Raw genomic sequence first — 56,108 nt, forward strand, 5'->3', positions numbered from 1 at the left:
CTCGCAGTTCACTGATCGCTTCGCGGCCAAGGACAAGAAGCCCAGCGGCCAGCACGCCTTCGACAAGGCCTGCGCGGCCATCGCTGTCGAGCACCGCCTGGCGCCGCCGCGTCATCCACAAACCAATGGCATGGTGGAGCGGTTTAATGGCCGGATTAACGAACTGCTGCGGCAGACTCGTTTCGATAGCAGGGCCGATCTGGAGACGACTTTGCTGAACTACCTCAAGCTCTACAACCACCATATTCCACAACGCGCCATCGGCACCAGGACACCGATCCAAGCGCTCAAGGAATGGCAGCGGCAGAAGCCCGAATTATTCGTTAAACGTGTTTATGATCAAACGGGACTCGACAAATAGGAGCCATCGTTATGCAGCCAATACCTGTCACCTTCAATCGTTTGAACAATTTGCTTAGGCGGTTCACCCCTTTCCCTGCTGATGCCAATAGACAAAGAGAACCAGTTCAATTGCCTTGCAAGTTCAGCATCCCAGCTTTCGCCGAACATCCTATTGCAATCGTTGCAGATGAAACCTGTGGTCTTCTTTCTGCCACCTATTGCATTCGGGATGATGTGTTCTTTCGTGCGGTTCGTCCCTGATAAAACACTTGCACACAGGGCACATTTCCTAGAATTCATTGTTCATCCTCGATCTGTTCTTTGGCTGCAATCATGGGTGTATTTGACTTTTACATACTTTCACCAATCGGTGAATGTCGCGACATTGCCGAGTCTTACAACTTCATTGACCGGCCGTCCCAATTTTTCTCGCCAATATGCTTCACGGCCCGCCTGATCGCCAGCACCTTCCCATTCAACCACACGTATTTGCGTGGCGCTCAAATATGGGCGCAAGAGAACATTCAAATGATCATCCAGGCCTGAGTAGCCAAAGAGGATGACCTCATCAACTTCGGAAAGGGCAACCCGCAGATAGTCCCAGTATGTAGATAGCACTAACGATGCGGCAATCACAGAAGGCTTGTGCTCCACATGAGTAAGAACGATGTGCTCGCTGGCTTCATTGACCTCCAGGGTGAGATCATCTCTAGCCAGCTTTACCACCTGCTGTCCACGATTGACGAACAACGGCGATCCATGCAAGTGCAAATAATATCCAAAATTGTTGCCGTATCGACGCTCTAGTGCACTTGCCGAAAAGCCTGTTGCAACCATGCCATCTACCAAACAGGCATTGTAATAGCCGCCAAAAACATCATTCGCAATGAACGATGTGTAGAGCAATTTATCGTAGTTTAGTGTTGCCACATGTGACTTTGTGTCCTTCACAAAATCCAATAGCGGGCCCTCAAAATCTGGTGGCAGAACGCCATCGTAGTTATGGAGCTTGGTCGCTACTTTATGGATATATTGGGCGGTGATCTCAGGGAAGTTCTGTCCATCTGCTGTAAGCCAATGTGCTTGTCCAGCTCCAATCTGATTCAGCGCTTTGCAGTACGTCACCGCGCGATGAAGCTGATCTAGTTCGTGCTCACCGACTGGCGCACCTGGACGGCCTATGCAGCGTTCAATGAGGCGTTTGTGTTCATTGGTCAGGAAATACTCTCTGTTCCAAATTTCTGCCAATGCTGTATTAAGTGAGAAGTGGGCCGGATCTAGCGCCATCCCTAGTCCATTACTGAAAATTATGAGCTTCCTTGGCATTTCTTCCCCTCCCACCGATTTTGAGTTTGTTTTTACAAGATCACGAGCAGCAACAGCCTCTGTATGTTCAACCTTCACATAAAGTTGAGTAAGAGACGACCAATGGAGTTCGTCAGGTCACGGGCAAATAGCGCAAGCCACCTTTGAGAATCGCCAGCAAAATGTGACTCGCTGAATCCATTGCGTGAATTCGCAATTGCATTAGTCAGGGTCGGCATGGAATTGACGATCTCAACAGGGAACGGTCCTTGTGCCTGTAGCCGCTTGCTGATGTCGTCCTTCACCACCTTACACAATGGCATGAGATCCGTCAGCCCAGCCTGGTCTGGAACGTTCTTGCGAACGTAGGTCTTGTAAAGTCCTTCCAAGCACGTGTAGCTAAGCGTAGTGGCCCGATTGTACTGGTGAGCATCAATCGCACGGTCAATGTCCTTTAGACTGTTGTTCAGCTTTTCAGAGTTCCAGAGGTCTACAGGAACAACCATGGTGGGCACGGCATAGCCACCACCAAACACGATATTCCTAAGGTTGTCTGCCGCTGGCTTGTCGTGAACTTCAATGTGATTGATGAAGACACGATATAGGCTGAACCTTTCGGGTTCAGGAAGCCCTTGAATGAGATCCCAATAAAAGTCCTTGCGCGAATTTGACTTGCCTTGGCCTTGCCGCAACGGCAGTAACTGCTGGTAGCTGGGAGCGCCAGGATCGATCTGCTGCACCATGCGGCAGAACGTTGCACCACTCACATACAGCTCTTTATTCTCGCTATTGAAGGCTGCAAACAAATAATTGTAGGCAGCGATCCAGTTGACAGTCGATGTCATTTCACCTCCGCAGGCTCAGCCTCCAGCATGTCCGCCTGGCGCACGGCGATGGGCTCAATGAACCTGCTCAGTTCTATCTGCTGCTCCACAAGGAATGGAGCATCTTTCACCTTGTCGTAAAGCTTCAAAAGACGCTGTTCAGCGCGACTCAAGATAATGCTGTACAACAGGGGCTGAATCCTCACCTTGTCGTTGTCTTCGGTGCGGGTGCCGCCTTCACCAGCCTCAATCTGATCGCCGAGGACGAAGCCATCCACCCGCGTTTCAGGCTGGATATACCCCTTCTTCTTCAACTCCTTTACATACTTCCAAATCTGCTCCTTTTCCTTGGAGCCTAGGGAAAGCTTGGTCGTCTTCAAATCAACGATGACCAGGTGGCCCACGCCCACTTCTTCATGTTCCTCGTTGTAGGAAGGCACTGAGTAAAAGCCGATACTGCCGTCACCGCGAATCACAAAGTCTGGCCGATTCAGCGAAGCCTTTTCAGCCGTACCGTCAAACAACTCACGGATGACGGTGGTCATGCCCTTGTTGGACGTGAAGTGGATGGATTCAAACTTATCTCCAAACATCCAAAGGCCCTTGGCAAAGAGCGGCTGGAGTTCTTTGACTTCATCGATTCCAGCAACCTGAATCTTGATCCTCAACTCGTTGATGACTTTGAGCCGGCCCTGAATTTCGTCAAGAACGACCTTCGCCATGCCAATGGTCCACTGGCTCAAAACTTCGTGAAGGGCATCTAGGTCATGCGGGTCTTGGCTGTGAAGGATTTCAAGCAGCCCATACTGCGACTTGCTCTTTTCCAGCTTCGCCAGAATGCCTGTCAGTTGCACGATCTCCTGCTCACCAAAATTAGGGCAAGCATCCACGACTTCATTAACGAACGTGGTGACGCGATCCTTACTCAAAAGTGGCAGGGCATTAACCGACTGGCCCACTCGCTCAAGAACAGCGGTACGCTTATCTTCGCGTTCGGCTTTGCTGGAATCAAAAATGATTTTGCGAATGCAGTCCTGGACCGTCTCGCGGGTTTTCGTCCATGCCTGGTTGTCGTCCTTAAAACCACTCCAGTCACTCAGCACTGCATCTTGAGCATTCAGGTAATCAGCTTTAACTATGAAGGTAAACCGTTTGGCTTCCGAGGTTCGTCCATCAAGAATGCGCTCGTAGTCACTACGACTCCACTTGCAATCACCGACAGCACGCCCTTGCACCCACCATGCCAGCCCATGCTGCTTTGTCGTTTTATCAGCCTTCTTGGTGTCGATGTGAAGGATCGTTACCTCACCATATCCCGGCACAACGACCACACTCCTTGAGAGCAAATTGGGGATGTCGTTGAACGTGATTTCACTGCCATTCAGCTTCACCTTGAACGCTGGGTTTGCAAGGAAGCGACTGCCAATTAATTCACGAGCTTTATCTTCCGAGAACATAAGCCGTGGGATATCACCATTCCCAACAATTTCCGTTCCATGACCAACGACACCTTTATCCGTAAAGGAGACTTCCTCAAGGACCAGTGGATCAGTTGGGGTTCGGTGAACACGGCAGACGAACTCCTGCCCGTTCTTCCTTGAAGTGATCAGGTACTCAGTGGAAAAGCAAAAACTGGCAAAACGTCCTTTACCGTTTTTGCCGAACACAGCTCGCGGCAGTCCTTGAACATCGGCGGGCGGCAGCGTAGTAGCATCACCAGCGCTGAGTCGGTTGTATGCGATGGTCCGCCAAATGTGCTGGAATTCTTCACGAGTCATTCCATGCCCGTTGTCCACAATCCTGAACTGTCTTTCAAACTCATGATCAGGCCATGTAATTTTCACTTCCGTGGCATAAGCGTCCCAGCAGTTGGCGACCAGTTCAACGATGGCTGTGGCGGGATCAGTTATTATGGAGCCAGCATAGCTTTCCAAGAAGCGTTCATCGTAAAGAAGTGTTCTTTGCTCCATTTTATTCCCTTGCTGATTCTTATTTGAAATCAGAAAAATTCAGGCCTACCACAACCTTCTCTAGACTAATTTTCTTCTGACCTGATAGGTCGGCTATTGGCCGACCTCAGACTAAGTCTTCAGGATTCGCGCAATCATGAATCTCTTTTTCCGTCATTTATCCTTCTCCGCCGCTTCATTCCTTGGAAGCGCTAATTGCGCAGCATGCCACTTAGGCGCACGCCAAATTCCAATAACAACTGCCAACAAAGTAATCGGAAGAAAGGAGCCTGCAGTGTACGCAAGATTTGGTGCGTTTCGTGCTAACCCCAAGAATAATCCCAGGATGTAAAACAAGGCATAACTCGCGGCAAGCCAAATCCAAGGATTCAACATGGGACGTTTTGCAAAATAGTTCACTATTTTTGCAAAAATGAATAACAGCGCTAGCCAGATGAGTAGAGAGAAAATTTGCATATTAAGGTATGGTAATTACATGTCTTGTTAAAGTTTTTTACAAGTGCGAGTCGCTTGTGAACGTCCGGATTTTGCCGCACTCCGTCAATGAGCAAGGATACCATCTTGCTCTAATGAAAAGCTCACCAATTATCACATCACCTGCGGCCCCGCGTCATAGCGGGCAAGGCGCATAGTAGAGCTCCCATCCAGGAGGTCTATCATGAACAATCAAGTGAAAGGTTTTGGCCAATCTACGCCGTGGAACAAGGGCAAGTTGGTCGGGCAAAAAGCGCCGCTGCATATAAGTGAAATCTGGGCAATTCGCGTTCACTTGGAAATCTTCGGCAGGGCCCGGGACTTGGCACTCTTCAACTTGGCCATCGATAGCAAATTGCGTGGCTGCGACTTGGTCCAACTGCGTGTCAACGATGTATGCCATGGAGGCCATGTGGCAGCGCGGGCCAGCGTGATGCAGCAGAAAACCAAGCAACCCGTCCAGTTCGAACTCACCGCAGGAACCAGGAAAAGCTTGGGGGACTGGATAGCGGCCGCAGCCCTGCGCCACGGCGACTTTCTTTTCCCAAGTCGAATCTCAGAATCGCCGCACATTTCGACTAGGCAGTACGCGCGTATCGTTCACCAATGGTTCGACGAAATAGGCTTAGACCCGACGGCATACAGCACGCACACGATGCGCCGGACGAAGCCAACACTCATCTACCGGCGCACAAAAAATTTGCGTGCGGTGCAGCTATTGCTGGGCCATACGCGCCTCGAGAGCACCGTACGATATCTGGGCATCGAAGTCGATGACGCACTCGAAATGGCCGAGCAGACAGACGCTTAAGAACAAGGGCGACGCCAGCAGTCGCCCCATTACGCACCTTTGAGCAAAAGGACGGTCGCCATTGGAACCTGCTTGCGGCGCTGCCTGGGAAACACTTTCGTCTCGCAGCGATTCGTGGCGCATCACCCTGACCCCACCCTACGTTTATTCTTTCTTCTTCATCAGACCGGCCAATGTGGAAAACGGATTATGCGTTGCCGGAGCGACCTCGGCCGATTTCAAACCAGGACCCCGGTCGGCCTCAAGATAACGCGAGTGTTCGTTATCGTGGCAGTAAAGGCACAGCAATTCCCAGTTACTGCCATCAGGCGGATTGTTGTCATGATTGTGGTCACGATGGTGCACCGTCAGTTGTGACACATTGGTATGCGTGAATTCGCGCATGCAGCGCCCGCACACCCACGGATACATTTTCAGCGAGCGCTCGCGATAGCCCAGCTCGCGCTGGTCGGCCGCGCGCCGTGCGTCGGCCACAATTTTGTCCAGCCGCGCGGCGTCCGGTTTTTTTCCAATGGTCATGCTTATTTCCTTCCCTTGCTGTTACTTGTTGGCTGGCAGCGCCCACTGGGGGACGCGCTCGATTATATTGGGCCTAACCGACAGATGGTGTTCTTCCAGCTTTGTAGACTGTAGGAGCTCTGCGGATTGTACTCGACAGCGTACTGGCGTCGGCGGGCTCGGCCGCTGGCGCCTCAAAGCCGCCAGTCATTCTGAACAATCGGTTGCACGCTGATCTAGAAGCGCAGATTCTCAAATGAGACATCCGCGTGACGGACTGCGCCACGCTGACAGCCCGATGGACCTAGACGACTACTTCGTGTCGACACCTATCGAAAGAACCTTCGCCAAATCGGCGTCGCTGGAGGTAGGTAGACTTCGGCAGGAATACCTATCAGCGCTGGGCCTGAAAGAGTCGCTCCTTCAAGTGTTTCGCCATCGTTTAGGGCTCTGTTCGCGGCGTCGAGCAACGCACTTCGATGTACGACGTTGCTGAACGTACTCCGAGGCCCTTCGTGGAACTTATGCATTGCAAGGCGAGTAGCGCTTTCGAAGATTGGTTCCAGTTTCAAGTCAAGCTCAATCCACTTGCCGCGCTTGTTTTTTACGCTAAAAGTCAAGGGAAGCGTGACCTTGGCCATGTGAGAAATCAGAACGATCCCGAATGCCTCCGGCACCCAATCAATCAAGCGCCTAGCGAGCATAGGATCTTGAACCAACGCGGCAACTCTGGATTCGATTGCCTCGTCGTCGAAGCCTTCCGAACCAATGATGTCAGCCACTTCTTCGAGTCGTACGGCGGAAAATGAAAGCATGAATGGGAGGCGAAGGTTATTGTTTAGAAAGTGCAGTTTAGAGCGATTGGGAAGTGACCGCTTCTGGCCGGCTCCCGCCGATTGTACTCGACGGCAGGCGGCGCCTGCCGGTCCCGCTGCTGGCGCCCCAACTCGGACCTTCGCTATTCGTCTCTAATTAATTGCGTACTTCGCCGCCACTAATTCATCCTAAAGAGGGCGACAATGAATTTACCAGCAAGCCGACGAAGCTCGATCAATGCGAAGGCAATAAGACCGCCCGCGACAAGGATGGGACCACGCTCGTAGTCACCAAAGGCTAATAAGCCAAGACCTACGGCGAAGAAAAGTGCACAGAACACGTGGAATGCCTTTCGGGCGGAGCGCTGTAATTTCTCCTGCTGTTGCACTTGCTCGGATTTAAATTCGGCTTGATCATTTAGGTCCTTTACAGTCGATTTGATCTCTACTTCAATATTTTTCAAATCACGCGTGTCGAGAACCTTGGTCAATGCAAAACGCGCTTCTTCAACGAGGGAATCACTCCGAGTGGCAATAAGGTAAGCAAGCTCATCATCGCTCATTCGGGCGTACGTCTCTTGAAAATAAATGACTTTCGATTGATCCATATTCTGCTCTAACTCTTCCATACTTGTGTCCGCTTGTGGCCGATTTCTACCTTGTTAATCGCGCTTGCGATTGATATCCCAGGCATGAGCAAGCCGCGTGCCCTCATTTACCTGCAAGATGTTGTCGATTGCCGCCACTTTTCTAAGCGCAGCATTCACATCGAAGCCTTTTCCCTCGACTAAAGCTAACGCTTCATTGTGCAAGGCGTAGGCTAAATGTGCAGCAACGCGTACATCGAGCTGAGCATCATTTTCACTACCAATATAAGAACTCAACAGTAAGCGGATCTCGTACATTGCATTCGCAATGAGTTGAACCTCGGCGCGATCGATACTCATTGGTGACCCTTCAAGACTTTGATGTCCGGTATTGGCCGAACTCGGCCAACAGCACAAAGGATAGCATCTTGCTCAGGTGAAAAATACACGCATTGTCACGGCAGGCAGGCCGAAGTCGCCCCAAAGCGGGCATCACGTCTTCTCTTACCCTGCGGTGCGCTGGGGTAACAACCTCATTCCGATGGCCGCTGGCTGCGGCCCTTTTTGAACCATTTCCACCCTAGAAACGCACCCAATATTGCACCAATAAGCGCCCCAGCTGGAACTGTAAAGAATGTAAAAAATGGCATCGCACCTAGAGTGCTCTTATCGACCCCCAATGCGACCATGCCTTGGGCCAGATAGAACAGGCCGTAGAAACCAGCAAGCCCACCCAAAACCAGGCCGCTAATGGCCACAACGAAGATTTTTAGGCCACCAATAAGTAAGTTCATGACTGGATCACTCGCACAAACTTTGAAAGTTGCTTATCCATAAGTCCTTTCGCCCGTGTACTTATCACTACCCTTGTCTGCTTTTGGCCGATAGCCGAAAATCGCTGCATTGAGTTACGGGGCCTCAGCGTCGTCTATCAGCTGCCGCACAAATTCCTTAGTCGCTAAAAATGGTGCAATACATCCCTCAACATAAGCCGCCTTTTCTTCAAATGCGGAAGGCCAATCACGGCTTTGTGCATCCCGCTTCAGCTGCGCCTTCACAGTCGGGAGCACAACGTTATTGGGCAGCGAATTGAGCCATTGCAGATGGCGCTCGACATCGCCAGACTTTCCCGCTATGCGATAAGCTTCCAGCATCGCATCCGAAATTTTGCGTGCCAATGAATGCACAAATGGACTTCCCCAAAGGTCGATATCATCAGGATTTTCTTGGAACTTTGCTTCCGCGACCAGACGCCACAGCGCGAGCAATTCAATGGGGTCAGATATTTCCAGTAATGGTTTCATGTATTTATGCCTTGAATCGTCCGCTTTTGGCCGATTCCTACCATACGCAAATTAGTACGGCGCAATGCTCCGCCTCGCCCTGTCACTCTTTGCGCGCCGCCAGTTTCCAGCCCATACACGCCATCGGGATGTACGCCCCGATCAGGTCGACGGCGTTGAACCACGCCGGCGATGGCAGCATCAACACGCTGGCGACGCCTCCCGCCAGGAAGAAGGCGCCAATGACCAGCGCCATCTGAAGCTTGCGGTTTGCCGCGACAACGGCCGCGACCGCCGCGCCCGCGAGCGTGCCGAGGGCGTGCGCGAGAAACGGAAAGAGGAAGTGCTTAGGCTCGAACAGATGCATCGACGCCTTCAGTCCCTCCATCGTGGTCACGTTCGCGCCGTTCGGCGGCGGGATCACGCTGCCGCTCACGCCGATGAGCCCCATATTGACCACGCTGCCGATGACGATACCCGCCACCACCGCCAGAATGTTTCTCATCAATGGATGCATGCCGCCCTCCTGTCGCCCGCGATTCGACCGCGATTCGACCAGTTAACCATCAAAAAGGGCGCGAACCCTGCGCGCCCTTGCCTTCAATCAGAAGTCCTTCTCACCCTTGATCACCTCGGGATACCCCGTCATCGCGCGCGAGGTCTGCATGCCGGCCATGACGGCGGCCTCCACGCAGCCCGCGTTCAAGCCGGTCTTGATCCAGTCCCCGGTCAGAAACAGGTTGGCGAAGCCGGATTCGTCGGCGGCGAGGCGGTACTTGGTGGAGTTCACCACCGACATCACGTAGCGCTCGGACGGATCGACGTTGGCGCGCCAGTACTGGCTGTCGAATCGCGCCGGACCGACGGCCGTCTGGTCCGGATCGACCAGCCAGTTCCAGGGGAAGGCGCCGGACGGCCCGGCCGCCGACCACAGCGCGGAGATCTCCTTGCTCAACTGGTTCACGGCGCCCTCCTTCGCGATCGCCGTCATCTTGCCCGGGAAGGCGTGGTCGCTGGCCGGCGGATAGCTGGCCACCGGCAGCGCGCTGCAGAAGTAGGATACGTTCTTCGGATCGAGCGTCGCCGGCCACTCTTCGCGGCACAGCAGTTGGTCCATCGGCGCCCAGGTGTCGTAGGGCTCGGTGAAGCCGCTCAGCACCGGCTGCTGGCCTTCCGGCTGGGTGGTCCAGCCCATTTGCGCCAGGTCCTTGTCCAGCCAGACCTGGTAGGCCTGCGTGGCCACGGTCTTCACCTTTTCGGACGCGGTGCGCAGCTTGGGACTCAGTTCCAGCAGTTGCGGGCACAGCGCCGGCAGCGAGCCGATCGAGATGCCGAACACCACCTTGTCGAAGTCCACGCCACGCTTGAGGGTGCGCTCGGGCAGCGGATGGCCGAACTTGTCCTGGTACAGCCGCGGCCAGTCGGTCCAGTAGGATTCGAGGTTGACGTTGTTCTCCTGCAGCACGGCGGCCTGCTCCGGGTCGATCTGGCCGTAGTTCGGCGTGGACGGCCAGCAGCCCAGGCCCTTCACGTCCACCAGCGGGTCGTAGCCGTCCCCCGCCAGCTTCACCTGCCGCGTCATGCGGATGGCGCCGATCTCGCCGTTCTCGGGCACCAGTTCCTCGACCTTGCTGAAGAACTCGAACTTCACGCCGCGTTTTTTCAGCACCTCGTACATCGGCGTGAAGATGGTGTCGCCCATGCCGGCCTGCATCTTGAACATGATGCCGCCCTTGTAGGCCAGGCCGATGCGCATCATCGAGCGCAGGATCGTGCCCGCCTCCACGTTCGGCTTGTCGTAGTCGCCGTCCTCGTAGGCGAACACCAGGTCGTAGAAGCCGCGCACGGGCGCCGAGTTCACGCAGTATTCCTCGGAGCCGCCGTGCTTGCGCAGCCAGTCGCGGAAGTCGATGTCGTTGATGACGTCGAAGCCGTCGATGAACACGTCGTCCTCGAACATGCCTTTCATGACCGTGATGCCCAGGTCCAGGCAGATGAAGATGCGGCGCAGGTCGTCGTTGCCGTCGATCAGGTCCTCGTAGCGCGCGCGCAGCCAGGCGCGGATGCCGCCCAGCGCGCCGGACAGCACGGTGTGCTGCGAGCGCTCGTGGCTGTGCGCGTCCGGCGACAGGTTGCTCACCAGCGCCATCAGCGCGCCGGCGGACACCACCAGGTCGTCCGCCAGTTCCAGCGCCTCGCCGCGCACCTCGTCGGCCAGGTGGTGCAGCCAGCCCGGCAGGCCGCCTTCGCGCGGCGCGGCCTTCTCATGCTCCATGTCGGCCGTGATGTCCTTGATTTGCTTGAGCCACTGCTCGATCCAGGCCACCATGGCCACCGCCATCTGCCACAGCGTGATGTCCTCGCCGCCCTCGCCCGGCTCGCCGGGCAGGGTCGGGAACACGATGGACCAGTTGCGCCATTCCTTGTTCACCAGTTCGGACAGGGCCACGTAGTCCTGCTGCTTGAACGCGTCCTCCCACGTCGCGAGCGGCGAGCCGGGCGGACGACCCAGCGCGGCGTAGGCTTCCTTGATCATCTTGAAGGCGTTGGCGTAGAAGCCGAACCAGATGTGCAGGCCGTGCTCCTCGATGCGCTGGCCCATGGCCGCGTTGCGGCCGCTGGCGCCCTTGCCGCCCAGGCGCCAGCCCTGCTGGTAGACGGTGATGTCGTAATTGTTTTCCCAGCCCGGCTGCTCGGTGAGGTAGTAGGCGGTGGTCATGGAGCCGACGCCGCCGCCGAGGATGGCGATCTTTTCCGGTTCGACATTGGAATTGTCGATCAGCTCCTCGCCCGGCATGGCGGTGAAGTCGAAGTTCACGTGGAAGGGCAGGATGGCCTCCTGCGGGCCGAGGCGCAGGCCCAGCGTCTCGTTCAGCGGGAAGCTGTCGAAGGCGTGCAGCGTGCACTGGTAGTCGTAGCCCAGCAGCTTGGCGCTGTGCAGTTTCTCGATCTCGGCCGGCGCCGCCACGATGCCCTGGTACACGGCCTTGATGCCGGCGCTGTCCGGGAACTGCTTGAGGAAGATCTGGTCGATGCGCGGGTCGCGCAGCAGCGAGAAGATGTCTTCCCAGCCCTCCTTGTCCATGTTGAAGAAGTCCGGCACCGTCAGGAACAGCTGGATGGCCTCCTCGATCAGGTCGCCGATGCTCTCCAGCGGCTTTTCCTTGCCGTTCGGCGTGGTCGCGTTCACCTCCAGCAGCGGGTGCATGGCGATCTTCGTTTCCGGAGAAAAGGGCTGGAAACCCTTGGCGGACACGGAACAGCGCAGCGGCGGCTGGCCCTCGGTGGGGATCTCGTACTCGCTCAGGTATTTCGGGTAGCCGAACAGCTCGCGCCCGTTGATGAGCGCCATCGCGTCGTCGACGAAGATGTGGCAGGGGTACCAGTAGATGTGGTCCAGCTTGCCGTCCTTGTCCATCGCGCCCGTCATCACCCAGGTGACGATGTCGATCTCCGTGATCCAGCCCTTGGCCTGGTCCACCGCCACCGCCGAATCGGCGTGGTTGACGCGGGTGAAGGTGATCATCACGTACGGCGACAGCGCCTTGAAGCGCATGCGGCCGTTGGCCACCGTGTTCAGGCTGGTGTCCAGCGTGCGCTGCAGCTTGGCCAGGTCGCCCTTGACGAAGTAGCCGTACATTTCGGACTGCTTGAGTTGCAGCGGCGAGTGCATCATGACCGAACCGCCGGGGTAAAGGTAGGAAGGACGTGCCAAGATGTGTCTCCGCGTATAGGTTGGGGAAACATAGTGTATTGCAAAGTGCGCCATTGTTGCCCATAAGAATACAAATACCCTCTCGGCGTGTGGGCATATTACAATTCCGTCCAGATGGCACAGACAAGGAACACAGCATGAGCGCCGATGCGCGCGCCTGGGTACGCATGCCGTCCGGCAAGCGGCTGGATTTGCTCGACCCGACGCCCTTCGATTGGGAGGACGCCGACCTGGCCCTGGGTCTGGCGCGCACCTACCGCTGGGGCGGCCACTCGGCCTGGCCGCTGCCGCTGTCGGTGGCCCAGCATTCGCTGACGGTGATGCAGCTGCGGCGCGACTGGGCGGCGGCGCCGCTGGCGCCGGTGCTGGAATTGCGCGAGCTGCTGCACGACGCCGAGGAGGGCTTGCTGGGCTTCGATTGCATCTCGGTGCTGAAGCCCTTCCTCGGCGACGGTTTCCGCGCGCTGAGCCAGCGCCTGGAAAGCGCGGTGTTCCTGCGCTACGGCGTGCCGCACTGGACCACGGCCGAACACCGCGTGCACAAGCGCGCGGACAGGCTGGCGGCCGCCAGCGAGGCGCTGCACGTGGTAGGCTGGTCGCGCGAGGAGGTGCGCGGCACGCTCAAGATCCGCGCGTTGCCGCTGGAAACGGACCCGCTGCAGGCCGTCTACGGGGGCCGGCCGTGGGAGCCGTGGCCGCCCGGGCTCGCCTGCGAACGCTACCTGGAGGCACTGGACAATCTTAAGCAACGCCTGTAAAACGACACCGCGGGCGTTTCATCATGTTTGCGGGCTAAGAAGCCGTTTTTAAAGCGCTTTTTTCGCTTATCCACATCAATTGTGGATAACGATGTGGAAAACCCACTCTTGACAAGCCGGAGAGGCAGTACTGGAGCGGGTTTCAACAAAATGCCCGTTTCAGAGGCAATTTTTTTCATCAAAAGAATCAATTACTTACAGAATCGCTCATACGGCTTTCGCGACAATTTTTTGCCAGATGAAAAAATATTTCGGACCTGTTCCCGGGGCTGCGGCGGCGACTATCAAGTGCCTGCCCGGAACCCTTTGACAAAAATGCAGGCGAGGAATAGTGTTGCTGAAGCAGATGCACTCACAGGCGGCGCGTGGGCACCACGCGAGAGCCTTACAAATGACTAGCCACGGGATCGTGCATGGACGTGAAACAAGATACCAGCGCCGACTGGATGATAGAAGAAGATACTCCCGCGAACGCGGATCAGAATGGCGCCGCCGTCCCGGCGCCTTGGCGCGTGCTGATCGTCGACGACGACGTCGATGTGCACGTCGTCACCAAGTTCTCCCTGAGTAACGCCTGCTTCCAGGGACGCCGTCTCAGCTTCCTGCACGCCTACAGCGGCGACGAGGCGCTGCACGTGCTGCGCACCACGCCCGATATTGCGTTGGTGCTGCTGGACGTCATCATGGAAACCAGCGAGGCCGGCCTGAAGGTGGCGCGCCAGATCCGCGACGAGCTGGGCAACCGGCTGGTGCGCATCGTGCTGCGCACCGGGCAGCCGGGCCAGGCGCTGGAGCACAGCATCATCCTCGATTACGACATCAACGATTTCTGGTGCAAGAGCGACCTCACCACGCGCAAGCTGTTCACCACCGTCATCTCCTCGCTGCGCGGCTACGCCGGCCTGGTGGACGCCGAACACCGCGTGCAGGCCTTGCAGGCGCAGCTGGCGCGCGCCGTGGGCTTCACGCTGGACGCCGAAGGCCGTATCCAGGAAGCCAGTCCCAAGGCGGCCGCGCTGCTGGGCGCCGAGCGCGAGCAGCTGCATGGCCTGCACCTTTCCGCCGGCGCGGAAGAGGTCCCCGCCGAGGCGCCGCCGGCAAAGTACTGGATGCACATACAGTAATCATCGCGCCGGCAACTCCCGCCATCTTGCCGCGTAAACGCCGGCATCGCGTCAACCCAGAACCCGCAGCCGCCGCTAAGTGGCGGATTGTTAAGCGCTTTTTCCGATATCCACAGCGATTGTGGATATCTTTGTGGATAATAGCCACTTGACAGCCCAAAGAGCCCGTAGCTATGCGGGTTTCTACAAACTGCCCGTTCAAAAGGCAGAATTTATACCCTTAAAAATCAATAACTTGGGGAATCGCGGAAAGCGGGGCAAAAAAATATCGACAGTTTTCTTGTTGACATTTTTTGTGCATAACTGGCGGTGGCGCGGCGCGGACCGCGCCGCGCGCGAGATGCGCTCCGATGTCGGAAAGATGGGGTTTATTGGGGGACTTTGCGGCGCAGGTTGGGATGCAGCAGCACCCGCTCTATGACGTCCGGGCCGACATTGTTAGACTTCAGATACTCTATCGCACACAAGGTACTGAAACAGTTCTGCACTGCTATGCCCTTGTCGACGATCTCGCTGCAACGCTCATCGTGGCGTTGTTGTGGGGGCGCCAGCGGCCGCTGCTGGCTGGGGAGTGTCGTTGCATCCATCACAGTCCTTCACAGGTTCGCCCGGGGTATCCCGTGACAGGAGTATCGAACAATAATTTCCAAAGTCAAGGATAATGGCGACATGATTCCCGAAGACAATCGCCCTCGCCCCAAGTCCCTGACCGACCTGTTTTTCTCCTTCACCATCCTGGCGCTGCAAGGTTTCGGCGGCGTGCTCGCCATCGTCCAGCGCGAAATGGTGGAACGCAAACGCTGGCTCACCCAGGAAGAATTCCTCGAGGAATGGGCGGTCGCGCAGATCATGCCCGGCCCCAACGTCGTCAACCTCTCGCTGATCATCGGCGCGCGCTACTTCGGCCTGCCCGGCGCCATGGCCGCGCTGGCCGGCATGCTGACGGTGCCGCTGCTGGTGGTCGTGCTGCTGGCCTTGATCCACTCGCGCTTCGCCGACCACCCCGGCGTGGCCGGCGCTCTGCGCGGCATGGCGGCCGTTTCGGCGGGCATGATCGCCGCCACCGGGCTCAAGCTCGCCACCTCGCTGCGCAACCATCCACTGCCGCTGTGGCTGGGACTGGGCGCCGCCGTGCTCGCCGTGCTCATGGTGGCCCTGCTGCGGGTGCCGCTGTTCTATGTACTGATGGGCATAGGCGGCCTGTGCTGCGTCATCACCCACCGCAGGCTGAAACCATGAACCCTCCCATCGAAATCGTGCTCAGCTGGAGCGACTGGGCCGGCCTGTTCGCGCACTACATGCTGCTGTCGCTGATGTCGGTGGGCGGCGCCATTTCCACCACGGCCGAGATGCACCGCTACCTGGTCGAGCAGCACCAGTGGCTGACGCCGGCGCAGTTCAACGACGCGATCGCCATCGCGCAGGCGGCGCCGGGACCCAATGTGCTGTTCGTGGCGCTGATGGGATGGAACGTGGGCCTGAACGCGGGCAGCTACGCCGCCGCCGTGCTGGGCGTGCTGGTGACGATGACGGGCATCATGATCCCCAGCACCACCCTCACCTACATGGCCGCGCAATGGATGCACCGCAACCGCCAATTGCGCGCGGTGCGGGCTTTCAAGCAGGGCATGGCGCCGGTGGTGGTGGGGCTGCTGGTGGCGACCGGCATCATCCTGGCCACCGCCAACGCGCACACGGCGCGGGACTGGCCGCTGTGGGCGCTGGCCGCCGCGGCCGGCGTGGTCGTGTGGCGCACGCGGCTGCACATGCTGTGGCTGCTCGCGGCCGGCGGCGCGCTGGGCTGGTTCCAGCTGGTCTAGAGCCGCGCGTCGAGCGAGTAGCGCCCCGCCCCGGACAGGGCGATGGTGCCGAACACGATCAGCAGCAACCAGCCGAACTGCCCCTCCGCCACGCTCCAGCCGGGATGCACGAGGAACATCGACACGCCCAGCAGGAACACGACGGGCAGCGCCGCCAGCCGCGTCAGCAGTCCCAGGGCGATCAGCAGCGGACACGCCACCTCGGCCAGCAGCGCGCACCACAGCGTGACGGCGCGCCCCATGCCCAGCGGATCGTCGATGCGCAGCAGCTCCTCCTGGTAGTGCGCGATCTTGGGCAGACCGTGCACCCACAGCAGTAGCAGCGCCCCCGCCACGCGGGCGAACAGCAGGCCGATGTCCGGCGTGGACGGCCCGCTCAGCTTGCGCAGCAGTCCCCTCATTTGTTCTGGTATCCGCCGTAGTGCTTCACGGGGCTCCAGTCCGGCGCGATGTCCGGCGCGGGCTGGACCAGTTGCGGGAACTCCTGGCCCGCGTAGACCACCTTGCCGTTCACGATGGTCAGGCTGCTTTCCAGGTTCTTGATCTGCTCGGCGGGTATGGAGAAGTAGTCCCGCGGCAGCACCACCAGGTCGGCGTACTGGCCCTTGGCGATCACGCCCTTCAGCTTTTCCTCGCCGCTCATCCACGCGCTGCCGGACGTCATCAGCTTCAGCGCCTCGTAGCGGCTCAGCACGTCTTTGGGCTGCCACAGGCTCAGGCCGCCGGCGGTCTTGCCCGTCACCGCCCAGTACAGCGACGGCCACGGCCCGTAGCTGCTCACGCGGGTGCCGTCCGTGCCCAGGCCCACCGGCACCTTCATGTCCAGCATCTTGCGGATGGGCGGCATCTGGCGCGTCTGCGCGCCGTACTGCTTCCAGTAATGCTCGCCCTGGAAGTACATGCGGTCCTGCACCGCGATGCCGCCGCCCAGCGCCTTCACGCGGGCCAGCTGCGCGTCGGTGATGGTCTCGGCGTGGTCGAAGAACCAGCGCAGGCCCTTCAGCGGCACTTCCTTGTTCACCTTCTCGATCACCGCCAGGTCGCGGTCGATGGACTCGCCATAGGTGGCGTGGATGCGGAACGGCCAGCGGTTCTTGACCAGCAGCCGCAGCACGGCCTCCAGCTCGCCCTCCATGTGCGCCGGCATGTCCGGACGCGGCTCCAGGAAGTTCTCGAAGTCGGCCGCGCTCCACACCAGGTTCTCGCCCGCGCCCTCGGTGGTGTAGCCGTTGGCGTAGAACATGTGCTGGTTGGCGTCCGGCTTGGTCAGCGTCAGCCAGCGCTGGTAGTCCTCCAGTTCCTTGCCGGGCTTTTGCGCGAACAGGTAGTAGGACGTGCGCACGGTGAGCTTGCCGTCCTTGGCCAGCTCCACGGTCACGCCGTAATCGTCGGGGAAGTTCTGGCCGCCGCCGCCGGCGTCGATCGCGCTGGTCACGCCCAGGCGGTTCAGTTCGCGGTAGTAGTGCAGCGTGGAATTGACCTGCTGCTCGCGCGGCAGCACATTGGTCTTGGCCAGCGTGGTGTACAGGATCAGCGCGTTCGGCTTGGCGATCAGCTTGCCGGTGGGCTTGCCGTCCGCGTCCAGCTCCACCACGCCGTCCTTGAACTTGGTGTCCCTGGTGTAGCCCAGCGTCTGCACGCCCTTCTGGTTCAGGAAGCCCAGGCCGTACAGGTAGAGCAGGAAGACCGGCTTGTCCGGCACCGCCGCGTTGATTTCCTCCAGCGTCGGCAGGCGCTTCTCCTCGAACTGGAATTCGTTCCAGCCGCCCACGACCTTGATCCACGCGCCCTCCGGCGTGCGGGCGGCCTGCTCCTTCAGCATCTCCAGCGCGCGCTTGAGCGACGTCACGCCGTCCCAGCGCAGCTCGGCGTTGTAGTTCAAGCCCTCGCGGATCACGTGGATGTGCGAGTCGTTCAAGCCGGGAATGACGGTGCGGCCGCCGGCGTCGATCAATTGCGTTTGGGGGGATTTAAGCTTGAGCACCTGGGCGTTGCTGCCCACGGCCTCGATCTTGCCGTCCTTCATGGCCACCGCCTGGGCGTACGCGCCCTCGCGGGTCATGGTGGCGATCTTGCCGTTGGTGATGATGAGGTCGGCCGCCGCCTGCGCGGCGGGGACGGCGGAAACTATGCCGGCTGCGAACAAAGCCGCAGGCAGCACCAGCCTGGTGAAAACCGGAGTCATGTTGTAATCCTAAAATTGAAGACACATCAAAAACGGCGGCCGGCCGGCGCTGCTTGCTACTGCTTGCTACTTATTCCTTGATCGATTCCACCGCGAAGGTCAGCGTCACCTCGTCGCCCACGTTGGGGGCGTACTTGCCGGCGTTGAAGTCCGAGCGCAGGATCTTGGCCACGGCGTTGGCGCCGCAGGCTTCCTTCTTCAGCATCGGGTGCGGCATGCACTTGAACGAGGTCACGGTCAGGGTGACGGGCTTGGTCACGCCCTTGATGGTCAGGTTGCCGTCCACCGACGCCAGCGCGTCGCCATTGAAGTTCAGCTTGGTCGACTTGTAGGTGATGGTCGGGTATTTGGCCGTGTCCAGGAAGTCGGCGCCCTGGATGTGGTTGTTGAAGGTGGCGTAACCGGTGTTGACGGACTTGGCGTCGATGGTCACGTCGACCGATCCGGTCTTGGCCGCCTTGTCGATGACGATCTTGCCGGTGGTGGTGTCGAAGCGGCTCAGCTGGGTCGAGAAGCCGAAGTGGCTGTACTCGAAGCGCGGGAAGGTGTGCGTGCCGTCGATCACATAGGTCTCGGGCGCGGCGGCGGCGGACAGGGAAACACCAGCGGCGATCAACAGGGCGAGGATTTTTTTCATCGGTAACACTCCAGTCAGGTAACGGTTATCAGGACACTGCGAATGAAGCGATTATGCGGTCGCACAATTCGATTGTAAAACGGAAAATATGCCGCCTTACTATCGATAAAATCGATCATGCACAAGACTGAAGCAATGACGGGACAGAGTGTACCGAAGCGCGCGCCGTCCAGCCATCTGCCAAAGGGCTGGGACGGAGCAGCCACCTAGGCCTAGGCGTGGGCCAGCGCGGGGGTGTAGGGCGGGTCCTGCAGGGTGCGGGCGGGGACCGTCCGCGGCGCGATGGCGGGCGCGGGCCGCTCGGGACTTTCAGGCCGCTCGCGCCGCGCGGCGGCCAGCGCTGCCGTCAGCTCGCCCAGGCCGGCCGTCACCTTGGCGGCCACGGGCGGGGCCAGGGCCAGGCCGAGGTCGCTGTGCCATTCAAGCTGCTGCGAGGTCGCGTAGATGCTGGTGAGCACCTGGCGCACGCTCAGGGCCTGCAGCACGGGGCGCAGCGCGTAGTCCAGCGCCAGCATGTGCGACTGCGTGCCGCCGGTGGCGATCGGCAGCACGATCTTGCCGGCCAGTCCCTCCCGCGGCAGCAGGTCGAGGAAGGCCTTCAGCACGCCGGAATAGGAGGCCTTGTAGACGGGCGTGGCGATCACGATGGCCTCGGCCTCGGCCACCGCCTCGATGGCGCGGCGGATGGCCGAATCGCCGGTGTCGCCGTGCAGCAGCGCGCGCGGCGGCAGGTCGCGCACGTGCAGGCGGTGGTAGCGCTGCCCCTGCGCCGCCAGGCGGTCGCCGATGTGCAGCAGCAATCGGCTGGAGCTGGATGGGAGTGATGGGCTGCCGCCCAGTAGCAGGATACTCATGTCGCCTCTTCCATGATCTGATGTCGATGGACACAGATTACGGAGGACGCGCGTCAAGTAAAACGAATAGTTTCGCGCATCGATATGCGGAATCCGAGGCCTGCCGCGCGCCTCACCGGCAGTCGTTGCGCATCTGGGCCTGCGCCACGTTGCTGTTCGGCGGCACGCTTTGCGTGAGCCACACGTTGCCGCCGATGGTGGAACCGGCGCCGATGGTGATGCGGCCCAGGATGGTGGCGCCGGCGTAGATGACGACGTCGTCCTCCACGATGGGATGGCGCGGCGTGCCCTTGATCAGCGCGCCGCTGGCGTCGGCCGGGAAGCGCTTGGCGCCCAGCGTGACCTGCTGGTACAGGCGCACGCCCTGCCCCAGGATCGCCGTCTCGCCGATCACCACGCCGGTGCCGTGGTCGATGAAGAAGCTGGCGCCGATCTGCGCCGCCGGGTGGATGTCCACGCCCGTCTTGGAATGGGCGATGTCGCAGATCAGGCGCGCGATGAAGGGCGATCCCAGCTTGTGCAGCAGGTGCGCCAGCCGGTAGTGCAGGATGGCGATGGTGCCCGGATAGCACAACATGATCTCGGCGATCGAGGTGGCGGCCGGGTCGCCCGCGAACGCGGCGTGCACGTCCGACACCAGCAGCGCGCGCACCTCCGGCAGGCCGGCGGCGAACGCGCGCGTGATGTGGTGGGCGCGCTCGGTGAGCGAGTCCTCGCACATGGCGTCGCACTCGGTGGAGAACTGCAGCCCGCGCCGCACCTGCTCGGTGAGGCGGTTCAGCGTGGTGTTCAGCGTGTCGCCGACGAAGTAGTCGATGCTTTCGTCGGTCAGGTTGGGCCGCCCGTAATGGGTGGGGAACAGCACCGCCGACAGGCCGTTGACGATGGTGGTCAGCGCCTCGCGCGACGGCAGTTCGCGCACCCGGCCCTGGTGGCGGATGTTGTGCGTGGCTTCGCGCGACACGCGCAACTGTTCTATCACAGGCCCCAGGTTCCAGTGCGATGGCCGCACGGCGGTGCCGTCAAAGGTATCGATAGTCATGGTATTCACAATAAAAACAAGGAGTGGTTCGCCCGATATGCGGATTCTGCATATCGACATGCCGCCATCGACGCTCAACAGCGCAGGGGCGGCGGCTGGCGTAAAATGTCGCTCTAAATAACAATACCGCATTCATGAATATTCTGCTGACATTGCTGTTGGCCGGCCTGACGATGGTCGGCCCGCTTGCCATCGACACCTACCTGCCGTCCTTCCCCGCCATCGCGCAGACCTTCGACGCCAGCCCCATCGCCATCCAGCAGACCCTCAGCCTGTTCCTGTTCTGCTTCGCTTTCATGATGCTGTTCTACGGGACCTTGTCCGACTCCTTCGGCCGCCGTCCCGTGATCCTGTGGTCGCTGGTGCTGTACATCGCGGCCTCGGTGGGCGCGGCGATGGCGCCCTCGTTCGGCGTGCTGCTGGCCTGCCGGGTGCTGCAAGGCCTGTCGGCCGGCGCCGGCTCCGTGGTGGGCCGCGCGATCGTGCAGGACCGCTTCAGCGGCGCCGAGGCGCAGCGGATTTTATCGCATGTGATGATGGTGTTCGGCCTGGCGCCCGCCATCGCGCCCATCCTGGGCGGCTGGCTGCAGGTGTCGCTGGGCTGGCGTTCGATCTTCTGGTTCCTGACCGCCTTCGGCGCGCTGATGTTCGCCTTCGTCTGGCGCGCGCTGCCCGAAAGCCTGCCGGCCAGGGAGCGCCACCCCTTCCACTTCGGCGTCATCGCGGCCAATTACTGGAAGGTGCTGTGCCACCGCCAGTTCCTGCTGCTGTCGGTGGCGGTGGGCATGGCCTTCGGCGGCTTCGCGCTGTACATCGGCTCGGCCGCCTACTTCGTCATGCACATCCTGCGCCTGCCGGAGACGGCGTTCGCGTGGCTGTTCATTCCCCTCATCAGCGGCATGGTGATCGGTTCCGGGCTGGCGTCCAAATTCGCCCACCGCTACACGCAGCGCGCGCAGATCTGGATCAGCTACGCGCTGATGGGCGTGGCGGCGGCGGTCAACGTGGCCTACAACCACTTCTTCGCGGCCGAGGTGCCGTGGGCGGTGCTGCCGCTGTTCCTGTATTCGTTCGCGCTGGCCATCTCGATGCCGCCGATGACGCTGATCGCGCTCAACCACTTCCCCCACAACAGCGGGCTGGCCTCGTCGATGCAGTCCTTCATCCAGATGATCCTGTTCGCGCTGGTGTCCGGCCTGGTGGCGCCGCTGCTGTTCGACAGCGCCTACAAGCTGGCCTGCGGCGTCGCGGTGTGCCTGCTGGCCAGCCTGCTGGCGTGGGTGGCGGCCCAGCAAGGCGAGCACATCTGAGCCGGCGGGAGCGGAACAGGCGTCAGGGCCAGGGCGCGGGCGTCACTTCCTCGTATTGCGGACCGCCCTGCTCCGGTTCCGGCGCGTCCGCCGCCGGCACGCGCTGGGCGCGCGGCAGGCCCAGCGCCAGGATTTCCTTGCGCGCCTCGACAAAGTCCGAGGTCGACAGCGGCTTGTCCCGGTCCGGCCAGTTGGCGATGGCCCAGTCCTGCACCGCCTCGAAACGGCGCCATACCTCGTTGATGAAATCCCGCCTTTGCTGTTCGTCTGGCATCGCTGCTCTCCGGTTGCGTGGTTAGGCGAAAGTGTACGCCGCCGCCGTCTTTCTCAGCGCACAGCACGGATGCGGTAGACGCAGCGCCGCCCGCCCGACAGCAGGTGCTCGGCGCGCTCGACCTCGCAATCCTCGCCCAGCACGCTCTGGAACACCCGCAGCTCCGAACGGCAGAAGTTCTGGCAGCTGGTGGCGGCCGCGCAGATCGGGCAGTGGTTCTCGATCAGCAGCACGCTGCCGTCGGGCTGGAGCTCGGCCTCGGCCATGTAGCCCTCGGCGTCGCGCGCGCCCACCAGCGCCTCCACCCGGGTTTGCAGGTGCGGGCCCAGGTCCGCCCGCCCCGCCACCGCCTCGTCCACGACGCGCCGGTAGGCCGCCTCGCTCTCGGCCTCGCGCGCGGCGATCAGCTTGTCCATGCCCTCCTCGCCGAACAGGGCGCGCACCTGGGTGATCATCTGCAGCGTGAGGTCGGCGTGGCGGTCCGGGAAGCGCGCGTGGCCCGCATCCGTCAGGCGCCAGCGGCGCGAGGGGCGGCCCACCTTGTCCGCCACGTCCTCGAAACCCACCAGGCCGCGCTCCTGCGCCGCCTCCAGCTGGCGCCGCGCGCCCATCGAGGTCAGGTCCAGGCGCTCGGCCAATTGCTGCGCGGTCTGCGCGCCGCGGGTTTTCAGCAGATACAGTATGTGGTCGGCGGTGTTCATTTTCGCGCTTCGCTCAGGTTCATCGGCGCGGCCATCGGCCGCCATGCCAGCAGCCGCCAGCCGGCCCATGCGCTCAGGCCCGCCCCCAGCAGCAGGATCAGCCGCGTGTCGATCAAGGTCAGCACCGACCCGGCAAGGGCCATCAGTATATTCGCCAGGCAGAAGGTCGTCGACAGCAGGCCCATGACGGCACCCATGCCGTGGCCGCTGAAACGCTCGGCGGCCCAGTTCTGCACGGTGGCGTTGTAGTAGGCGTTGGGTATCCCGAACAGCACGATGCCCGCCATGCCCAGCCACAGGCCGCCCGCCCCCACCAGGCCGACGGCGGCGGCGATGCCGAAGGCGAAGCACGCGGCGCGCCGCAGCGGCGGCCCGTCGCCGGCGCGGCCGGCGGACAGCGACGCCAGCGTCATCACGCCGCACAGCGCCACGTTGATGGCGGCGATGCCTTGCGTGTCGTAGCCGGCGAATTCCACCAGCCACAGGGGATAGTACTCGTAGAAGGCGGTCACGCCGCAGGTCGCCGCCAGCTGCGCCGCGAACAGCGTGCGCAGCTCCCCGTGCCTCAGCAGGTTGAGCGCATGGCGGTCGCGCGCCACCTGCCACCAGGACGTGGTCAGCGTGGACGGCGCCTCGCCCGGCAAGGCCAGCGCCACCAGCAGCGCCACCGCCAGCAGCGCGCCGACGGCGATCCAGAACGGCACGGTCACGCCGAAGCCCACGGTCAACCCCGCCAGCAGCGGCCCGGCCAGCCAGCCCAGGTGGAAGGCGCCGTTCAGCCAGGCGATGGCGCGCAGCCGCAGCGGCCCATCGAGGCGCTCGGCCAGCATGGCGCGCGCCACGGCGCCGTTCCCCTCCAGCAGGCCGGTGGCGAAGCGCGCCGCCAGGAACAGCGGATACGACTCCAGCAGCATCGCCACCGCCGTCACCGCGTGGCCCAGCGCGGCGCCGCAGGCGGTCAGCAGCAGCACGGGGCGGCGGCCGTAGCGGTCCGACATCGGCCCCAGCAGCGCCGAGCCGATCAGCAGGCCTAGCGGGTTGATCATGATCGCCACCCCGAACAGCAGCTTGGGCGGCAGTCCCATGAACTGGTTCAGGCCGTTGGCCGCGCCGGACGCGAACAGCGGCGGCAGGATTGGGTAAGGCAGCGACGCCCCTATCGTGGACAGGAGCGCGAGCAGGCAGGCCGCGGCGATCAGGAGCGCGTTCTTCATGGCGGTCATTAAGTAAACATAATGGTTTAAATATACGCTTACGGCCCAGTTAAGTAAACAATTAAGTTTACTTATCCAAGTACGCTCTGTGCTAACCTGATGTCGTGAACAAGCCAGGAGCAGAACAATGACGGTGCCGCTCAACGGGAAGGACACCCAGCCATGCCAGCGCCATGACTTGCTGTGGCTGACCCAGGCGGGCTGGCGCGCGATGCTGGCGGCGATGCCCGAACGGGAGGCCGTGCTGGAGTACTGGCGGCAGGAGGAGTGGCCGGTGACGGTGCGCCGCCGCCATCCGGACCTGGACCGGGACCTGGACCCGGCCCGCGAGATTTGCGCGGCCATCACGCTGCCGCCGGACGCCGATGGCTCCCGGCAGAAACTGGCGCTGCGGGTGCCGCTGGAACACGTGGAGCGCCGCGCGCCGCCGCTCACGCTCAAGGCGGCGCGGCCCGCGCTGCCGGCCGAATGGCGCGACGGCTACACCGAGCTGCAACGGCTGGCGGTGGGCATGGACGTGCGCGTGGCCGGCCCGCTGGCCTGGCAGGCGCTGACCCGGCTGCCCTGCCTGACGCCGTCGTCCACGCTGGACCTGCTGCTGCGCCCCGTCAGCAAGCACCAGCTGCAGGCCGGCCTGGCCCTGCTGGCCGGTCCCACCCACGGCCTGCCGCTGGCCGGCGAGATCGTTTTCCCGTCGGGCGACGCGGTGCCGTGGCGCGACTGGATCAGCTCGCGCGAGCAGCGCGCCCGCGTGCTGGTGAAGTCCCTGGCCGGCGTGCGCATGGCCGAACCGGACGAATTGATCGCCGCCCTCAGGCGGACCTAGCCGCTAGGATGCCTGCTCGGCCGCCACGGTGTGCGCCCGCATGGTTTGCCGCAGCGCGTCCGCCGGCATCGGCTTGCCCAGCAAATAGCCTTGGGCGTAGGTGCAGCCGGCCCGCTGCAGCCACGCCAGCTGCTCGCGGTTCTCCACCCCCTCCGCCACCACCGACAGCTGGAAGTCGCGCGCCAGCGAGATCACGGCGTTGACGATGGTGGTGCCGTCGCCCGGCAGCGATTCGATGAAGCCGCGGTCGATCTTCAGCTGGTTGATGGGGAAGGACTGCAGATAGGCCAGCGACGAGTAGCCGGTGCCGAAATCGTCGATCGACAGGCGCACGCCGATGGCGCGCGCTTCGCGCATGAACTGCACCGCCGACTGCACGTCCTCCATCAGCACGCTTTCCGTCACCTCCAGCTCCAGCTGCCCGGCCGGCAGGCCGGTGGCCTCCAGCGTGCGGATGACGACGTCCAGGAAGTCCTTTTCGCGCAGCTGGCGCACCGACACGTTGACCGCCACGCTCAGTTCCAGGCCGCACAGGCCCCGCCACTGCGCCGCCTCGCGGCAGGCCTGCTCCAGCACCCACTGGCCCAGCGCCACGATCAGGCCGCTGTCCTCGGCCACCGGGATGAACTCGGCCGGCGAGATGAAGCCGTGCTCCGGATGCCGCCAGCGCAGCAGCGCCTCCGCGCCCACCATCCGCTCACTGGCGCAGTCGAACTGCGGTTGGTAGAACACCTCCAGCCCGCCCGTCTCCAGCGCCCGGCGCAGTTCGCGCTCCAGCCGCAGGCGGCGCTGGATGTGCAGCGTCATCTCCGGCGCGAACTCGGCCAGCCGGTTGCGGCCGGCCTTCTTCGCGTGGTACAGCGCGGTGTCGGCGCTGCTCACCAGCTGGGCCATGGTGGCGGCGTCGTCCGGGAAGGTGCAGGCGCCCACGCTGGCGGTGGCGAACACCTCGCTGCCCTCGATCTGGAACGGCTGGCGCAGCGCCTCCGTGACCCGCTGCGCCAGCGCGCGCGCCTCGGCGTGGTCCGCCACCGGCGTGACGATGGCGAATTCGTCGCCGCCGATGCGGCCCACGACGTCGCCCTCGCGCGCCACGGCCCGCAGTTCCATCGCCACCCTGCGCAGCAATTCGTCGCCGGCGTTGTGGCCGGCCGCGTCGTTGACGGCCTTGAAGTTGTCCAGGTCGATCAGCAGCAGCGCCGCCCGGCCGCCCGCCGCGGCGCGCTCGGCCAGCACGCGCTCCAGCTGAGCGTAGGTGGCGCGACGGTTGATCAGCGTGGTCACCGGGTCGGTGTGGGCCAGGTATTCCAGTTCGCGCTCGGCCGCCGCCACCCGCGCGCGCGTCTTGCGCACCAGCAGCTGCGCCACCAGCAGCGCGCCCAGCGAGGCCAGCACCAGCAGCGCGATGTAGCGCACCATCGCGTCGCGGATGCCGATGGTGCTGTTGACCAGCACCACCCGTCCCAGCCTGGCGCCGCGGTAGCCGACGTCGGCCACCACCCGCAGCGACTGCCATGGCGGCGCGGCCACCGCGTCCAGCCGGGCCGCCGGCGCGTGGCCCGGCGTGCTGTAGTCGGCGAACAGCTCGCCGTCGGCGTCGTACACGGCCACCGACTGCAGCACCGGCGCCGAGCGGAAGGAGCGCAGCATCTCGCTCGCCGCTTCGCGGTCGCGGAACATCAGCGAGGCCGAGATGTTGTCGGCCACGATGGCCGCCTGCACCCGCGCCTCGTTGGCCAGCGCCTGCTGCTGGGCCAGCAACTGGTAGACCAGCAGGATCAGGCCGGCGATCACCAGCGCCGACACCGCCGCCGCCAGCTGCCCGGCCCCCAGCATGGTCGACAATTGCGCGCCGTCGCGCTTGGGCGGGTTGTTCACAGCACGTTCCTCGCCAGCCGCAGCAGGCGCGAGCTGAATTTCAGCCCCAGCCGCGCGGCCTCCCGGGTGTCGACGTCGAAGCGCACATGGTCGTCCTCGTCCACCAGCGTCACCGCGCCGGCGTAGCGGCCGGCGGCGGCGCCGTCCACCACGTACAGCGTGCCGGCCGACAGCTCGGGCGCGCGGCTGGGCGCCGTCTCGCCGGTCATCACGCTGATGTCGCAACTCCTGGGCGCGCTGGCCGCGTCCAGCAGGGTCCAGGGCCGGCCGTTGACGGGCTTGCCCTCCAGCCTGCGCAGGCTTTCCCACAGCGTGTGCGTGGGCCGCGCGCAGACGGCGAACGGCCGCTCGCCGCGCTCGCCCCCCCCGGCCGCGGCCGCGGCGGGCCACGTGGTGAACAGCGCGATGTTGTAGATGTATGCCGCCTTCAATGCGCCTCCCTGTACCGGCACCTGGGCCCGGCCCGCGGACGGGGCCAGCATGGCGCAGCACAGCGCCACGCCGCCGCCCAGTCGCCAGGCCCGCCGCATCAGAACCCCACCACCAGTTTAGCCGCCAGCGTGCGGCTCTGGCGGGCTATCGCCTGCTGCTCGAACGCGCCGCCGCCCGGATCGGCGTAGCGGGCGTTGAAGGCGTTGTACACGCTGAGCGACATGTCCGCGCGCCGCATCAGCCGCACCGAACTGACGGTGAGGTTGGCGACGCAATAGCCGCCGATGCGCGCGGTCCCGGTCAGCCGGGAAGACAGGCACTGCAGCTCGCCCGCCGCCCGCGCCGCGTGGCCGAACACCGGCACGGCCAGGTTCAGCTTGGCCAGCCGCCGCGGCGAATTGCTCAGCTCGACGCCCTGGCCGTCGCGCGAGCGCAGCCAGGTGTGGCTGGCGCGCAGCCGCGCGCCGCGGCCGACGTTGCGCTCCAGCGCCAGTTCGGCGCCGCTCACCGCGGCGCGGTCGACGTTCAGGAATTGCAGCATGCCGCTGTCGGGCAGCGTCTCCTGGCCGATCAGGCCGTGCATATCGTAGTGGAACAGCGAGAGCCTGGCCTGGCCGGGATCGCCGTAGCGGTGCTCCAGGATCAGCTCGCGGGTGCTGATGTGCTCGGGCTTCAGGCCGGGATTGGCCACCTGCCCCGGCTCGCCGCTGTAGGCGTAATACAGCTCGTAGGCGTTGGGCGAACGGTAGGCCGTGCCGTACACCAGCTTGGCCGTGTCGCGGGGGCCGGCGTGCCAGATCAGCGCCAGGCGCGGATTGAAGCTGTGGCCGGTGGCGCTGTCCCAGTCGTAGCGCGCGCCCGCGTTCAGGATCCAGCCCGGCGCCAGGTGCGACTCGTCCTGCACGAACACGCCGCCGCGGGTGTCGCTGCGCCTGTCGTCCAGCAGCGGGAGGTATGGCGCGGGGTCGTAATTGAACTGGTCGCGCCGGCGGTTGCGCTGCAGGTCGAAGCCGGCCACCAGCTTGTGCCCGGCCGGCGCGATGTAGGTGAGGTAGGCGCTGGCGCCGTACCAGGCGGCGTGGTCGCCGTCCACGTTCAGCCGCGCCACGCCCTCCGGGTCCGGATAGCGGCCCTCGCCGAGGTAGTCGCTGCGGCCCCAGTAGGCCAGGGCCGAGGCGCTCAGGCCGGGGGCCAGCGCCCGTTCGTAGCCGGCGCGCGCGAAGCTTTGCGTGTCGCGCGTGTAGTTGGCGGTGTTGAATTCGGCGCCGAAGGAGCCGGTGGGTATGCCCTTGGTGCGCTGCACATGGCTGGCCGACAGCGTCCAGCCGGCGTAGGCGGCCTTGGCGAAGACGCTGCGATAGCGGTCGTAATCGAGCCCGCGCGCCACGCCGTGGTTCTGCTCCGGCGTGTCGAATTCGGCGTAGTACAGGTCCTGGCCGCGGCGCGCGTAGGCGGTGCCGGACAGCAGCAGGTCGGCGCCGTTCTGGCCGTGCCAGCCATAGCTGACGCGCGCGCGCCGCTCGCCGTAGCTGCCGGCCGACACCGAGGCCTGGGCACCGCCCAGCGTGCTGCCGTTCTTGGTGATGACGTTGATGACGCCGAACAGCGCGTTCGAGCCGTACACCGCCGAACCGGGACCGGGCACGAACTCGATGCGCTGCACCAGTTCCATGTCCTGGAAGCCGTCGGTGCCGATGGTGGCCTGGTCGTAGACGGCGTCGTTGACGCGCACGCCGTCTATCATCAGCAGGAAGCGGCTGTCGTAGTCGCCCGGGCGCAGGAAGCCGCGCGCGCCCAGGTAGGCGTAGTTGCGGTCGTCGTTGACGTACAGTCCGGGCAAGGAGGCCAGTGCCTCGGCCAGCGTGCGCCAGCCATGGTCGCGGATGTCCTGCGCGGTCAGCACCACCACCGCCGACGGCGCGTCGGCGATCGCCTGCGCGAAGCGGGAGGCGGAACTGACCACCTGCAGGCCGATCAGCTGTTCCAGCGGCAAAGCCGCCAGCTCGTCGCTGCCGGCGTCGGGGGATATCTTGACGGGCGGCGCGTTGGCAGCCACCCAGGCGGGCGCCAAGCCTGCGGCCAGCGCCAGGGCCAGGCGCCAACGCAGGTCCAGCCTTGAATCTAAGCTCGTGACCATAACCACTCAAATAGGATGCCGTTGCGAAGTGCGCGGCGGCCCAGGTACAAGCGATCGTTTACGCGCCCGGAGCGGGCGGCGCGCGACAAAGACGGTCCGGCTGCAGGCTGGACCGCCGCTAGCGATTGAATGTTACACGGGATTGGACGCCCCTGGCGCGAGGTGTTGCTTTAAGGCATACATATCGCGCGCCGCCGCGCCGCGGCGTGCTTTTTGCGGCCAGATGTGCTAAGGCCTCAGGACGGGTTGTTCTGCTGCGCCCAGGCCATGATGCCGCGCGCGTCCATCGCGCCCGGCTGGCGCGCCACTTCGCGCCCGCCCTTGAACAGCGCCAACGTGGGGATGCTGCGGATCGCGTAGCGGGCGGCCAGGTCCTGCGCCTCCTCGGTATTGACCTTGACCACGCGGTACATGGGCTCCAGGCCCATGGCCGCCTGCTCGAAGAACGGCGCCATCTGGCGGCACGGGCCGCACCAGGGCGCCCAGAAGTCCACCAGCACCGGCAGGTCGCTGCGTTCTATGTGCTTGAGGAAGCGCGCGCTGGTGAGGTCCACCGGCTTGCCGGCGAACAGCTCGCGGTGGCATTTGCCGCAGGTGGGCGTGTGGGACAGCTTCATGGCCGGCACGCGGTTGACCGCGTCGCACTGTGGGCAGACGATATGCAGGGATTCTGTTTGGGTTGCGGTGTCCATGTTTTTCATCCTGGTTGCGAATGGCGACAATGTAACAGAACGGCGGGTTTCATGAGGGCCGCTTGGCGTCCTTATCCTTGTCTTTGTCCTCTTTGCCCTCTTTGTCCCCGCCCTGCTCCGCGTCCTCGTTTTTCACGATGCCGCGGATGTTGGTCGCCGCCAGGCACAGATTCAGCGCGATCAGCGCCCACGCGGAATCCTGCCAGCCCCACGCCACCCACAGCGCGTTACTGGCCAGGAAAACCCAAAACCCCGCCATCCGGCGCCTGGCCTCCGTCGACGCCACCAGCCAGGCCGCCAGCAGCGACATCGCCATGGCCGGCCATTGCAACCATTCCATCCACTCCATAAATCCTCCGCCTCAAACATGGCCGAGTCTAGCCCGGCGCCCGATTACGCGGCGCCCGCCCGTGCCGGCCACCGCTTTGCGACGAAACCGGCCCGGCGCGGAGCGAAACGGCTGAAATGTTTCGAGTTTGTAAATCGGGCGTCCAAGGCATTACCGTTGTGGAATACTACGCGGCTTCATCCACCCCGCCCGGCCACATCCCATGAAACCGATCACCCGTCTCGCCCCCGTCCTGATGCTTGCGCTGGGCTCGGCCCACGCGCAACAGGCGCCCGACGCCAAGGCCGCGCCGGCGCCGGAACGGGCGGCCGCCGCGCCGCAGCCGTTCGAGCGTGCGCTGAAGGCCGAATCGGCCGTCACCAAGACCGGGCAGGTCACCATCAAGGGCAAGGCGGTGCCGTACAAGGTCACGGCCGGCACCCAGCCGGTGTGGGACAAGGACGGCAAGGTGATCGCCTCGCTGTTCTACACCTACTACCAGCGCACCGACGTGGCCGACAAAGGCAGGCGCCCGCTGGTGCTGTCCTTCAACGGCGGCCCCGGCTCCGCCTCGGTGTGGATGCACGTGGCCTACACCGGCCCGAAAATGCTGAACATCGACGACGAGGGCTACCCGCTGCAGCCCTACGGCGTGCGCGACAACCCGCACTCCATCCTGGACGCGGCCGACATCCTGTTCATCGACCCGGTCAACACCGGCTTCTCGCGCATCCTCGACCCCAAGGCCGACCGCGCCACCTTCTTCGGCGTGAACGCGGACATCGCCTACCTGGCCGAATGGCTGAACACCTTCGTCTCGCGCGAGGGCCGCTGGACCTCGCCCAAATACCTGATCGGCGAAAGCTACGGCACCGCGCGCGTGGCCGGCCTGGCGCTGGAGCTGCAGAACGCGCACTGGATGTACCTGAACGGCGTGGTGCTGGTGTCGCCGACGGAACTGGGCCTGAAGCGCGAGGGCATCGTCGGCGACGCGCTCAACCTGCCCTACTACACCGCCACCGCCTGGTACCAGAAAGCGCTGCCGGCCGACCTGCAGGCCAAGGACCTGAAGGACATCCTGCCCGAGGTGGAGGCGTTCACCACGGACGAACTGATACCCGCGCTGGCCAAGGGCGGCTTCCTGGACGAGCAGCGCAAGGCGCGGATCGCCGCGAAGGTGGCGCGCTACGCCGGCGTGTCCGAAAAGGCCGTGCTGCAGCACAACCTGGTGATCCCGACGGACTTCTTCTGGAAGGAACTGCTGCGCGACCAGGGCTACACGGTGGGCCGGCTCGACTCCCGCTACAAGGGCATCGACAAGACCGTGGCGGGCGACAAGGTGGACTACAACGCCGAGCTGACCTCCTGGCTGCACTCGTTCACGCCCGCCATCAACCACTACCTGCGCGACGTGCTGCAGTACAAGACCGACATCAAGTACAACATGTTCGGCCCGGTCCACCCGTGGGACAACAGCAAGGACAGCACCGGCGAGAACCTGCGCAAGGCGATGGCGATGAACCCGTACATGAAGGTGCTGGTGCAGTCCGGCTACTACGACGGCGCCACCACCTACTTCGACGCCAAGTACACCATGTGGCAGCTGGACCCGAGCGGCAAGATGCGCGACCGCCTGCGATTCGAGGGCTACCGCAGCGGCCACATGATGTATCTGCGCTCGGAGGACCTGGTGAAATCCACCGACGACCTGCGCGATTTCATCCGCTCCACCACACCGGCCGCCAACCAGCCCGCCAAGTACTGATTTGGGAGGCCGGGCGGGCAGGTTGTATACTGCGTCCTTTTCGCGGGCCCGCCCGCCTTTCAAGGATCTGGAAATGAGCGCACTACCACCCTGCCCGCAATGCGGCTCCGAACTGACGTACGAGGACGGCACGCAATACGTCTGCCCAGAATGCGCCCATGAATGGACCGCCGGCGCCGCGGCCGACGCCGACGAGGGCGCCCGCGTCTACCGCGACGCAGCCGGCAACGTGCTGCAGGACGGCGACACCGTCACCGTCATCAAGGACCTCAAGCTCAAGGGCGGCGGCGGCACGGTCAAGATGGGCACCAAGGTCAAGAACATCCGCCTGGTGGACAAGGACCACGACATCGACTGCAAGATCGACGGCTTCGGCGCCATGAGCCTGAAGACTGAGTTCGTCAAGAAGGTTTAAGTTTCGTCGGGCAATGGCAGCAGCAGGTGCTCGCCGTCATTGCCCGCGTTGTTCAACTCCGGGCTGACGCGGTACCACTCGAATTCCTCGGGGCCCAGCGCCATCGAGCGGGCCAGCATTTCGGCCTGCTCCATCGGCAGGCCCGGGTCCAGCCACAGGGCGGCGTCGGCGGCGTTCAGGCAGACCGGACGCCGGTCGTGGATGTCCACCATGCCGCCGGACGCGTCGGCCGTCAGCAGCACGAAGCCCGATTCGGCCTTGTGCTCCTTGAACGGGCCGAAGTTGGCCAGCGCCAGCATGAAGATCGGTTCGCGGTCCTTGCGATGCACATGCCAGGGCTGGCGTTTGCCCTTTTCGCCGGTCCATTCGTACCAGCCGTTCGCCGGCACCACCGCGCGGCCGGTTTTCATCAGCCGCCCCCAGTACTTGTTGGCCACCTTTTCCAGCCGCGCGTTGTAGCACACCGGCAGCTTCTCGGCCGCCCACGACGCGCGGTAGCCCCAGTACAGGTCGTCGACGGCGAGTTGGCCGTCCTCCATGTGCAGCAGCGGACGGTAGGTGCCCGGGGCGGCATTGCAGGTGGGCCGCGCCTGGCCGCGGTAGGCGGCGTCCGCCCAGCCAAAGGCCGCGACGTAGCGCCGCGCGATATCGTTCTGGTCGAATCGTCCACACATGCGGACGATCATAGCAGCCGCCCGCGCGGGACGGCGCTACGCAAGCAAAGCGGCCGCTAACGCTGGAGCGCGGCGGACTGCCCCACCGGTTCGACCTTCACGCCGCCGCGCGCCGCGCGCAGGGTCACCAGCTTGACCGGCTCCAGCGCGTTCTCCGGTTTGCCGTCGGTCGTCACCGCCAGCGCGATGGTGTTGTCGCCGTTCGCGTTCAGCACGCCCGGCGGCAGCACGAAGGTGCGCTGCGGACCCATGTTGCTGATGAAGTTGCCCATGTTCCAGCCGTTCACGAACATCAGCACGCGCGTCTTCGGATCGGAACGCGGCTTGCCCGCGTCGCCGAACACCAGGCCCAGCTGGATGTCGTGGTCCTTCGGCAGGTCGAGCTTCACCTTGGTGCGCAGCCAGTAGGTGCCGGCTTGCGGCGGCGCCGCGCCGGGCGCCGCGCTTTGCCACTGCCGGTCCACCGCCGCCCCCGGCGACGGCAGGTGCCAGCCCTGGCGCTCGCCCCACAGGCCGCCGTTGTTCATCGGCCCGCGCACCAGGTCCGGTATCACCTCGCCGCCTTGGCTGCCCTGGATCTTCCAGCTGACCGGCGTGGCGAACTTCGGCCCCTGCTTCGCGCCCAGCGAGGCGCTGATCAGGCCGCGGCCCTCCTTGTGCTCGTCGTTGGCGGCCAGGTCCCAGTTGTGCGAGTTGTTACGCACCATCACGGACAGCAGGTGCGGGCCCGCCGCCAGCGCCGGCAGGTCGAACGAGGTGGTGGCGACCGTGACCGGCTTGGCGTCGCCGCCCGGCAGCTCGTGCTGGCCGATGAACTTCCCGTCCAGCCAGACCTGCGCCATGCCCGCCCCGCCGCCGCCGTACGCGACTTCCAGCCGCTCGGCCAGCGGCTGCCCGGCGCGCACCTCGAAGCGGCCGCGATACCACACGTCGCCGTGGTGGAAGCCGTAGTCGCTCATGGCCAGCACCGGCTGCCCTTGCGGCGGCAAGGTGGCGATGGTGGCGGCGCTCGCGGCCAGGTCGGCCTTGCGCCAGCCGCTGTCGTCGAATTCCGGCTTCGCCTCCGGCGAATCCAGGCGGCGGCCCCATTGCAGCGCCATCAGGTCCGGCAGCTTGTAGGGCCGCGGGCCGAGGATGCCGCCGGCGCTCACGCGGCCATCCGCGCCGCGCGCCGGCTTCAGCGCCTGCCCGTTGAAACGCAGCGCCGTGAGCGGCTGCTCGGTCCAGACATCGAGCGTGGATGGCGCGCTCGCGTCGCCGGTCACCGCCAGCGCGCCCCGCTCCCAGCTGGCCGAACGCACCAGCGCGGCGGAGCGCAGCAGCACCGGGCCTTGCGCGGTGTCGATCTTCCACATCTGGCGGCCGGTGTCGTCGTCGCCCAGCAGCAGCAACAGCGGCGCGCCGCCGGCCGGCGTGATGCGCACCACGGCCAGGCCCTGGTGCACATAGTTCAGGCGCAGGTCGCCGCGCTTGCCGTCGTAGACTTGGGAGACGGCGCCCTGCAGCACCTCCACCTTCGGTTCGCCGGCGTAGCGCAGCACGGTCTCGCCGTCCTCGCCCGCGCGGCCGTACAGCAGCGCCACGTCGCGCGCGCCCTGGCGGAAGTGGGTTTGCGTGTCCGACGTGGTGTAGACCAGGTGCTGGCGCTCCAGCGCGTAGTCGGCCAGCAGCAGTTTCGCGTCGTGTCCGTTCAGTCCCAGCTTGCCGGCCTGCGGGATGGCGTAGCTGCCATCGCGCGTCGTGAGCTTGAAGCTGAACGGGTCGTTGGTGGTGGCGTCCGACGGATTGTGTGCCACGTAGATCAGGCGCGCGCCCGTTTTCGGACTGATGTTGTGGTACAGCTTCACGCGCTCGCTGGAGGTGGCCAGCGGCTCGGCCTTCTCCATCTCCGCCAGCAGGCCCTCGGCGGCCTGGACGAAGTTCCCCATCTGCTTCAAGGTCAGCGCCTTTTCGCGCAGGCCGCGTCCCTCGTCGATGGCGGCGCCGTAGTCGTAGGAGGTGTACACGACGGATGCCGGCGTCCAGCCCCAGGACGTCCCGCCGAACATCATGTAGACGCTGTGGATGGACAGGCCGTTGATCAGGCTCGAGCCGTAGAACACGCGCTGGTAACCGGAGCCGATGCGCTTGGCCGTGCATTCATAGGAACCCACGCTGCCCCAGAAGTCGAACCAGCCGCCGCCGATCTCGGCCGCGAAGCCGGGCGTGTTGGGCGAGGCCAGCGCGCCGATCTTGACCGGGCCGTCGATCTTCTTCGGCATTTCGCCGTACATGCCCCAGTTGGGCACGACGTTGGGCTTGCCCGGCACGTGGGTGTTGGTGCAGCCGCCGCCGGGATAGCCGTCGAAGGCGTACAGGTCGGTCGGTCCCGGCACCGCGTACGGCGCGCTGGACCCCACCGGGGTCCAGTTGGGCAGGCGGCCGGCCGAGTTGTGGAACAGCGGCACGCTGATGCCGTCGGCGCGCGCCTTGTCGTGCAGGTACTGCATGTAGCGCTTGTGCGTGTCGGTGGTCTGGCTGAGTTCATTTTCAAGCTGGTACAGGATCACGTTGCCGCCGCCGTTGGTGACCTGGTGGCGCGCGACGATGGCGTTGATCTGCGTGAGCCACTCGTCGGAGGCGGCGATGTAGTCCGGCGCGTCGGTGCGCGCCACCGCGTGCTGGCGCGCCAGCCACCCGGGGAAGCCGCCCATGGTCAGCTCCGCGTTCACGTACGGGCCCACGCGGATGATGATGTACATGCCCAGTTCCTCGGCCATCTCGATGGCCTTCTCCATGTTGCGGATGCCGGTGAAATCGAACTCGCCCGGCCGCGCGGAGTGGTAGCCCCAGTCGAAATAGAAGGCCACGGTATTGAGGCCGCTGGCCTTCATCTTTTCCAGCACGTCGCGCCACAGGCTGGGCGAAGGCAGGCGGAAGGGATGCATCTCCCCGCCCCAGATCATCTTGCGCTCGCCGTCGATCAGCAGCGAGTGCTTGTCCCAGGTGATTTTCTTCGGCTTGCCGGCCGGCGCGGTGGCCTTCTCCAGCACGGCCGTGGGTTCGGCCAGCACGGTGAAGTGGCGCGCCGCGCCGGACACCGTGGCCAGCTCGGCCTTCGGCGTCCAGGTCTTGAAGTTGTCGCGGCTGTCGGAATGGTAGTAGCGCTTGCCGTCCTCGAAGTAGATGCGCCAGCCGCCGTCCGGCAGCTTCACCAGCGCGGGCGCCTCCACGCCGGCGCCCCAGTCGCCGGCCGGCTCGACGCTCCATGGCCCGGACAGGTCTTTCGCGCTGGCCATCTCGATGCGGCCGCTGGCCTGGTTGCGGGCGAAGACGCGATAGCCGTCGCCGTCGACCAGGACGAAGGCGTCGACGTAATCGTTCTCCAGGCCCTTCATCAAGCGGGGCTTGGCGTAGCGGGTCAGGCTGGCGTCGGTGGCGCTGAGAAGATAGGTCGAAAACTTGCCTCCATTGCCCGCGGCCGACACCACGAGATGCACCTTGCCGTCACGGTCGCGCAGCCATTCGGGGGCGCGCACGCTGGCCGCCGCGCCCGAAGGCAGCGCCAGCGCGATGTCGCGCACATGGCTCCAGCGGCGCAGGTCCCTGGAGCGCGCCAGGCCGAAGCTGCCGCCCTTCGAACCGGTGGTGTAGGCGACGTAGTAGTAGCCGTCGTTGGCATGGATGATGGACGGGTCGCGCAGTCCGCCCTTGGCGGGCTTGTAGGCTTCCGAGGCCAGCGAGGTGTAGGTCTGGCCGTCGTAGCCGGTGAAGATGCTCAGCGTGTTTTCCGCCGCGGCGGGAAAGGCCGCCATGATGTAGCTGGTGTCGCCGCGGCGCGGCACGACTTTCAGGTGCGCGGTCTGGCCGGTGGACGCCTGCCCCTGGGTCTGGACCTTGTTGGCGGAGGTCAGGCCGAAGGTGTCCATCAGCGCATCGCCGGTGGTGGGCGCCGCCGGGGGCGTGGCGTGTTCTGGATTTGACTGGGGCTGTGCTTGCGCGTGCGCCCATGCCGGCAGCGCGGCGTTGACCGCCAGCGCCATCGTAGTCCCCATCGCCAGCATTGCGGCGCGATGGCGCGGTCCTTGTTGCATCATGATCTAATCCTTGCTCGTTACGCTATCGAATTCACGCCGGCCATGATAGCGAAAATGCGGGCCACGCCACGGCCCGCCGGGTTCGGATCGTCAATTACTCATCATTTTGATCAAGCGCCGCGCGCGGCGAGCGGCAAGCCCGCGCCGCGCTCGCGGGGGTGCGCGCGGCCGCTCGAGACCGGCACGCGCGGACGGCGCGCCGGCGCGTCCGCGGCGCGCGGCGCGACCGCGCCCCTGCCGCCCTCCAGCCTGAACACGCTGACCACTTCCACCAGCCGGCCCGCCCGCGCCTGCAGCGACCTGGCCGCCTCCGCCGCTTCCTCCACCAGCGCGGCGTTTTGCTGGGTGGCCTGGTCCATCTGGCTGATGGCCAGGTGCACCTGCTCGATATCCCGGCTTTGATCGCTGCTGGCCGCCGTGATCTCGCTCATGATGCCGGACACGCGCTGGATGCTGGCCACCACGCCATCCATTGTCGAGCCTGCGTCGCCGGCCAGCGCGGAGCCGCTCTCCACCTGCCGCACCGAGTCGGCGATCAGCGTCTTGATCTCCTTGGCCGCCGCCGCCGAACGCTGCGCCAGGCCGCGCACCTCGGAGGCCACCACGGCGAAGCCGCGTCCCTGTTCGCCGGCGCGCGCCGCCTCGACCGCCGCGTTCAGCGCCAGGATATTGGTCTGGAAGGCGATGCCGTCGATCACGCCGATGATGTCGACGATGCGGCGCGACGAGGCGTTGATGGCCTCCATGCGCTCCACCACGCGCGACACCACGGCGCCGCCCTCGATCGCCGCCTCGGACGCCGACAGCGCCAGCCGGTCCGCCTCTTGCGCGTGTCCCGCGTTCTGGCGCACCGTCGCGGTCAGCTCCTCCATCGAGGCGGTGGTTTCCTCCAGCGTGCCGGCCTGCCGCTCGGTGCGCGCCGACAGGTCGGCGTTGCCCGATGCGATCTGCTTCGAGGCGGAGGCGATATGGTCGGTCCCTTCGCGCACCTCGCCGACGATGACGGCCAGCCGGTCGCGCATGCCGCGTATCGCGTGCAGCAGGCTGGCCTGGTCGTGCGGCTTGAGGTCGATCACCACGGCCAGGTTGCCGGCCGCGATCTGGCCCGCGATGGCGACGGCGTCCGCCGGTTCGCCGCCCAGCTGGCGCAGCAGGCCGCGCGTGATCAGCAGCGCCGTCGCCACACCCACCAGCAGCGAAACGCCGCCCAGCGCCAGCATGAACAGGCGCGCCTGCGCATAGGCGGCCGCCGCGTCCTCGGCGGCGGCCGCGCTCAGCTTCTCTTCCACGTCGAGCAGTTCGCCCAGCGCCGCGCGCCACAGCACCTGCAGTGGTTGCAGATCGCTCATCAGCACGCGGGCCGCCTCGTCCACCTTGAGCGATTGGGCCAGGTCGGCCGCCTTGTCCATCAAGGGCAGCGCCGCCTTTTCGCGCTCGCCGATCTTGCGCAGCAACGCCACTTTCTCGGCCGAGGCGTCGGGCCGGCTATCCAGCATGTCCCGCAGTTGCCGCTGCGCCGCCGCGTATTTCTTCGCCTGCTCCTTGATGCGCCCCGCCTCGGCCTGGCCCAGCGCGGCCTCGTTGGACAAGGCCAGGTTGCGCAGGGAGATCAGGCGGTCGCTCAGGGTCGAACGCATCTCCAGCACCAGCTTGGTCTCGGCGTTGTTGATGTGGATGACCTGGTCCAGCCGCTGCTGGATCTGCGCCATGCAGGCGATGCCGATGGCGGTGATGATGGCCAGCAGGAGCAGCAACACGGTGAAGCCCAGCCCCAGCCTGGCTCCAACCTTCAATGTGGGAAGACGCATATCGGTTCCTTCAGCAATAGACATGGCCCTAGCGTAGTCAGGTTTATTGCCGAAGAGAACTAATCAATTCGCGTTTTTATAGAAGGTTTCTGATTCGGCGTCCCACATGCCCGGGCAGGCCGGCCCGCCGGCGTGATCCGCCCGCGCACCATCGGCCTTGAAGTCAGGCTTGCCGTTTCAACGGCGCCGCATCGCCCGCCGCCAACGCGGCCCTGCGTTCGTCATACTCGGCGATCGCCTTCAGCTTGACCGGGCCGAAGCCGCGTATCTGTTGCGGCAGCGCCGCCAATTCCAGCGCGCGCGCGTGGCTGGCGGCGCTCAGGGTGCCGTTCAAGCGGTCCACCATCTCCGCGTACTCACGCGCCAGGCGGCGCTCGTGGCGGCGCTCCTCCGTGTGGCCGAAGGGATCGAACGCCGTGCCGCGCAAGCCCTTGCAGCGCGCCAGCACGCCGAACACCGGCAGGATCCAGGCGCCGAACTTGCGCTTCTTCGGCCGGCCGGTGGCCGGGTCGATGCGCGACAGCAGCGGCGGCGCCAGCCACAAGGACACCCGCTTCATGCCGGAGAACTGCGCCGCCAGCGAAGCCTTGAACTCGGCGCTGCCGTACAGGCGCGCCACCTCGTACTCGTCCTTGTAGGCCATCAGGCGGTAGGCGCCGATGGCGACCGCGCGCGCATACGCGTCCCGCCCCGGCGCGGCCTTCGCCTCGGCGGACCGCGCGCCTTCCACCAGCGCGCGGTAGCGCTGGGCGTACGCCGCGTCCTGGTAGCCGGCGAGATCGGCCGCGTAGTGGTCGATCAACCGCGCCAGCGCCATGTCCCGCACCGGCGGCGCGGCGGGCGACGCGGCCGCCGGCGCCGTGGCGGCGTCCACCTCGGCCAGCACGGCCGGGTTGGACGCCGCGATCCGCCCCCAGGCGAAGGCGCGGCGGTTTTGCGCCACGGCCGCGCCGTTCATCTCGATGGCGCGGTCGATGGATTCGAACGACAGCGGCACCAGCCCGCGTTGCCAGGCGAAGCCCAGCATCAGCGTGTGGGCGGTGACGGTGTCGCCGAAGATCTTCTGGGCCAGCGCGCCCGCGTTCAGGCTGTGCAGGCCGCCGGGCACGCAGCGCTTGCGCAGGCGCTCCAGCATCAGGCTGGTGGGCTGCGTGGCGTCGCGCCGCGAGATCACCTCGGCGGTCGGGGTCTCGTCCAGGTTGGCCACGGCGGCCGCGCGCGCCGGCGACAGCTTGACCAGCGCGTCCGACGCCGAGGCCACCACCAGGTCGGCCGCCAGCAACAGGTCCGCCGCGCCGGGGCCGATGCGCACGGCGGCGATGTCCGCCGGCGTGGGCGCCATGCGCACCTGGCTGATCACGGCGCCGTTCTTCTGCGCCAGGCCGGTGAAGTCGAGCACCGTGGCGCCCTTGCCTTCCAGGTGGGCGGCGCCACCCAGCAGCGCGCCCATGGTCAGCACGCCGCTGCCGCCGATGCCGGTGACCAGCACGTTGAAGCCGTTGCCGAAGGCGGGGATGGCCGGCTGCGGCAACGCCGCCGCCAGCGCCTGCTCCAGCCGCTCCAGCCGCCCCCCGTCCGGCTTGCGGATGCGCGGGCCGTCGATTTCAATGAAGCTGGGGCAGAAACCCTTGGCGCACGAGAAGTCCTTGTTGCACGCGCCCTGGTTGATCTTGCGCTTGCGCCCGAAGGCCGTCTCCAGCGGCTCGACGGCGATGCAGTTCGATTGCACCGAGCAGTCGCCGCAGCCCTCGCACACGCGCTCGTTGATGAAGAGGCGCTTGTCCGGGTCCGGCATTTCCTTGCGCTTGCGCTTGCGGCGCTTCTCGGCCGCGCACGTTTGCACGTAGACGATGGCGGTCACGCCGTCCACCCCGCGCAACTCGCGCTGCACCGCGTCCAGCAGGGAACGGTCGCGCACCTCGGTGCCGGGCGCCAGTTCCCCGTTGCCCTCCCAGTGCGGCGCGTCGTCGCTCACCAGCACGATGCGGCTCACGCCCTCCGCGTGCAACTGGCGCGTGATGCGGGCCGGGTCGATCAAGCCCTCGGCCTGCTGGCCGCCGGTCATGGCCACGGCGTCGTTGTACAGGATCTTGTAGGTGACACGGGCCTTGGCGGCCACCGCCGCGCGCACAGCCAGCAGGCCGGAGTGCTGGTAAGTGCCGTCGCCCAGGTTCTGGAAGATGTGCGGCACGGCGGAGAACGGCGCCGCGCCTATCCACTGCGCGCCCTCGCCGCCCATCTGGCTGAAGGTGGCCGTCTTCAGCGCCGGCTGGGCCAGCGCCATCACGTGGCAGCCGATGCCGCCGCCGGCCACCGAGCCGTCCGGCGTGCGCGTGGAGGTGTTGTGCGGGCAGCCGGAGCAGAAGTACGGCGCGCGCACCGGGATCACGGCCGCGCCGACCGGGCTTTGCGCCGTCTCCAGCGCCTGCAGCCTCACGCGCAGGTCCGGCAAGGCGTCGCCCATGCGCGCCACCAGTTTGCGCGCCACCAGCAGCGGCGTGAACTCGGACACCTCGGCCAGCAGCGGCGCGCCGTCCGGATCGGTCTTGCCGCTGACGCGCGGCCGGCGCGCCGACGGGTGGTGGTACAGCGCCTCCTTCAACTGGGTCTCGACGGTGGCGCGCTTTTCCTCGATCACGATCAGCTCCTCGTGGCCGTCCGCGAAGGCCAGCATGCCGGACGTCTCCAGCGGCCAGCTCATGGCCACCTTGTAGATGGAGACGCCGGCCGATCGCAGCGCGGCCGCGTCCAGGCCCAGGTCCCGCACGGCCTGCATCAAGTCCTGGTGCGCCTTGCCCACCGTGACAATGCCGAAGCGCCGGGCCGGCGCGCCGACCACCTCGCGGTCCAGCCGGTTGGCGCGCGCCCAGGCCCGGGCGGCGGGGAGCCGCTCGTCGATCAGGCGCCGCTCCAGTTCCGCGCGCTGGCCGGGCCAAGCGATGGACGGGTCCCAGTTCAAGCCGTGCGCCGGCGTCGCGCCGGCCGGCGTGACGAACACCGGCGCGGCGCCCACCTCGACCACGGCGGCCGTCTCGATCACCTCGGCCGTCGTCTTCAGCCCCACCCACAGGCCGCAGTAGCGCGACAGCGCGATGCCGGCCAGGCCCAGTTCCATCACCTCCTGCACGCTGGACGGCTGCAGCACCGGCATCGAGGCGGCCTGGAAGATGCCGTCGGTCTGGTGCGGATACATGGACGACTGCGCGGCGTGGTCGTCGCCGGAGACGGCCAGCACGCCGCCCAGCGGCGAGGTGCCCAGCATGTTCGCGCTGCGGAACACGTCGCCGGTGCGGTCCACGCCCGGGCCCTTGCCGTACCAGATGCCGAACACGCCGTCGACCCTGGTTTCGCCGTAGGCGCTGTGCATTTGCGCGCCCCACAAGGCGGTGGCGGCGAGGTCCTCGTTCAGGCCGGGCTGGAACACCACGTCGTGCGCGGCCAGGTCCTCGGACGCCTTCCACAGTTGCTGGTCGTACGCGCCCAGCGGCGAGCCCCGGTAGCCGGACACCAGGCCGCCGGTGTTCAGCTTGCGCTCCCGGTCCATGCGCCGCTGCAGCATCGGCAGCAGCACCAGCGCCTGGATGCCGGTCAAGAAGGTGCGCCCCCGGGCGCGGCTGTAAATCGAAGACATGTTGAAGACTCCACCGTGAACGATGCGGAAATCTTACGGTCTTCCCCTTGGTGATTGGCACCGTTATACGCCACTCCCGATTCCATTTTTAGGTGTATTCAACTACACTTTCCATAAACATTGGACGGATATGACTACAGATTACAAAGCCGACAAAACCGACCTGAAAATCATGAAGGCGCTGGCCGCCGACGGCCGCATGGCGTGGAGCGAACTGGGGGACAAGATCGGCCTGTCGCTGACGCCCACGCTGCGGCGCGTGCGCCGGCTGGAGGAGGCCGGCTATATCCAGGGCTATGTGGCCAGGCTGGACGAGGGCCGGCTGGCTGGCCGGATGAGCATCTTCGTTTCCGTCACGCTGACCAGCCAGGCCGAGGAAGCCATCACCGTGTTCGAGCAGCAGATCGCCGCCGCGCCGGAGGTGATGAGTTGCTTCCTGATGACGGGCGACACCGATTACAGCCTGCGGGTGGTGGTGCGCGACCTGGACGATTACAACCGTTTCCTCACCCGCACGCTGACCCGCATTCCCGGCGTCGCCCACATCAAATCCAGCTTCGCGCTGCGCACCGTGCTGATACGATCGGCGCCGCCGCTCTAGTTGAACGCGGGCTTATCCGCGATTCCCTTACTAAAACACCGGTGCCCCACGGCAAGCCGTGGCGCGCGCGCATCACTTGTCGTCGAAACAACCTTAACCGTAAGATTTAGTTGTCACGATCATATCGTTTCAATCGTGCGGGACACACTTTGCTCTACAGTTTCTACACGCGGGCCCCCACCCCGCGTACTTGTTTTTCATTACAGAAGTTGCCACAGAAGAAGCTAGGGATGTTCCTGAAAGAAACAAAATCCCCCTAACTTCCCATGGAGGCGCCTCGACATCTTGCGTTGCAGCACGGATGGGCGAAAACCGTTGCTTTTTCCCATCAAAAGTTTCACGGTGTTAATTAAATTTGCGGTTTTCTTGACACTTATCAAAAAAGATCTGTTAAAATTCTTTCTATAACGCAACGGGTAGAGTCAAAATGAAAACATTTACTGTATCAGCGGTCGCTTTTTACTTCTTTTACGTCCTTAACGGCCTGATGGCGCCGGGCCAAGCCGCCCGCCCCGCCCAAGGAGCGTGCCAGGACGCCGTATCGGTTGAAACGGGCGCCAAAGCCGCTTCGGCTGGCTCGTGCAAGACGCATATGCTCGCGGTGCGCTAAATTCATCGCGGCAAGCTTGCCCGGCGTTGCCGGGTGGGCGAGACCGGAAGTCCCCTGAACGGGCGTTGCCATATGGCAGCGCCCGCTTCATTTTGCCCTCCCCATTTTCTATCGAAGCCCGCCTTTCGATCACGCGTGGTTATCGATCTTGCAGTGCAGCAAATTAAGCGCCCGTTTGTTGTTTTTTCTTCAGCAAAAATTTCTCACCACCAATTAATTTCACACTTTTTTTGACAGCCATCAACAAATATCTGCTAAAATATTTTCTATAACGCAATGGGTAGAGTCAAAATGAAAACATTCACCGTATCGGCTGCAGCTTTTTACTTCTTCTATGTCTTGAACGGCATGATGGCCCCAGGCCAGGCGACCCGCGAGCAAAACGCTTGCCAGGATCCCGTGATGGCGGAAGCCTCCGCCAAGTCCGGCGCCGCCGGCGCTTGCAAGCGCGACACCATGATGGCCAGCCGCGCCATCGCCGCGAACTAAGCTGGTTTTTCACGCCGCGGCGCGATGCCGCGGCTGCCGCATCGGCGTTTCACCTTCGTCCGGCAACTCCCTTCCCGCTTTTCCGCCCTTGCGATGCAACATTGCATCGCTGTCACGTTGCAAAAACACATCATAAATTTCTGCACCGCAACAATATTTGCATGCCGTTGATCTTTCTTAAACGGGATCTGTTAAGATTTTTCTACAGCGCAACGGGTAGAGTCAAAATGAAAACATTTGCCATATCAGCCATTGCTTTTTATTTCTTCTACGTTCTCAACGGACTGATGGCCCCCGGCCATGCCGCCCGTATTCAGCAGAGTTCGTGTCAGGAAGCCTCTCTCGCGGAGATCGGATCGGCCTCGGCGTCCACCGCCGCGTGCAAGCGCGACAGGCTGGCGTCCGGCCAGGCCATCGCGGTCCGCTGATTCAAGCACCGGTTTTGCGGTGCTCCCGGCGCTGCGCGTGATAGATGCCGGTGTGGCCCGAGAATAGGTAGGCGGCCACGCAGGCCAGGGCCGCGTAGGGGCCGATGGCGGGACCGAACAGTTCCAGCGCCATCACGGTCGACGCCAGCGGCGTGTTGGCCGCGCCGGCGAACACCGCGACGAAGCCCAGGCCGGCCAGCAGCGGAAACGGCAACTGCAGCAGCGGCGCCAGGGCGTTGCCCAGCGTGGCGCCGATGTAGAACAGCGGCGTCACCTCCCCTCCCTTGAAGCCGCTGCCCAGCGACACCACCGTGAACGCGAACTTGCCCAGCCAGTCCCAGGGCGCCAGTGGCGCGTGGAAGGCCTCGGCGATGACGGGCAGGCCGAGGCCGATATAGCGATCCCCCAGCAGCCACACGGCGGCCGCCACCAGCGCGCCGCCCAGCAGCGGCCGCAACGGCGCGTACGCGACGCGACGCTTCATGAAGGCGCCGGCGGCGTGGGTGGCTTTGGCGAACAGCATGCCCGCCAGGCCGAAGGCGACGCCGGCCGCCAGCACGGCCGCCAGCGTCCACGCGGTGACCGGCGGAATGGCGGCGATCGCGTAATGCGCGTGCCGCACGCCCCAGGCCAGTCCCACCTGGTCGGCCACGATGGCGGCCAGCATGCAGGGGAAGATGGCGTCGTAGCGCAGGCGGCCGATGGCGAGCACCTCGAGGCCGAAGATGGCGCCGGCCAGCGGCGTGCCGAACACGGAGGCAAAGCCCGCGCTAATACCGGCCATCAACAGGATGCGGCGGTCCTCGTGGCGCAGGCGGAACACGTGGGTCAGCTGGTCGGCCAGCGCGCCGCCCATCTGCACGGCCGTGCCTTCGCGGCCCACCGAGGCGCCGAACAAATGGGAGACCAGCGTGCCGCCCAGCACCAGCGGCGCCAGGCGAAGCGGGACGACCTGGCGCGGGTCGTGGATTTCATCGATCAGCAGGTTGTTGCCCGCCTCCACCGCGCGCCCGAAACGCAGATAGATCCAGCCGACCGCGAAGCCGGCCAACGGCAGCAGCCAGACGATCCAGGGATGGGAGATGCGCCAAGCCGTTGCGCCGTCGAGCGCGAACAGGAAGAAGGCGGAGGCGGTGCCGGCCAGCGCCGCGACCAGGCTGGCGATCAGGCTCCACTTGGCGAGGTATGTGAGGGGCGGGATCAAGGTGGGCCATCGTAGCAAATCGCCCGGCGGGGATCAAGCCCGGCGCCTGTACCCCGCCCCTGTCAGGCCGCGTCAGTGCTTGTGCGCGCCGTCGCGTTTCACTTCCATCACGTGGCCCTCGTGGCCGTGCTGGTGGCCGGAGGGCGCGGCCGGCTTGGGCGCCGCCGCGGCGGGGGCGTTGGGAGCGCGCGGCGCCGGCGGCAGCTCGCCCGTCCATTCCCGCGCCACCGTGCCCTGCGGATGCTTGAACCAGCCCGGGTCCTTGTAGTCGTTGCGGCCCAGGCCCTCGCGCACCTTCACCGTGGTGAACATGCCGCCCATCTCGATGCCGCCGAACGGCCCCTCCCCGGTCATCATCGGCAGCGTGTTCTCGGGCAGCTCCATCTGCATGCCGCCCATCGAACCGCCCTTGTCGCCCATGACCATGTAGTCCGGCACCAGCTTGTTGATCTTCTCGGCCACGCCGCTATGGTCCACGCCTATCATGTTCGGCACGTCGTGCCCCATGGCGTTCATGGTGTGGTGCGATTTGTGGCAGTGGAAGGCCCAGTCGCCCGCGTGCTCGGCGACGAACTCGATGGAACGCATCTGCCCCACGGCGATATCGGTGGTCACCTCCGGCCAGCGGGCGGACGGCCGCACCCAGCCGCCGTCGGTGCCCGTCACCTCGAAGGTGTGGCCGTGCAGGTGGATGGGGTGGTTGGTCATCGTCAGGTTGCCGGCGCGGATGCGCACGCGGTCGCCCTTGCGCACCACCATCGGGTCGATGCCGGGGAAGACGCGGCTGTTGAAGGTCCACAGGTTGAAGTCGAGCATGGTGTTGATCTTGGGCTTGAAGCTGCCCGGCTCGATGTCGTAGGCGTTCAGCAGGAACACGAAGTCCCGGTCCACCGCGTGCAGCGCGGGATTCCTGGGGTGCGTCACCCAGAAGCCCATCATGCCCATCGCCATTTGCGCCATCTCGTCGGCGTGCGGATGGTACATGAAGGTGCCGGCGTTGCGCGCGATGAACTCGTACACGAAGGTCTTGCCCGGCTCGATGCCGGGCTGCGTCAGGCCGGTGACGCCGTCCATCCCGTTCGGCAGGATCTGGCCGTGCCAGTGGATGCTGGTGTGCTCGGGCAGCTTGTTGGTGACGAAGATGCGCACGCGGTCGCCCTCCACCACTTCGATGGTCGGGCCGGGGCTCTGGCCGTTGTAGCCCCACAGCCGCGCCGTCATGCCGGGCGCGATCTCGCGCTCGACCTCCTCGGCCACCAGGTGGAATTCCTTGACGCCGTTCTTCATGCGCCACGGCAGGGTCCAGCCGTTCAGCGTGACCACGGGGTTGTAGGGACGGCCGTTGGGCGGCGCCAGCGGGCCGGCGGTGGCGGCCGAGGACCCCGGGGAGGACTGCTGCGGGGCTTCGGGCAGGGATGCCGCGCCGGCCTTGGTCACCATGCCGGCGCCGATCAGCGCGGCGCCACTCAGGAAGGATCTACGATTGGTCATGGTTTCACTCCGGTTTTTTCGGTGCCGGTGGCGGGCAGCTTGCCCCCGACGGCGGCTTCCAGGCTCGTCTCTGCGATCCAGAAGTCCTTGAGGGCGTTGATGTAGGCGCTGACGGCGGTGGACTGCTCGCGCGCGTCGGCCAGCAGTTCGAACACGCTGGCCAGCATGCCGTTGTAGCGCAGCATGGTCTCTTGCGAGATCTGGCGGCGCAGCGGAATCACGCTGTCGCGGTAGTGCCTGGCCAGCTCGTAGGAACCGCGATAGTCCTGGTAGCTCTCGCGCGCCTCGCTGCGGGCGTTCGCCGCCGTCTCGGCCAGCTTGTTCACCGACTGCATGTACACCGCCTCGGCGCGCGCGGCGCGTGCCGTGCCCCAGTCGAACAGCGGGATCTCCAGCGTGATCTCGTAGCCGCGCGATTTCGGTTCGCCGCTGGCGCTTTCGCGTATGCCGCCCAGTTCCAGCACGTTGACGAAGCGCGTGGCGCGCGTCAGGCCCAGTGAGGACGCCGTGTGTTCGGTGTCGAGCCGCGCGGCCTGGATGTCCAGGCGGTTGTCGATCGCGGCCTGCTCGGTGTCGGCCAGTTCGCGCGGCGCGGACGGCAGTTCGGGCAGGTGCGGGGGCAGTTTGAAGCCCTTGTCGGCGCTGATGTCGGCGCCGGTGAGGCCCAGCAGGCGCACCAGCTTTTCGCGGCTGGCCACCACCTGCTTGTCGGCGCGCGCCGCCTCGGCGTAGGCGTCGGCGTGGAAGGCCTGTTCGCGCGCGGCGTCGAGCTTGCTCCAGTTGCCGGCCTTCTGCATCCGCTGACCCAGCTCCGCGCCGGCTTCGGCCGCGTCGCGCACCTGCCGCGCGTATTCCTGGCTATGCGCGGCGGCCACCGCCTCGTAATAGGCGCGCCGGGTGTCGGCGGCCACTTTCAGGGCCTCGTTCGCCACCGTCAGCTTGGCCTGCTCGAAGCGGCGCGCCTCGATGCGGCTGGACAGCGGCAAGGTGATCAGGTTGACCAGGTTGAGCGTCAGCGTGCGTTCGATGGCGGTGTCGCCGCCGCCGTGGGTGCGCTTGAAGCCGAAGGCGGGATTCTGCAGGCTGCCCGCCTGCACCAGGTCCGCCTCGGCGACGCCCAGCGACCAGTAGGTGGCCTGCAGGCCGCGATTGTTCAGCAGCGCGATGTGCACCGCGTCGTCCGCCGTCAGCGGCTGTTTCAGTTTGGTTTGCAGCAGGTCCGCCAGCGCCTTGCGGTCCTCGTCGGTGCGCAGCAGCTTGCCCTGCTGGCCTATGCGCTCCTGGGTGGCTTGCGCCACCGCGCCAAAGCCGCTGTCGCCCGACAGCGAGGCGCAGCCGGTCAGCAGCAGCGCCAGCGCCGCCGCTGGCAGTGTTGTTGTGATTCTCATTGGTGTGTCTTCCTTGGAATGCGTGACTAATGGCCGCGGGCACGGGAACGCGTGCGCGCGGCGTCGGCAGCTTTAAGCGAAGAGGGACTGGGGAGGACGTTCCGGAACCGCGAGATCGACCGCGGGGGGGCGGACGGTATGGAATGGTATGCGCTGGGAACCGCTGTCCAGCGGAGGCACGCCGGCCGCCACGGAAGGCGCCAGCGGCGCCCCGACACAGCAGGCGCCGGCGCTGGCGCACTTGGCGGCGCCGTGGCCATCGTGTCCATCGCCGCCGTCGTGGCCCGCGTGCGCGGCGGAACCATGCCCGGCTTGCGCCTCTTGCGCGGCCAGCATGGCGGCGTGATCGTGTTCGCCTTGCACAGCCTGCGCTTGCGCGAACGCCTGTCCCTCGGGCCCGCACAGCAGCATGCCGGCCGACGCAAAGCCCTGGAAGGGCAGCGCAACCAGCATCAGCCAGACGAGCAGGGAACGGAACACGGTCTTCATGGGCGCATATTATCACGGCTGCCGAACTACCGTGCCGTTATGAATTTTCATTATAATGAATGCGCCGCCGAACACATCAATCTCATATGAAGCCACAGATAGAAGCGTTTTTCGATCCCGCCACGTCCACCGTCACCTACGTCGTCTATGAAGGCGACGGCGCCGAGTGCGCGGTCATCGATTCGGTGCTGGACTACGATCCCAAGTCCGGCCGCACGTCCACGCAAAACGCGGACCGCGTGGTCGACTTCGTGCGCGCGCACCGCCTCAGCTGCGCCTGGCTGCTGGAAACCCACGCCCACGCGGACCACCTGTCGGCCGCGCCCTATCTGCAGGAGCGGCTGGGCGGCCGCATCGCCATCGGCGCGGCCATCCGCACGGTGCAGCACGCGTTCGCCGGCATCTACAACTTCAAGCACGCGCGGGATGGCTCGCAGTTCGACCATCTGTTCGAGGCGGACGAGGTGTTCCGCATCGGCGGCCTGGAGGCGCGCGCGCTGCACGTGCCGGGCCACACCCCGGCCGATATCGCCTACCAGGTGGGCGACGCGGTCTTCGTGGGCGACACGCTGTTCATGCCGGACGTGGGCACGGCCCGCTGCGACTTCCCGGGCGGCTGCGCGTCGATGCTGTATCACTCCGTGCGGCGCCTGCTGGAGCTGCCGCCGGAGACGCGCCTGTTCATGTGCCACGACTATCCGCCAGCGGAGCGCGAGGCGCGCTGGCAGACCACGGTGGCCGAGCAGCGCGCCGCCAACATCCACATCCGCGCCGGCATCGGCGAAGAGGAGTTCGTCGGCATGCGCACCCGCCGCGACGCCACGCTGCAGATGCCGGTGCTGATACTGCCCGCGATCCAGGTCAATATCAGCGCGGGCCATCTGCCGGAGCCGGAGGAGAACGGCGTGCGCTACCTGAAGATACCGATCAACGCCTTCTGATTACTTCAACTGGGCCGGCGCGCGGCCCAGCGGCTGGTCCATATTGGCCAGGTACCAGGACAGCGTGGTCATCACCGCCACGTGGCGGCGCAGGTTTTCCGGGTCCACCTTGTCCAGCGTGTCGGCCGGCGTGTGGTGGTAGTGGAAATAGCTGTGGCCATCGACGATGGGTTCGAACAGCGGCACGCCGTCCTCCTCCAGCAGGCGCAGGTCGGCCGCGCCCAGATGGTCGCCCCGGTTGAAGACGCCGGCGCCGATGGGCTGCAGCACCTGCTGCAGGGGCGCGAACAGCTTCACGGCTTTCGGCTCGATGCTGGCCTTGACGCCGAACGGACGCCCGCCGCCGCTGTCGCTTTCGATCGCCGCGAACTGCTTCAGGATCTCGCCCTTGTTGGCCTCGTGGTAGGCGGCGCCGCCGCGGGTGCCGTTCTCCTCGTTCATCCAGGCGATCATGCGGATGGTGCGGCGCGGCTTCAGGTTCAGCGTCTTCAACGTCTGCAGCACGGCCATCGCGCCGGCCACGCCGGTGGCGTCGTCGTGCGCGCCGGTGGCCAGGTCCCAGGAATCGAGGTGGCCGGAGACGATCACGATCTCCTCCGGCTTCTCGCTGCCCGGCAGATCGGCGATGACGTTGAAGCTGTCGGCGTCCGGCAGGTTTTGCGGCGTGAGCGTCAGGCGCAGTTTGACCGGGCCGCGCTTGGACAGGCGCGCCATCAGCATCGCGTCCTCCGCCGTGACGGCGGCGGCGGGAATGCGGTCCTCGTCCGTCAGGCCGGTGGCTCCGGTGTGCGGAATGCGGTAGTCGGCGCCGCCGACCGAGCGCACCAGCACGGCCGCCGCGCCCAGCTGCGACGCGACCTTGGGACCGCTGAAGCGGAAGCCGGCGCCGTGGCCGTAGGCCGGGCCGGCGTAGCCGCGGTCGGCCATTTCCTGGTCGAAGGGCACGTCGAACAGCACGATGGCGCCCTTGGCCTCCCTGGCGCGCGCCTTCAGTTCGTCGAAGCTGCGCACGATCAGCACCGGCGCGGTGATGCCGGCGGCCGGCGTCGCGCCCGAGCCGCCCAGGGCGGTCAGCACCACGCGCTGGGTCAGCCCGGCCGGGCGGCCGGTGTACTCCACCAGTTCGGCCGTCTCCGCGCCGCGCACCCAGTGCGGCACCTTCACCGGTTGCAGGGTCACCTTGGCGCCCAGCTTGCGCATGGCCTCGGCCACCTGTTCCACCGCGGCGGCCGCGCCGGGGGAACCGGACAGGCGCGGGCCGATCAGGTCCGTCATGTCGGCCAGGCGTTCGTAGGCGTAGTCACTTTTCATCGCTGCGTCGCGGATCTGTCCCAGGGTGGCGGGGTCGTTGGCCGGGGCGGCGATCGCGCCGGTCCCCAGCATGCAGCTCATCAAAACGGTCAATACGGTTTTCATTACTATCCTATGGTTGGGTATAACGATGAGGGATGCAAACGATAGCGTATTTGAAAATATTGCGCAGCAGTTTATGATGGAGATCCCGCCCTCCTCCACGTGTGACCGTCATGCTCAAGGGACAACTGTGCACGGTGCGCCATCTGCTCACCGCCGACCTCAACACCTTCATCGCGCTGGCCAACGACCTGCCGTCCCGGGGCGACCATTTCTCGGCCCATTTCAAGTCGCCGGAAACCATGCGCAAGGAGTTCATGCAGAACGGTTTCGTCACCGAGGACAGCGAATTGTTCGTGGTGGAGGACCGCGCCCACCACATCGTCGGCGTGATCACCCATTTCAAGAGCCGCACGCCGACCTCGCGCGAGATCGGCTACCGCCTGTTCGACACGGCGCTGGCCGGGCAAGGCTATATGACCGAGGCCACCCGGCTGCTGGTGGACTACCTGTTCAACGTGCACGTCTGGCATCGGCTGGAACTGCTGACGGCGCCCGCCAACCGGGGCTCGGTGCGCATCGCGCAAAAATGCGGCTTCACCGAGGACGGCACGCTGCGGCAGGCCTTCTTCATCAACGGCCGTTATCAGGATGTCAGGATTTACAGCCTGCTGCGGCCCGAGTGGGAACGCGCGTCTGTTACACGCCACGCCGCTTTGTAAGAATGTGTATAAGGCGTGGGCGTTTTGATCTGGCGCAGCTATAGTTCACTCATACGACGGCGACATGGCCATTCCGGCCCTGGCCGAGCACAGGGGAACACATCATGCTGATCAAGAAACTATTGGGCGCAGTAGCCGTGGTGGCCACCGTTGCCGCCTCGTCCTCGGCCATGGCCGCCGGCGACCGCGACTTCAACACCGCCGCCGGCGCCGTGCTCGGCGCGGCGATCGGCAGCCAGAATGGTTCGGGCGGCGCCGTGGTGGGCGGCCTGGTTGGCGCGGCGGTGGGCAATAGCCTGAGCGGCGGCCATCGCGGCCACAGCCGCGGCTACGTTTCCACCCGCGTCTATTCGCAGCCCGCGCCGGTCTATTACGAGCCGGCGCCGGTGTACTACGAGGAACCGCGCTACTACCGCGCGCCTCCGGTGGTGTATTACGAGCCGGCCCGCCCGGTGTACTACCAGGAATACCGCAGCTATCCGGTGCGCGGCTACGACCGCCACTACTATCGCGGCCACGGCCGGGGTCATGGACGCGGCCACGGCCACCGTTAATCCCGCGGTCGATTCAACGCCGCACTGAAAACCTGGCGCTCCGGCGCCAGGTTTTTTTTCGTCTCCCCCCGCTAGCCGCTTGCGACGGCATGCCGCCGCACGGGGAGCATCATGACAGCCAGCGACACGATCATCACTCTGGAACTGGGCCACTACCGCCTGCGCGAGCGGATAGGCGGCTCGGCCTACGGTGTCGTGTGGCGCGCGGATGGCCCGCGCGGCACGCGCGACGTCGCCCTCAAGCTGATCAACCAGAACCAGATGGCGCGCGCCCTGCCCGCGCAGCGCGAGCGCTGGATCGCCAGCGCCGTCAATGAAATCGCCTTCCTGGAATCGCTGGAACCGTGGGACGAGCGCCACATCGTGCGCCTGCTGGACAGCGGCTGGCACGAGGGCCTCCCGGTGCTGGCGCTGGAATTGATGAGCTGCGACCTGGGCCGCCACATGAAGGGCCTGCGCGCCCGGGGCGCCCCGCTGCCGCTGGCGCGGCTGCTGGACTGGATGGCGCAGTTGAACCAGGCGTTGGCAAAAGTGCATCAGTACGGCTGGCGCTACCTGGACCTGAAACCGGCCAACGTGCTGGTCGACGCCCAGCTGGGCGTGGTGAAACTGGCCGATTTCGGCACCAACCGCCGGCTGGCGGCCATGGAGGAGCACAGCTACGCGGGCACCGCCAACTGGCAGGCGCCCGAGCAGTTTTTCCCGGCCGGTGGCGGCGGCTACGCGACCGGCGCCCACAGCGACTTCTTCGCGCTGGGCGCCTTGTTCTATTTCCTGGCCAGCGGCGGCGTGCAGTTGCAATACGGCGCGGACTGCGGCATGGCGTACCGGGAGCATCACACCGAGGGCGCGCGGGTGATGCTGCGGCAGCTAGGCGGCGCCCTGCCGCCGACACTGCTGCCGGACGAGGAACGGCGCTTCGCCGAGGCGGTCGGCGGTCCTGCGGCCCGGCCCGCATTGGCATTGCTGCGCAAGCTGCTGGAGGCCGATCCCGCCGCGCGGCCGCGCCATGCCATCGAGATCAGCCGCGGCCTCGCCGCCATCCGCTCCGCCGCCGGGCTGCCGCCAGCTGGCGCGGGTACGGATGCCTGGACGCGGACGGGGGTGGCTCTCAGCCCTGACGCCGCCTGGCCGCACGCGGCGGACACGCCATGAATCGGCTCGCGTCACGATTGCTCGACGGGGCGCGTCCGGCGCGCGACTGGCCATGGCGGCGCGCGCTGGCCAAACCGCGGCTGCGGCTCGCCAGTTCCGGCAAGGCGCAGGCTGGCCATGCCCGCGCACCCACGCCGTCGCCGCGCAGCCGGCTCCTGTTGGCAACGGCGGCATTGATCGCCTTGCTGCTTGCGTTGCAGGCGTGGAGCCTGCTGCGCGCGCCCGCGGCGTGGTATCCGGGACGTATCCTGGTGCGCCTCGCTCCCGGCGAAACGCTGACGCTCGGCGCGCGCGAACTCGCCGCGCCGCGCGCCGAACAGGCCCACCTGCAACTGCGCCGCGACGCCCGGGGCGCCTGGCACATCGCCAGCGTGGTCTCGGCAACGCCGCCCGTGCTGCACAGGAACGGCACCGACTTGCGCATGAGCGGGGTAACGCTGGACGGCGCGCGGCAGTTCCAGGCGGGGGCGGCAATCTTCGGCATCACCGCGTTCGATGGCGGCGAGATCGCGTTCCGCCACGCCGGCGACACCTGGCGCTATGACGGCGCCACGTTGTACCGCAACGGCGCCGCCCAGCCGGCATGCGCGGACGCCCATCCGGCCGCGCGCCTGGCGGCCATCTGGAACCGCGCCGCGCCGCGCGCGCTGACGCTGGCCCGGCCGCTGGCCCTGGGCGGCAATGTCCATTGCGGTAACAGGCTGGGCCTGCCCGCGCTCGCCCCCGGCGCCGCGACGCTGGCGCGCGGCGACGGCGGCCTCCGTTTCGCGCCCGGCGCGCAGGACGACGGCCACACCGCGCTACGCATCGCCGGCGCCACGGGCGACACGGACTTGCGCCGCAGGGAACTACCGCTGGCCGGCGTATCCGCTTTCACGGCAGGCAATACCCGCTTCTCGCTCTCCGCGCTGGAAGGTGGCCTGGCCCTGGCGCCAGCGCGCAACGTGGCGCTTTACGCCGCGCCGGACGCGCGCCTGGACCCGCGGGTCGAGTGGGAATGGCGCCAGCGCGCTTTATGGGGCATGGACGCCGCTTCCGCCACAATGCCTTCGTTCATCTGGCTCGCCATCGCCATTTCGTTCGCCGCCATCGCCGTGATCGCGGTGCGGCGATCCGCCGCGCGCTGGCGCGACACCGTCACCCTGGCGGCGGCACTGTCGCTCCTGCTCGCGGGGGTGCTGGCGATGCTGGCGCAACGCGGCGGCCATCCGCCCTCCGCCGCGTGCTCGCTGGCGCTGGCCGCGGCCGCGCTGACACCGTGGCTGGCCGTCCCGGCCCGCCTGCCGCTGGCTGTCGCGGCGGCCCTCGTGCTGCTCGCCGCCGGCCTGCTGGCGCAGCTGGAGCTGGGACTGGGCGCGGGCGTCTCGTCCTGGCTGCGCTACTATCAAAAGTCCACCGCGCTGCTGGCCATCGGCAGCGGCGCGGGCGCCCTGTGCCGGCTTTGGCTGCGCTCCCCGCGCGCACCCATGCGCCAGCGC

General features: G+C 65.2%; 54 protein-coding genes (1 of these 54 running past the window's edge). 18 read left to right on the forward strand and 36 right to left on the reverse strand.

Features of this window, described 5'->3' with window-relative positions; genetic code table 11:
• Positions 1-361: integrase core domain-containing protein (locus BM436_RS05565; protein ID WP_143132980.1), on the forward strand; the 361-nt coding region annotated here is incomplete at its 5' end.
• Here the strand turns inward: BM436_RS05565 and BM436_RS38665 are convergent.
• The 5 genes from BM436_RS38665 to BM436_RS35970 all read right to left on the reverse strand — a co-directional run bounded on the left by BM436_RS38665 (position 340) and on the right by BM436_RS35970 (position 4,897).
• Positions 340-642, reverse strand: coding sequence for an HNH endonuclease (locus BM436_RS38665; protein WP_093554400.1), 303 nt, complete (start codon positions 640-642; stop codon positions 340-342). The two genes, BM436_RS05565 and BM436_RS38665, sit on opposite strands and share 22 nt — an antisense overlap.
• A 60-nt stretch (positions 643-702) precedes the next feature.
• Positions 703-1,746 carry a DUF4917 family protein gene (locus BM436_RS05575; RefSeq protein WP_218164818.1) on the reverse strand — a complete coding sequence of 348 codons (1,044 nt, stop codon included), beginning with the start codon at positions 1,744-1,746 and terminating at the stop codon, positions 703-705.
• Positions 1,743-2,492: a hypothetical protein gene (locus BM436_RS05580; RefSeq protein WP_093554404.1), complete on the reverse strand. Its 750-nt coding sequence runs from the start codon at positions 2,490-2,492 to the stop codon at positions 1,743-1,745. Before BM436_RS05580 ends, BM436_RS05575 begins: the two co-directional genes overlap by 4 nt.
• Positions 2,489-4,441 carry an ATP-binding protein gene (locus BM436_RS05585; protein ID WP_093554406.1) on the reverse strand — a complete coding sequence of 651 codons (1,953 nt, stop codon included), beginning with the start codon at positions 4,439-4,441 and terminating at the stop codon, positions 2,489-2,491. The genes BM436_RS05580 and BM436_RS05585 overlap by 4 nt, the downstream gene beginning before the upstream one ends.
• A 153-nt stretch (positions 4,442-4,594) precedes the next feature.
• Complete coding sequence (locus BM436_RS35970; protein ID WP_143132981.1) at positions 4,595-4,897, reverse strand: hypothetical protein; 303 nt, start codon at positions 4,895-4,897, stop codon at positions 4,595-4,597.
• Positions 4,898-5,099: 202 nt separating this feature from the next.
• Between BM436_RS35970 and BM436_RS05590 the strand changes: the two genes are divergently transcribed.
• Positions 5,100-5,726, forward strand: coding sequence for a tyrosine-type recombinase/integrase (locus BM436_RS05590; protein ID WP_093554408.1), 627 nt, complete (start codon positions 5,100-5,102; stop codon positions 5,724-5,726).
• A gap of 144 nt (positions 5,727-5,870) precedes the next feature.
• On the opposite strand, the gene BM436_RS05595 is transcribed toward BM436_RS05590, so the two are convergent.
• The 8 genes from BM436_RS05595 to BM436_RS05615 all read right to left on the reverse strand — a co-directional run bounded on the left by BM436_RS05595 (position 5,871) and on the right by BM436_RS05615 (position 12,624).
• Complete coding sequence (locus BM436_RS05595) at positions 5,871-6,245, reverse strand: YajD family HNH nuclease (protein ID WP_093554410.1); 375 nt, start codon at positions 6,243-6,245, stop codon at positions 5,871-5,873.
• A 308-nt stretch (positions 6,246-6,553) separates the two neighbouring features.
• Positions 6,554-7,039, reverse strand: a complete 486-nt coding sequence (locus BM436_RS35975) for a hypothetical protein (protein WP_143132982.1) — start codon at positions 7,037-7,039, stop codon at positions 6,554-6,556.
• A 179-nt stretch (positions 7,040-7,218) separates the two neighbouring features.
• The gene (locus tag BM436_RS05600) at positions 7,219-7,668 is read right to left on the reverse strand and encodes a hypothetical protein (protein ID WP_143132983.1); all 450 of its coding nucleotides are present in this window, start codon (positions 7,666-7,668) and stop codon (positions 7,219-7,221) included.
• A gap of 33 nt (positions 7,669-7,701) precedes the next feature.
• A complete protein-coding gene (locus BM436_RS05605) occupies positions 7,702-7,986 on the reverse strand; it encodes a hypothetical protein (RefSeq protein WP_229489157.1) in 285 nt (94 codons plus the stop codon).
• 173 nt (positions 7,987-8,159) lie between these two features.
• Entirely contained in the window at positions 8,160-8,420 is a 261-nt protein-coding gene (locus BM436_RS35980; protein WP_143132984.1) for a hypothetical protein, read from the reverse strand.
• Between the two features lie 114 nt (positions 8,421-8,534).
• Entirely contained in the window at positions 8,535-8,930 is a 396-nt protein-coding gene (locus BM436_RS35985) for a hypothetical protein (RefSeq protein ID WP_143132985.1), read from the reverse strand.
• Between the two features lie 82 nt (positions 8,931-9,012).
• Entirely contained in the window at positions 9,013-9,426 is a 414-nt protein-coding gene (locus BM436_RS05610) for a hypothetical protein (RefSeq protein WP_093554414.1), read from the reverse strand.
• 87 nt (positions 9,427-9,513) lie between these two features.
• Complete coding sequence (locus tag BM436_RS05615; protein ID WP_229489161.1) at positions 9,514-12,624, reverse strand: NAD(P)-binding protein; 3,111 nt, start codon at positions 12,622-12,624, stop codon at positions 9,514-9,516.
• Positions 12,625-12,761: 137 nt separating this feature from the next.
• Between BM436_RS05615 and BM436_RS05620 the strand changes: the two genes are divergently transcribed.
• Both BM436_RS05620 and BM436_RS05625 read left to right on the forward strand, forming a co-directional pair.
• Positions 12,762-13,382 (forward strand): phosphohydrolase, encoded by a 621-nt coding sequence (locus tag BM436_RS05620; RefSeq protein WP_177306971.1) that lies wholly within the window; start codon positions 12,762-12,764, stop codon positions 13,380-13,382.
• A gap of 413 nt (positions 13,383-13,795) precedes the next feature.
• Positions 13,796-14,506, forward strand: coding sequence for a response regulator (locus BM436_RS05625; RefSeq protein ID WP_093554418.1), 711 nt, complete (start codon positions 13,796-13,798; stop codon positions 14,504-14,506).
• Between the two features lie 368 nt (positions 14,507-14,874).
• Here the strand turns inward: BM436_RS05625 and BM436_RS05630 are convergent, their stop codons facing one another.
• The gene (locus tag BM436_RS05630; protein WP_093554420.1) at positions 14,875-15,093 is read right to left on the reverse strand and encodes a hypothetical protein; all 219 of its coding nucleotides are present in this window, start codon (positions 15,091-15,093) and stop codon (positions 14,875-14,877) included.
• Positions 15,094-15,175: 82 nt separating this feature from the next.
• On the opposite strand from BM436_RS05630, the gene BM436_RS05635 reads away from it, so the two are divergent.
• Positions 15,176-15,745, forward strand: coding sequence for a chromate transporter (locus BM436_RS05635; RefSeq protein ID WP_093554422.1), 570 nt, complete (start codon positions 15,176-15,178; stop codon positions 15,743-15,745).
• The gene (locus BM436_RS05640; RefSeq protein ID WP_093554424.1) at positions 15,742-16,326 is read left to right on the forward strand and encodes a chromate transporter; all 585 of its coding nucleotides are present in this window, start codon (positions 15,742-15,744) and stop codon (positions 16,324-16,326) included. Before BM436_RS05635 ends, BM436_RS05640 begins: the two co-directional genes overlap by 4 nt.
• Here BM436_RS05640 and BM436_RS05645 read toward each other — a convergent pair.
• The 5 genes from BM436_RS05645 to epsC form a co-directional block, all read right to left on the reverse strand.
• Entirely contained in the window at positions 16,323-16,727 is a 405-nt protein-coding gene (locus BM436_RS05645) for a DoxX family protein (protein ID WP_093554426.1), read from the reverse strand. The genes BM436_RS05640 and BM436_RS05645 overlap by 4 nt on opposite strands.
• The gene (locus tag BM436_RS05650) at positions 16,724-18,511 is read right to left on the reverse strand and encodes an amidohydrolase (protein WP_093554428.1); all 1,788 of its coding nucleotides are present in this window, start codon (positions 18,509-18,511) and stop codon (positions 16,724-16,726) included. The genes BM436_RS05645 and BM436_RS05650 overlap by 4 nt, the downstream gene beginning before the upstream one ends.
• A 70-nt stretch (positions 18,512-18,581) precedes the next feature.
• On the reverse strand, positions 18,582-19,148 hold the full coding sequence (locus tag BM436_RS05655; RefSeq protein WP_093554430.1) for a YceI family protein: 567 nt from the start codon (positions 19,146-19,148) through the stop codon (positions 18,582-18,584).
• A gap of 212 nt (positions 19,149-19,360) precedes the next feature.
• Entirely contained in the window at positions 19,361-20,002 is a 642-nt protein-coding gene (gene ssuE / locus BM436_RS05660) for an NADPH-dependent FMN reductase (RefSeq protein WP_093554432.1), read from the reverse strand.
• Between the two features lie 112 nt (positions 20,003-20,114).
• Positions 20,115-21,044: a serine O-acetyltransferase EpsC gene (epsC, locus tag BM436_RS05665; RefSeq protein WP_093554434.1), complete on the reverse strand. Its 930-nt coding sequence runs from the start codon at positions 21,042-21,044 to the stop codon at positions 20,115-20,117.
• Positions 21,045-21,178: 134 nt separating this feature from the next.
• Between epsC and BM436_RS05670 the strand changes: the two genes are divergently transcribed.
• Entirely contained in the window at positions 21,179-22,354 is a 1,176-nt protein-coding gene (locus tag BM436_RS05670; RefSeq protein ID WP_093554436.1) for a multidrug effflux MFS transporter, read from the forward strand.
• Between the two features lie 22 nt (positions 22,355-22,376).
• Here BM436_RS05670 and BM436_RS05675 read toward each other — a convergent pair whose 3' ends face one another.
• Genes BM436_RS05675 through BM436_RS05685 form a run of 3 tightly spaced genes read right to left on the reverse strand, consistent with a single transcriptional unit; the run spans position 22,377 to position 24,543 of the window.
• On the reverse strand, positions 22,377-22,628 hold the full coding sequence (locus BM436_RS05675) for a hypothetical protein (RefSeq protein ID WP_093554438.1): 252 nt from the start codon (positions 22,626-22,628) through the stop codon (positions 22,377-22,379).
• A gap of 53 nt (positions 22,629-22,681) precedes the next feature.
• Positions 22,682-23,329 (reverse strand): helix-turn-helix transcriptional regulator, encoded by a 648-nt coding sequence (locus BM436_RS05680; RefSeq protein ID WP_093554440.1) that lies wholly within the window; start codon positions 23,327-23,329, stop codon positions 22,682-22,684.
• Positions 23,326-24,543 carry an MFS transporter gene (locus BM436_RS05685; RefSeq protein ID WP_093554765.1) on the reverse strand — a complete coding sequence of 406 codons (1,218 nt, stop codon included), beginning with the start codon at positions 24,541-24,543 and terminating at the stop codon, positions 23,326-23,328. The genes BM436_RS05680 and BM436_RS05685 overlap by 4 nt, the downstream gene beginning before the upstream one ends.
• Positions 24,544-24,670: 127 nt before the next feature.
• On the opposite strand from BM436_RS05685, the gene mdcG reads away from it, so the two are divergent.
• Positions 24,671-25,369 (forward strand): malonate decarboxylase holo-[acyl-carrier-protein] synthase, encoded by a 699-nt coding sequence (gene mdcG / locus BM436_RS05690; RefSeq protein WP_093554442.1) that lies wholly within the window; start codon positions 24,671-24,673, stop codon positions 25,367-25,369.
• A 3-nt stretch (positions 25,370-25,372) separates the two neighbouring features.
• Here mdcG and BM436_RS05695 read toward each other — a convergent pair whose 3' ends face one another.
• The 5 genes from BM436_RS05695 to BM436_RS05715 form a co-directional block, all read right to left on the reverse strand.
• On the reverse strand, positions 25,373-27,247 hold the full coding sequence (locus BM436_RS05695) for a putative bifunctional diguanylate cyclase/phosphodiesterase (RefSeq protein ID WP_093554444.1): 1,875 nt from the start codon (positions 27,245-27,247) through the stop codon (positions 25,373-25,375).
• Positions 27,244-27,777 carry a YfiR family protein gene (locus tag BM436_RS05700; protein ID WP_093554446.1) on the reverse strand — a complete coding sequence of 178 codons (534 nt, stop codon included), beginning with the start codon at positions 27,775-27,777 and terminating at the stop codon, positions 27,244-27,246. The genes BM436_RS05695 and BM436_RS05700 overlap by 4 nt, the downstream gene beginning before the upstream one ends.
• A complete protein-coding gene (locus BM436_RS05705; protein ID WP_229489163.1) occupies positions 27,777-29,816 on the reverse strand; it encodes a TonB-dependent receptor plug domain-containing protein in 2,040 nt (679 codons plus the stop codon). Before BM436_RS05705 ends, BM436_RS05700 begins: the two co-directional genes overlap by 1 nt.
• A 236-nt stretch (positions 29,817-30,052) precedes the next feature.
• Positions 30,053-30,508, reverse strand: a complete 456-nt coding sequence (gene trxC / locus BM436_RS05710; RefSeq protein WP_093554767.1) for a thioredoxin TrxC — start codon at positions 30,506-30,508, stop codon at positions 30,053-30,055.
• Positions 30,509-30,557: 49 nt separating this feature from the next.
• Positions 30,558-30,857 carry a hypothetical protein gene (locus BM436_RS05715; RefSeq protein WP_229489174.1) on the reverse strand — a complete coding sequence of 100 codons (300 nt, stop codon included), beginning with the start codon at positions 30,855-30,857 and terminating at the stop codon, positions 30,558-30,560.
• A 202-nt stretch (positions 30,858-31,059) separates the two neighbouring features.
• Here BM436_RS05715 and BM436_RS05720 point away from each other — a divergent pair, with 202 nt between their 5' ends.
• Entirely contained in the window at positions 31,060-32,601 is a 1,542-nt protein-coding gene (locus tag BM436_RS05720; RefSeq protein WP_093554448.1) for a S10 family peptidase, read from the forward strand.
• Positions 32,602-32,674: 73 nt separating this feature from the next.
• Positions 32,675-33,016, forward strand: a complete 342-nt coding sequence (locus tag BM436_RS05725; protein WP_093554450.1) for a zinc ribbon domain-containing protein YjdM — start codon at positions 32,675-32,677, stop codon at positions 33,014-33,016.
• On the opposite strand, the gene BM436_RS05730 is transcribed toward BM436_RS05725, so the two are convergent.
• From BM436_RS05730 to BM436_RS05745, 4 genes are all read right to left on the reverse strand, one after another.
• Positions 33,013-33,690, reverse strand: coding sequence for an SOS response-associated peptidase (locus BM436_RS05730; RefSeq protein ID WP_093554768.1), 678 nt, complete (start codon positions 33,688-33,690; stop codon positions 33,013-33,015). The genes BM436_RS05725 and BM436_RS05730 overlap by 4 nt on opposite strands.
• A 56-nt stretch (positions 33,691-33,746) precedes the next feature.
• Entirely contained in the window at positions 33,747-37,766 is a 4,020-nt protein-coding gene (locus BM436_RS05735; RefSeq protein ID WP_218164819.1) for a beta-galactosidase, read from the reverse strand.
• A gap of 110 nt (positions 37,767-37,876) precedes the next feature.
• A complete protein-coding gene (locus BM436_RS38440; protein WP_177306973.1) occupies positions 37,877-39,574 on the reverse strand; it encodes a methyl-accepting chemotaxis protein in 1,698 nt (565 codons plus the stop codon).
• A gap of 163 nt (positions 39,575-39,737) precedes the next feature.
• The gene (locus BM436_RS05745) at positions 39,738-43,205 is read right to left on the reverse strand and encodes an indolepyruvate ferredoxin oxidoreductase family protein (RefSeq protein WP_093554454.1); all 3,468 of its coding nucleotides are present in this window, start codon (positions 43,203-43,205) and stop codon (positions 39,738-39,740) included.
• Positions 43,206-43,335: 130 nt separating this feature from the next.
• Here BM436_RS05745 and BM436_RS05750 point away from each other — a divergent pair, with 130 nt between their 5' ends.
• The 3 genes from BM436_RS05750 to BM436_RS05755 all read left to right on the forward strand — a co-directional run bounded on the left by BM436_RS05750 (position 43,336) and on the right by BM436_RS05755 (position 45,333).
• Positions 43,336-43,806 (forward strand): Lrp/AsnC family transcriptional regulator, encoded by a 471-nt coding sequence (locus BM436_RS05750; RefSeq protein WP_093554456.1) that lies wholly within the window; start codon positions 43,336-43,338, stop codon positions 43,804-43,806.
• Positions 43,807-44,707: 901 nt separating this feature from the next.
• Complete coding sequence (locus tag BM436_RS35990; protein WP_143132986.1) at positions 44,708-44,905, forward strand: hypothetical protein; 198 nt, start codon at positions 44,708-44,710, stop codon at positions 44,903-44,905.
• A gap of 227 nt (positions 44,906-45,132) precedes the next feature.
• Positions 45,133-45,333 (forward strand): hypothetical protein, encoded by a 201-nt coding sequence (locus BM436_RS05755; protein WP_143132987.1) that lies wholly within the window; start codon positions 45,133-45,135, stop codon positions 45,331-45,333.
• Position 45,334: 1 nt separating this feature from the next.
• Here BM436_RS05755 and BM436_RS05760 read toward each other — a convergent pair whose 3' ends face one another.
• The 4 genes from BM436_RS05760 to BM436_RS05775 all read right to left on the reverse strand — a co-directional run bounded on the left by BM436_RS05760 (position 45,335) and on the right by BM436_RS05775 (position 49,905).
• Positions 45,335-46,537 carry a voltage-gated chloride channel family protein gene (locus BM436_RS05760; RefSeq protein WP_229489186.1) on the reverse strand — a complete coding sequence of 401 codons (1,203 nt, stop codon included), beginning with the start codon at positions 46,535-46,537 and terminating at the stop codon, positions 45,335-45,337.
• Between the two features lie 72 nt (positions 46,538-46,609).
• Positions 46,610-48,028, reverse strand: a complete 1,419-nt coding sequence (locus tag BM436_RS05765) for a multicopper oxidase family protein (protein ID WP_093554462.1) — start codon at positions 48,026-48,028, stop codon at positions 46,610-46,612.
• A complete protein-coding gene (locus BM436_RS05770; RefSeq protein ID WP_093554464.1) occupies positions 48,025-49,416 on the reverse strand; it encodes a TolC family protein in 1,392 nt (463 codons plus the stop codon). The genes BM436_RS05765 and BM436_RS05770 overlap by 4 nt, the downstream gene beginning before the upstream one ends.
• 72 nt (positions 49,417-49,488) lie before the next feature.
• A complete protein-coding gene (locus BM436_RS05775) occupies positions 49,489-49,905 on the reverse strand; it encodes a hypothetical protein (RefSeq protein WP_093554466.1) in 417 nt (138 codons plus the stop codon).
• An 86-nt stretch (positions 49,906-49,991) separates the two neighbouring features.
• Between BM436_RS05775 and BM436_RS05780 the strand changes: the two genes are divergently transcribed.
• On the forward strand, positions 49,992-50,846 hold the full coding sequence (locus tag BM436_RS05780) for an MBL fold metallo-hydrolase (protein WP_093554468.1): 855 nt from the start codon (positions 49,992-49,994) through the stop codon (positions 50,844-50,846).
• On the opposite strand, the gene BM436_RS05785 is transcribed toward BM436_RS05780, so the two are convergent.
• Positions 50,847-52,262, reverse strand: coding sequence for a M20/M25/M40 family metallo-hydrolase (locus tag BM436_RS05785; protein ID WP_093554470.1), 1,416 nt, complete (start codon positions 52,260-52,262; stop codon positions 50,847-50,849). It lies immediately after the preceding gene.
• A gap of 110 nt (positions 52,263-52,372) precedes the next feature.
• On the opposite strand from BM436_RS05785, the gene BM436_RS05790 reads away from it, so the two are divergent.
• From BM436_RS05790 to BM436_RS05805, 4 genes are all read left to right on the forward strand, one after another.
• Positions 52,373-52,921, forward strand: coding sequence for a GNAT family N-acetyltransferase (locus tag BM436_RS05790; RefSeq protein ID WP_093554472.1), 549 nt, complete (start codon positions 52,373-52,375; stop codon positions 52,919-52,921).
• 104 nt (positions 52,922-53,025) lie between these two features.
• Positions 53,026-53,475 (forward strand): hypothetical protein, encoded by a 450-nt coding sequence (locus tag BM436_RS05795; protein ID WP_093554474.1) that lies wholly within the window; start codon positions 53,026-53,028, stop codon positions 53,473-53,475.
• 111 nt (positions 53,476-53,586) lie between these two features.
• On the forward strand, positions 53,587-54,630 hold the full coding sequence (locus BM436_RS05800) for a serine/threonine-protein kinase (RefSeq protein ID WP_093554476.1): 1,044 nt from the start codon (positions 53,587-53,589) through the stop codon (positions 54,628-54,630).
• On the forward strand, positions 54,627-56,108 hold the 5' portion of the coding sequence (locus tag BM436_RS05805) for an FtsW/RodA/SpoVE family cell cycle protein (RefSeq protein ID WP_093554478.1). Its footprint extends 990 nt past the window's final position; the window shows 1,482 of its 2,472 coding nt (coding positions 1-1,482); its start codon is at positions 54,627-54,629; the stop codon falls past the right edge of the window. Before BM436_RS05800 ends, BM436_RS05805 begins: the two co-directional genes overlap by 4 nt.

It is taken from the genome of Pseudoduganella namucuonensis (genome assembly GCF_900116645.1).
GTDB classification, from domain to species: Bacteria; Pseudomonadota; Gammaproteobacteria; order Burkholderiales; family Burkholderiaceae_D; genus Rugamonas; species Rugamonas namucuonensis.

Coding starts and splice junctions, on each gene's coding strand:
- BM436_RS38665 (WP_093554400.1), bottom strand. CDS start 642: ATGAATTCTAGGAAATGTGCCCTGTGTGCAAGTGTTTTATCAGGGACG.
- BM436_RS05580 (WP_093554404.1), bottom strand. CDS start 2,492: ATGACATCGACTGTCAACTGGATCGCTGCCTACAATTATTTGTTTGCA.
- BM436_RS05585 (WP_093554406.1), bottom strand. CDS start 4,441: ATGGAGCAAAGAACACTTCTTTACGATGAACGCTTCTTGGAAAGCTAT.
- BM436_RS35970 (WP_143132981.1), bottom strand. CDS start 4,897: ATGCAAATTTTCTCTCTACTCATCTGGCTAGCGCTGTTATTCATTTTT.
- BM436_RS05590 (WP_093554408.1), top strand. CDS start 5,100: ATGAACAATCAAGTGAAAGGTTTTGGCCAATCTACGCCGTGGAACAAG.
- BM436_RS05595 (WP_093554410.1), bottom strand. CDS start 6,245: ATGACCATTGGAAAAAAACCGGACGCCGCGCGGCTGGACAAAATTGTG.
- BM436_RS35975 (WP_143132982.1), bottom strand. CDS start 7,039: ATGCTTTCATTTTCCGCCGTACGACTCGAAGAAGTGGCTGACATCATT.
- BM436_RS05600 (WP_143132983.1), bottom strand. CDS start 7,668: ATGGAAGAGTTAGAGCAGAATATGGATCAATCGAAAGTCATTTATTTT.
- BM436_RS05605 (WP_229489157.1), bottom strand. CDS start 7,986: ATGAGTATCGATCGCGCCGAGGTTCAACTCATTGCGAATGCAATGTAC.
- BM436_RS35980 (WP_143132984.1), bottom strand. CDS start 8,420: ATGAACTTACTTATTGGTGGCCTAAAAATCTTCGTTGTGGCCATTAGC.
- BM436_RS35985 (WP_143132985.1), bottom strand. CDS start 8,930: ATGAAACCATTACTGGAAATATCTGACCCCATTGAATTGCTCGCGCTG.
- BM436_RS05610 (WP_093554414.1), bottom strand. CDS start 9,426: ATGCATCCATTGATGAGAAACATTCTGGCGGTGGTGGCGGGTATCGTC.
- BM436_RS05620 (WP_177306971.1), top strand. CDS start 12,762: ATGAGCGCCGATGCGCGCGCCTGGGTACGCATGCCGTCCGGCAAGCGG.
- BM436_RS05625 (WP_093554418.1), top strand. CDS start 13,796: ATGGACGTGAAACAAGATACCAGCGCCGACTGGATGATAGAAGAAGAT.
- BM436_RS05630 (WP_093554420.1), bottom strand. CDS start 15,093: ATGGATGCAACGACACTCCCCAGCCAGCAGCGGCCGCTGGCGCCCCCA.
- BM436_RS05635 (WP_093554422.1), top strand. CDS start 15,176: ATGATTCCCGAAGACAATCGCCCTCGCCCCAAGTCCCTGACCGACCTG.
- BM436_RS05640 (WP_093554424.1), top strand. CDS start 15,742: ATGAACCCTCCCATCGAAATCGTGCTCAGCTGGAGCGACTGGGCCGGC.
- BM436_RS05645 (WP_093554426.1), bottom strand. CDS start 16,727: ATGAGGGGACTGCTGCGCAAGCTGAGCGGGCCGTCCACGCCGGACATC.
- BM436_RS05650 (WP_093554428.1), bottom strand. CDS start 18,511: ATGACTCCGGTTTTCACCAGGCTGGTGCTGCCTGCGGCTTTGTTCGCA.
- BM436_RS05655 (WP_093554430.1), bottom strand. CDS start 19,148: ATGAAAAAAATCCTCGCCCTGTTGATCGCCGCTGGTGTTTCCCTGTCC.
- ssuE (WP_093554432.1), bottom strand. CDS start 20,002: ATGAGTATCCTGCTACTGGGCGGCAGCCCATCACTCCCATCCAGCTCC.
- epsC (WP_093554434.1), bottom strand. CDS start 21,044: ATGACTATCGATACCTTTGACGGCACCGCCGTGCGGCCATCGCACTGG.
- BM436_RS05670 (WP_093554436.1), top strand. CDS start 21,179: ATGAATATTCTGCTGACATTGCTGTTGGCCGGCCTGACGATGGTCGGC.
- BM436_RS05675 (WP_093554438.1), bottom strand. CDS start 22,628: ATGCCAGACGAACAGCAAAGGCGGGATTTCATCAACGAGGTATGGCGC.
- BM436_RS05680 (WP_093554440.1), bottom strand. CDS start 23,329: ATGAACACCGCCGACCACATACTGTATCTGCTGAAAACCCGCGGCGCG.
- BM436_RS05685 (WP_093554765.1), bottom strand. CDS start 24,543: ATGAAGAACGCGCTCCTGATCGCCGCGGCCTGCCTGCTCGCGCTCCTG.
- mdcG (WP_093554442.1), top strand. CDS start 24,671: ATGACGGTGCCGCTCAACGGGAAGGACACCCAGCCATGCCAGCGCCAT.
- BM436_RS05700 (WP_093554446.1), bottom strand. CDS start 27,777: ATGCGGCGGGCCTGGCGACTGGGCGGCGGCGTGGCGCTGTGCTGCGCC.
- BM436_RS05705 (WP_229489163.1), bottom strand. CDS start 29,816: ATGGTCACGAGCTTAGATTCAAGGCTGGACCTGCGTTGGCGCCTGGCC.
- trxC (WP_093554767.1), bottom strand. CDS start 30,508: ATGGACACCGCAACCCAAACAGAATCCCTGCATATCGTCTGCCCACAG.
- BM436_RS05715 (WP_229489174.1), bottom strand. CDS start 30,857: ATGGAGTGGATGGAATGGTTGCAATGGCCGGCCATGGCGATGTCGCTG.
- BM436_RS05720 (WP_093554448.1), top strand. CDS start 31,060: ATGAAACCGATCACCCGTCTCGCCCCCGTCCTGATGCTTGCGCTGGGC.
- BM436_RS05725 (WP_093554450.1), top strand. CDS start 32,675: ATGAGCGCACTACCACCCTGCCCGCAATGCGGCTCCGAACTGACGTAC.
- BM436_RS05730 (WP_093554768.1), bottom strand. CDS start 33,690: ATGTGTGGACGATTCGACCAGAACGATATCGCGCGGCGCTACGTCGCG.
- BM436_RS05735 (WP_218164819.1), bottom strand. CDS start 37,766: ATGATGCAACAAGGACCGCGCCATCGCGCCGCAATGCTGGCGATGGGG.
- BM436_RS38440 (WP_177306973.1), bottom strand. CDS start 39,574: ATGCGTCTTCCCACATTGAAGGTTGGAGCCAGGCTGGGGCTGGGCTTC.
- BM436_RS05745 (WP_093554454.1), bottom strand. CDS start 43,205: ATGTCTTCGATTTACAGCCGCGCCCGGGGGCGCACCTTCTTGACCGGC.
- BM436_RS05750 (WP_093554456.1), top strand. CDS start 43,336: ATGACTACAGATTACAAAGCCGACAAAACCGACCTGAAAATCATGAAG.
- BM436_RS35990 (WP_143132986.1), top strand. CDS start 44,708: ATGAAAACATTCACCGTATCGGCTGCAGCTTTTTACTTCTTCTATGTC.
- BM436_RS05755 (WP_143132987.1), top strand. CDS start 45,133: ATGAAAACATTTGCCATATCAGCCATTGCTTTTTATTTCTTCTACGTT.
- BM436_RS05765 (WP_093554462.1), bottom strand. CDS start 48,028: ATGACCAATCGTAGATCCTTCCTGAGTGGCGCCGCGCTGATCGGCGCC.
- BM436_RS05770 (WP_093554464.1), bottom strand. CDS start 49,416: ATGAGAATCACAACAACACTGCCAGCGGCGGCGCTGGCGCTGCTGCTG.
- BM436_RS05775 (WP_093554466.1), bottom strand. CDS start 49,905: ATGAAGACCGTGTTCCGTTCCCTGCTCGTCTGGCTGATGCTGGTTGCG.
- BM436_RS05780 (WP_093554468.1), top strand. CDS start 49,992: ATGAAGCCACAGATAGAAGCGTTTTTCGATCCCGCCACGTCCACCGTC.
- BM436_RS05785 (WP_093554470.1), bottom strand. CDS start 52,262: ATGAAAACCGTATTGACCGTTTTGATGAGCTGCATGCTGGGGACCGGC.
- BM436_RS05790 (WP_093554472.1), top strand. CDS start 52,373: ATGCTCAAGGGACAACTGTGCACGGTGCGCCATCTGCTCACCGCCGAC.
- BM436_RS05795 (WP_093554474.1), top strand. CDS start 53,026: ATGCTGATCAAGAAACTATTGGGCGCAGTAGCCGTGGTGGCCACCGTT.
- BM436_RS05800 (WP_093554476.1), top strand. CDS start 53,587: ATGACAGCCAGCGACACGATCATCACTCTGGAACTGGGCCACTACCGC.